This window comes from Methylosinus sp. LW4 (assembly GCF_000379125.1).
Classification (GTDB): domain Bacteria; phylum Pseudomonadota; class Alphaproteobacteria; order Rhizobiales; family Beijerinckiaceae; genus Methylosinus.
The window spans coordinates 464,581-522,251 of the sequence record NZ_KB900627.1; the positions used below are offsets into that span (position 1 = coordinate 464,581).

Consider the following 57,671-nt stretch of genomic DNA (forward strand, 5'->3'; position numbering starts at 1 on the left):
CTGCTCTTCGGTGAGACTCAAATTCGAAGCGGCCATCTACTGACGGCGCTTTTGAAGACGCCGGAGCTTCGCCGCGCTCTGCGGTCGCTGTCGAGGGAGTTCGACAAGATCGGAGACGAGGCTCTGATGCAGGAGGCCAATAGGATTTGGGCCGGATCGCAAGAGGAGAATCTTCGGCCGCTGGACGGCGCCGGGCCTGTCGCCAAAGGCGCGCGCGAGGCAAAGGGCGCACATACGGCGCTCGATCGCTTCGCTCAGGACCTGACGGAAAGGGCCCGCAGCGGCGAGCTCGATCCTGTGCTCGGACGCGACGACGAAATTCGTCAGGTCATCGACGTGCTCATGCGACGTAGGCAGAACAATCCTATTCTGGTCGGCGAGGCGGGCGTCGGCAAGACGGCGATCGCGGAAGGATTTGCACAACGCATCGTCGCCGGCGTCGTGCCTCCGGCCCTGCGCGACATTCGCCTGCTGTCGCTCGATATCGGCCTTCTGCAAGCCGGCGCCGCGATGAAGGGAGAGTTCGAGCAGCGGCTTCGGTCCGTCATCGACGAGGCGCAATCTTCGCCGACGCCGGTGATCCTGTTCATCGACGAGGCGCATACGCTGATCGGCGCCGGCGGCCAAAATGGCGTCGGCGACGCCGCCGATCTGCTGAAGCCGGCGCTGGCGCGCGGCGCCTTGCGCATGCTCGCTGCGACGACCTTTGCGGAATATCGGCGCCATATCGAAAAGGATCCGGCGCTGTCTCGACGCTTTCAGCCGGTCGATGTCGACGAGCCTTCCGTCGAGCGCTGTATCGAGATGCTGCGCGCCATGGTGAAGCCGATGGAGCGGCACCACAATGTCCGCGTCTCCGAGAATGCGATCAGAGCGGCGACCAAGCTGTCGCAGCGCTACATTCCGGCGCGCAAGCTTCCCGACAAGGCCGTCAGCCTTCTCGACACGGCCTGCGCGCGCGCGGCGATCTCGCAGAATGCGATGCCTGCGCACATAGAAGATGCGCGCGCCATGATCGCAGCCTTGGAGAGCGAGCGTGCGGCGATCATGATCAATAGTGACATCGAGGCGCTGGACGAGCGCCGCCTGCATGAAGTGGAAGGGGAGATATCGTCCGCGCAGGAAAAGCTCGCCGAGCTCGAATTGCGTTGGACGCGCGAACGTGGCCTCATCGACGATATTCGCCGATTGCGGGAGGAGGCGGCCTCCGCCGATCCCGCGCATCGGCGAGCTCTGCGCGAGCAGATCGACGCCAAGGCGGAGGCGCTGGAGACGACGAGTCCAGAGGGGCGCATGATCTACGCGCATGTCGACGAGCAATGCGTCGCCTCTGTCGTGTCGGATTGGACCGGCGTTCCCGTCGGACGCATGGTGACGGATGAGATTGAGACGGTCCTTCATTTGACAGATATTTTGAACAAGCGCGTCGTCGGACAGACGCACGGTCTGCGGTCGATCGCAAAGCGCATCGAAACGAGCCGTGCGCGATTGGACAATCCCGATAAGCCGATCGGCGTGTTCATGCTCGTCGGTCCGTCGGGCGTCGGCAAGACGGAGACCGCGCTCGCGCTCGCGGAGGCGCTCTATGGCGGCGAGCAGAATGTCATCGCCATCAACATGTCGGAATTTCAAGAACCGCATAGCGTGGCGACGCTCAAAGGGGCGCCTCCCGGCTATGTGGGCTTCGGCGAAGGCGGTCGCCTGACGGAAGCCGTGCGCCGCAAGCCCTATAGCGTCATTCTGCTCGACGAGATCGAGAAAGCGCATCCCGACGTTCACGAGATTTTCTTTCAAGTCTTCGACAAGGGCCAGATGGAGGACGGCGCGGGTCGGCGCATCGATTTTCGGAACACTCTCATCATTCTGACGTCCAATGTCGGAACCGATCTGCTGATGCGGCTCGGCGCCGATCCCGCCTTCGCCAATGATGCGGATGGGCTCGCGCAGGCGCTGCAGCCGGAGCTGCTGCGCGTGTTTCCGCCGCCGCTGCTCGGCCGCATCGTGACCGTGCCTTACTTCCCGCTCTCTCGGCAAATGCTCGCCGGAATCGCGCGCTTGCAATTGGATCGCATCGGCAAGCGGGTGACGGAGGGCTATCGCGCGGCCTTCACCTATGACGATACAGTGGTGGACCACATTGTCGAGCAATGCCGCGATCCCGACTCGGGCGGGCGGATGATCGATAATATCGTCACCAACACGCTATTGCCGGCTCTATCCCGCGAGTTCTTGAAAAAAGCGCTGGCCAAGCAGGAATTGGCGCTTGTCGCCGTGGGGGTCCGAGATGGCGCATTCGAATATTCTTGCGCATGAACGGTCCGGCGGCGCGCTTGTCAGCCCGGCGCGAGCGCGTGAATGACGCGCTCGGCGAGCCGCTCGATCGTGTCGCGCTCGAACAGGCTCGTCGCATAGATGAGGCTGCCCTTGATCTCGCCGTCGTCCAAGGAGACGGAGAGGGTGAGCGGGCGGCGCACCGCGACACGGTCCGCGAAAGCGCGCGACAACGTCAGCCCTGAGAATTGGACATTCTGCGGCGGCGCGTCCTCGATCACCAGCGCCACATCGCCGAGCCGCTCGGCGTCCGGGCCGTGGTCCTCGCGCAGCGCCGATAAGATGTCGCGCCACGGCGCGTTCTGATTGGCGAGAGCCCCGAGCGTCGCCTCGCGCACACGCGGCAGCAGCTCGTCCAGCGCGTCGCCGGGCCGCTCTAAGCGCAGCGGCAGAGCGTTCATGAAGGGTCCAAGCATGCGATGCGTCGCCGCATGATGGCGCAGCGAGACCGGAATTGTCAGCGCGAGCGCATCATCCGAGGCGCGCTCCGCGAGAGCGCCGGCAAAGGCCGCGGTCAAGGTCATGGCGAGAGTGGCCCGCTCTTTCGCCGCGAGCGCCTCGGCGGCGTCGACGGCCGCCTGCGGAAAATCGAAACGGAAGACGCCGCCTTGGGGCACGAGGGCGCCTTCCGCGCGGGGCAGATCGCACCGGATCGGCGCGGGCAGGCCGCTCGCGAACAGCCGCCGGAAATAGGCGGTCTGGCCGCTGCGCAGCTCCGGCGTCAGCCATTGCCGCTCCCACAGCGCGTAATCGACGTAGGAGAGCGAGCGATCGAGAAGCGGAAACAGCTCCATGCCCTCGAGCCCATTGGCGTAGAGCGTGCCGATCTCGCCGAGCAGCATACGGACAGTGGCGCCATCGGCCAGCGAGCGATGACAGCGCAGCCGCAGCAGCCGCTCGCCATCGGCGATCCGCTGCAGCGAGACGCGGATCGCGGGCCGGCTGTCATCTGCGCTTGTAGGCTCCAAAGGATCGGGCGCGTCCTCGGGATCGAGCAGCGTCACCTCGGGCGGCGCGTCGACGATCCGCTGCAGCACGCCGCCATCGGCCATGTGCTCGAGGATGGTGCGCAGAATGGCGTGACGACGGAAGGCTTCCCTTATGCTCTCGATCTGTCGCGCTTCGTCGAGCGGGCCGAGAATGCGCACGCCGACATCGATCCAATGCCCTGGCGCGCCGGGAGACGCCTGCTCCGCCGCGAGGGCGCCGAGCTGGGCGAGCGAGGCCGGCGCGACGGCGCCTGCGGGCGCTGCGACGAATTCCGGCAGAGCGACGGCGGCGCCGCGCCGCGCGCCGTCGAGCCGGGCGGCGAGCGCGGCGAGAGTCTGATCCTCGAAAATGGCGCCGAGCGGCAGCTCCACGCCGAGGCTCTGATGAATGCGCGCGCGCAATTGCGCCGCCAGAATGGAATGACCGCCGAGCAGAAAGAAGCTGTCATCGGCGCCGACGCGCTCGAGCTTCAGCAGGTCGCGCCAGATCTCGGCGAGGCGTTCCTCGTCCTCGGTCCGCGGCGCGACGAAAGCCGTGTCGCGCGCTGCGTCGCGCGGCGGCGGCGGCAAGGCGGCGCGATCGAGCTTGCCATTCGCCGTCAGCGGCATTTTGTCGAGCGTCACGAAGGCGGACGGAATCATATGTTCGGGCAGAAGACGGCGTAGATGATTGCGCAGCGCCTGCGCATTCGGCGCCGGCCCGTCGAAGGTCATATAGGCCGCGAGCCGCGCCTCGCCGTCCATGTCATAAGGCGTGACCGCCGCCGCGCGCATGCGCGGATGGTCGAGCAATGCGCGCTCGATCTCGCCGGGCTCGATGCGGACGCCGCGAATCTTCACCTGCTGGTCGTCGCGGCCGATATAGGCGAGAACGCCATCCTCCTCCCGCCGCACAATGTCGCCGGTCGCATAGATGCGCTGTGTGGTCTCGCCATCGTCGAAGTCGAAAAAACGCTCTTGCGTCAGTGCCGCATCGCCGAGATAACGCAGCGCGAGGCATGGCCCGCCGATGTGCAATTGTCCGGGAACGCCGATCGGCGTAATCCGCTTCTGCGCATCGAGCACGACCAGCCGCACATTGGCGCGCTTCCGTCCGATCGGCACGATCGCCTGCGCATCGGCGCCCGCGCCCGGCCCCACCTCATGCAGGCTGACGATTCCGGCCGTCTCGGTCTGGCCATATTGATTGACCCAGCGCAATTCGTCGCCGACGAAGGCGCGCCAATCGCGCACGAGCGACTGGCGCAACGGCTCGCTCGCGGTGAGCTGCAAGCGCAGCTCATTATCGAGCAGCGTTGCGCGCGCGGTCTCCGGCAGGCTCGCGAGCGCATCGGCGACCTGCCTCAGAACAGAGGGCACCAGATCGATGATCGTCGCCTTTGACGCGCGCACGCGCTCCAGCAGAGCGAAGGGATCGCGCCGCTCGTCGTCGCTGGCGATGACGATGCGCGCGCCGGCGGCGAGCGGCGCCAATATCTGCCGCATGGAGGAGGAGAATGCGCTCGACGCCGTATGCAGAAAGGCGTCGGATGCGACGATTCCCAGCTCCGCGCGAAGAGTCTGCGCATATTCGGCGACGGCGCCATGCGATATCATCACGCCTTTGGGCCGACCCGTCGAGCCCGAGGTGAAGACGATATAGGCGGGGTCCGAAGGCGCGGCCAAAGTCTCGAGCGGCGCGTCCGACTGGCGCGCGACATCGGCGTCGAAAGGCGCAGAGATGTCGAGCGCGACATTCGCCTCGGCGAGCATATGGGCGATGCGTTCCCGCGGATAGGATTCGTCGATCGGGACATAGACGGCGCCCGCCTTCATCGCGCCGAGCAATCCGACGATCATATCGACCTTGCGCCCCGTGCGCATGGCGACCGCATCGCCGGGGCGAATTCCCTTCGCACGCAGCCAGCGCGCGAGGCGCCGCGCGGCGAATTGCAGCTCGGCGTAAGTGAGGCGGCGCTCGCCATCCTCGCAAGCGATATGATCGGCGCGCGCGGCGGCGACGGATTCGAGCAGCTCCGCCACAGTGAGCGGGCCTGGCGGCGGAGCCTCCGTGGGCGCGCGGCTCGCGGCGCGCTCTTCCGGCGTCAGCAGCGGCAGCGTGGAAAGGCGCCGCGACGGATCTGCGAGAACGCCGTCGAGCGCGGCGAGGAAATGCCGCAGCAGCCGCTCTATGCGCGGCGCGTCGAAGAGATCGGTCGAATATTCGACATGGCCGGCCATCGCAGCGTCGTCGAAGATGGTGAAGGTGAGATCGCGCTTGGCCGTCTGCGTGTCGATCTCCTGCACGTCGATCTCGAGGCCGGGCACTGCGGGCGGCTGCAGCCCGCCCTGCAGCAGCAATTGCACGCGATAGAGCGGATTGCGCGAGCCGTCGCGCTCCCGCTCGACAGCGTTGACCACATGATCGAAGGGCGCGTCCTGATGCGCCATCGCAGCTTGAACGCGCGCGCCGAGGCGGGCGATCAGCGTGCGCATATCGGGGTCGCCGTCGAGGACGACGCGCACCGGCAGCGCGTTGACGAAAAGGCCGATCAATCCTTCGATCTCGAGCCGGCCGCGATTGGCGCTCATCGCGCCAACGATGAATTCGTCCTGGCCGCCGTGACGTTGCAGCACGGCGGCGAGCGCGGCGAGCAGCGGCGAGAACAAGGTCACGCCCTCCGCCTGCGCCAGAGCGCGCAGCGCCCTTGCGCGCTCGGCGCCGAGCGCGAAGCGAAGGCGGCGGCCGCGAAAGCTCGGCGTGCGCGGCGGCGGCCTGTCGGTCGGCAGCGCCAACGGCGCGACGCCGGACAGCTCCGCCTTCCAAAATTCGAGCAGCTCTCCAAGAGTCTCGCCGGCGAGCCAGTCGCGCTGCCAAGCGGCGTAATCGGCATATTGAATCGGCAATTCGGGAAGCGGCCAGGGCTCGCCCGTCTCGAATGCGCGATAGATGGCGGAAAGCTCTCGTAGCAGCACGGCGAAGGACCAGCCGTCGGTGATGATGTGATGCATCGTCACCAGCAGAATATGATGCGTCTCGTCGAAGCGCAGAAGACGCGCACGAAACAAAGGCGGCTGGGCGAGATCGAATGGCGCGCCGGCCTCGCGCCGCGCCCATTCGGCGGCCTCCTCCTCGTCGCGCACGGTCTCGACGGGCAGCGGAACATGCAGCGATGCGACGATCTGCGGCTGCGCGACGCCGCGCTCGCTGCGAAACGACGTGCGCAACGACTCGTGCCGCGCGACGATGGCGTCGAGGCTGCGCTGCATCACAGCGGCGTCGAGCGCGCCGCGAATACGCACGGCGGCGGCGATATTATAGGCGCTCGAGCCCGGCGCCAGCTCATGCAGGAACCACAGCGCCTCCTGATTGAAGGAGAGCGGCAGAGGCGAGCCGTCGCGCGGGCGTCGCGTCATCGGCGGCTGGCGCTTGGCGGCGGCGCCACGCTGCTCTTCCCACCAATCGAGGAGGCGCGTCGCGAGCGTGGCGACATCGGGACTCTCGATGAAGAGCGCCACCGGAATGGCCGCGCCGAGCGCCGCCTGCAAGCGGCCGCGCAGCTCCATTGCAGTCAGCGAATCCATGCCGAGCGCGGCGAAGCCCGCATGCGGATCGACATCCTCGGCGCTCATATGCAGCGCATGGCCGATCTCCGCCTTCAGACGCGCGACCACGAGACCGCGCCGCTCCTCTTGCGGCGCCTCGACGAGCCAGGAATCCGCGGAGGGAGCCTCTGCGGACGACGCATCCGCGGAAGAAACATCCGCGGAAGAAGCTTTCTCGCCGGAGCCGGTGAAGGAATGCGCGTCCCGCCGCACGGACTGGAACCAGAAGCGCTTTCGCTGAAACGGATATTTGGGAAGATCGACCTTGCTGCGCCGCCACGGCGCATCGACGGCGAGAAAGTCGATGCGCGCGCCGGCCGCATAGAGCTGGCCGAGCGCTTCCTCTATCTGGCGCGCATCCGAGACGTCGCGGCGCAGCGAGGCGACCGCCTGCGGCGTCGGCCGCCCCTCCGGCCAGGCGCGCAGCGCCATTGCGGCGAGCACCGGCTGCGGACCGACCTCGAGCAAAACGCGGCAACCCAGCTCGCTGAGCGTCTGCGCGCTCTGCGCGAAGCGCACCGGCTCGCGCGAATGGCGCCGCCAATATTGGGCGTCCAATCGCGCCGGCGCGGCGAGCGGCTTGCCCGTGCGATTGCAGATCAGCGTGCGCGTCGGCGCCTCGAAAGGCGTCTCTCCGGCGAAACGCTCGAAGGCGTCGAGCGCCGGCTCCAGCAGCTCGGAATGAAAGGCGTGCGAGGTCTCGAGCTCTTCCGTGCGGCCGCCTTCGCCACGAAATATTTCCGCCAGCGCGCGCACATCCTGCCGCGGACCGCTGACGACGATATGCGCGCCATTATAGGCCGCGATCGAAACATGCGGGAAAGAGGCGAGCCGCGCCTCGACGGCGGCGGCGTCGGCGAAGATCGCCGCCATCAGCCCGCCCGCCGGCAAGGCGCCGAATAATCTCCCGCGCTCGGCGAGCAGACGCGCGCCATCCTCGAGCGTGAAGACGCCGGCCACGCAGGCGGCCGCGTATTGGCCGACGCTATGGCCCAGAACCACATCCGGCGCAGCGCCCCAGCTTCGCCACAGATTTGCGAGGCCCATCTCCAGCGCGAATAGCGCCGGTTGTGCATAAGAAGTGTGATTGACGGCGCCGTCCTCGGCGAACATCACGTCGAGCAGCGGGCGCGGCAGAATATCGGCGATCGCCGCCGCGCATTGGTCGAGCGTCTCCTTGAAGAGCGGCTGCGTCTCATAGAGCGCGCGGCCCATGCCCGAATATTGGCCGCCTTGTCCAGTGAAGAGCCAGGCGGTCTTCGGCGGATCGGCGGCAAAGCCGGCGTAGGCTCCCGCAGAAGCCCGCCCGTCGGCGAACGCCTCCAACAGACGCGCGGCCTCGGCGCCGTCCTCAGCGACGATCGCTGCGCGATGCTCGAGATGCGAGCGGCAGACGCCTGCCGAATGGCAGACGTCGGCGAATGCGCTCGCCGAGGGCAGCGTCTCGACGCGCTGGACATAGGACCGCGCCAGCGCCTTCAGCGCCGGAACGCTGCGCGCCGACAAGGGCAACATATGCCAGGGGCGTTCGGCCCGAGGCGAAGCCGCCTCACGCGCGATTTCGGGGCGCGCCGGCGCCTCCTCGAGGATCACATGGGCGTTGGTGCCGGAAAAGCCGAAGGAGCTGACGCTGGCGCGCCGCTTGCGCTCGGAGCGCGGCCAGGGGCGCGCCTCCGCAACGACCTTCAGCGGCAACCGCTTCCACGGAATAAGCGGAGAGGGCGTGCGAAAATGCAGATGCTCGGGCAGCAGCTCGTTCTCCAGCGCCTGCGTCACCTTGATGACGCCGGCGACGCCGGCGGCCGCTTCGAGATGGCCGATATTCGTCTTCACCGAGCCGATGAGCAGCGGCCTGTCCGGCGCGCGGCCGGGGCCGAGCGCGGCGGCGGCGGCCTGCGCCTCGATCGGATCGCCGAGCGATGTGCCGGTGCCATGCGCCTCGAGATAATCGACATCGGCGGGCGTGAGCCCGGCCTGATCCAGCGCCGCGCGGATGACGCGCTGCTGCGCGCGGCCGCTCGGCACGGTGAGGCCGCCCGAGGAGCCGTCCTGATTGACGGCGCCGCCGCGCAGCACGGCGCGGATGCGGTCGCCGTCGCGCAGCGCGTCGCTGAGGCGCTTGAGCACGATGACGCCGCAGCCTTCGCCGCGCACATAGCCGTCGGCGCCGGCGTCGAAAGTCTTGCACTTGCCGTCCGGCGCCAGCATGCGCGCACGCGACATGCTGATCATCAGCGCCGGCGTGAGAATGGCGTTGACGCCGCCGGCGAGCGCGAGATCGCATTCGCGCAATCGCAGCGCCTGGCAGGCTTGATGGATCGCCACCAGCGAGGAGCTGCAAGCCGTGTCGACCGTCACCGCCGGACCCTCGAGCCCGAGCCGATAGCTGATGCGTCCGACGCCGGCCGCGGGCGATGTCCCTGTCGCGTAATAGGCGTCTATGGCCTCGGGCGTCATATTGTCGATGAGCAGGCCGAGATATTCATGCGTGCTGACGCCCATCCAGACGCCGGCGCGCGCGCCCTCCAGCTCCGAGGCGGCGACGCCCGCATGTTCCAGCGCGCGCCAGCTCGTCTCCAGCAGCAGACGGTGCTGTGGGTCCATGCAGGACGCCTCGCGCGGCGCGACGCCGAAGAATTGCGCGTCGAAATCGTCGATGCTGTCCAAGAGTCCGGCGCGGCGCGTCACTGTTTTTCCCGGCGCGTCGGGGTTGGCGTCATAGACGGCTGCGGCGTCCCAACGGGAGAGCGGCGCCTCGCCGACGCCTTCGCGCCCATCCCGCAGCAGCTCCCAAAAGGCTTCGGCGTCCGCGCCGCCGGGAAAGCGCGCCTCATAGCCGATGATCGCGATGGGCTCGCGCGTCGCGCCTTCGAGCTCGGCCACGCGGCGACGCAAAGTCTCCAGAGCGACGATCGCTTTTTTCTTGAACTCGAGCTCGCTCATTTCGGGTCTCGCGCTTTTATTGCGTCGTGGCCGCGAGCGTCTCGCAGCAGGCCGTGACGATCTCCATCAGCGCCCGCTGTCCGGCCGCCGGGCGAAAATAGAAGTGATCGCCCGCGACGAGGCGCCGCTCGAAGCCGCCGCCGGCATGCTGCTCCCAGGCGTCGAGTTCGGCCGCCGACACGAGCGGATCGCCATCGCCGCCTACGACCGTCAGCGGGCAGGAGAGCGGCGGACGCTCGGTCCAGTCATACGTCTCGTTGATGAAGAGATCGGCCTGCAGCGCGCGACCGATCATCTCGACATAATCGGGCTGCTCGAGCAGAGCCACTGGAATATTGCCGTGCAGCTTCGCGACGCGAAACACGACGTCGCGCGGCGGAAGATGCGACACGCGCTCCGCCCGCGAGGGCAGATGCGGCGGGACGCGGCCCGAGGCGAGGAAGCGCAGGCGCTCCGGCGCCGCGCGGCGCTCCGCCAGCAGGCGCTGGACGATCTCGTAAGCGAGCAGCGCGCCGAAGCTGTGTCCGAAAATCAGCAGCGGCCGATCGGCGAACGCCGCGACCGCCTCGGCGAGCGGCGCCGCGAGAGCGTCCAGCGCGCGCGCCGGCTCCTCGCGCAGCCGCTGCTCACGACCCGGCAGCGAGGCGGCGTAGAGATTTGCGCGGCCGCGCAATGGCGCGATCCAGGGCCAAAAGCCCGTCATGCCGCCGCCCGCGGGCGGGAAGCAGATCATTGTCACTAAAGAGTGATCGTCTGCGGACATACGCTTGAGCCAATCGAGCGAGGCGAGGGTCGGCTCGTTCATGCGGCGCCGCGCGTGATCGCGATGTGATGCAGCGCACACCGCATTTCGGCGGCGCCTGCTATGGAAGTAGACATAGAAGACGTCTCGATAGAATCCGACAGGTCGCGCAATGAAACCACCCGCGCTTTTGATTGTAAGAGCAATATTTCGCATCGCAGCGCGCCGCCGCCGCGCTTGGCCGCCTTTGCTTTTTACGCTACAGTCCAAAGGGATGCAACGCCATCCATGGGTTGCGAACGTCGATAGGACGACCTATTGGTCGTTCGTTACGGTCGGCGCCGAAGGGAACGCCGGATAGCCTCCGTGCTACTTCGGCGTTTCGCGCAGATGCGCGACGAGATTATTTCGCGTCGAAAGACGCCGAGCTTTTTTGTCGAAAACGATCGCTGGGAAGATGTAGAATGAGCGGATCGACGCATGTCGACTTCGAGCACACGGGCCCCGGGCTTCCGGCTGGCGAATTGCTGCGGCGCTATTGGCAGCCGGCCTTCGTCTCCGAAGAGCTTCCGGTCGCGCATCCGAAGCCTCTGAAAATTCTGGGCGAGGAGCTCACCCTCTATCGGGGTGAGGACAAGGTGGCGCGCATCATCGACGGACGTTGCCCGCATCGCGGGCTCGTGATGTCGGTCGGCAAGGTGGAGGGCGACAGCATTCGCTGCCGCTATCACGGCTGGAAGATCGACCCGACCGGCCAATGCGTCGAGCAGCCCTTCGAGCCCAAGAGCTTCGCGGCAAAGGTGCGCGTGCGCAGCTATCCGGTGGAGGAATATTTCGGCCTGATCTGGGTCTATCTCGGCCCCGCGCCGACGCCGCCGCTCCCGCGTTGGCCCTCGCTCGAGCAATGCGGCTATTTCCACGTCGTCGAATTGCGCAAGTGGAACTATTTCCACGATCTCGAGAACACGGTCGACGATGTGCACCAGCGCTGGGTGCATGCCGAGGGCATTTATCAGGACGCCGCCAACGCCGGGCAGATTCCCGCCGCCACGGCGCTCGAGACCGAATACGGCCTCATGCAATACACATCCTTTCCCAACGGCTATTTGCGCAAGCTCGCGCTCTTCATGCCGAACATGCTCTATTTCACCTCCGGCGCCGGCATGCTGCGCGGATTCAAGAGCTTCTTGTGGAATGTGCCGGTCGATGACGTCAGCCACAAAATGTTCTTCCTCCTCGTCGCGGCGCATTTGTCGCCGGAGGATGGACGCGACGTCGCCGAGGGCGTGCGCTCGGGCATGCGCTATGTCGCCTCCTCCTTGCCGCCCGTCGAGCAGGTGATCCAATCCGTGCTCTCCGGCGAGAAGCGCTGGGAAGACATAGAATCGCGGCCGGATCTCCTGCTCATCGAGGACGGAATCGTCCTCGTGGGCCAAGGAATCATTCCCGATCGCTCGAAAAATCGGCTCGGCGCCTCCGACGCGGCAATCATTTTGCTGAGGAAGCTCTATACGCGGGAAATGTCTCGTATCGAGAAGGGGGAGCAGCCGACGGCCTTTCCCGGACCGGACGAGCAGCTGCTCGCGCAGATCGATGAATTTCAGGCCGAGCCTGCGTGAGCGGGGAGTCAAAAAGCGGGCGTCGGCTTTTCGAAGTCCCGCTTTTTCAAACGGCTCCGAGCAGCAATTTTTACGCGTGAGAATTCGAGGAGGGCGCATGCCCACGGTGAAAGACATATTGGATCGGGCCGCCCAGATGATCGACACGCACAGAGACAAGGCGAGCTCTCTGGGCGCCCGCTATAAATTCGTGCTGAAGGGCGAGGGCGCCTGCACTTTTGTGCTCAATCTCACAGCGGATGATCCCGGCGTGCGCGAAGGGGAAAGCGAGGCCGATTGCACGATCCGCGTCGCCGCCACCGATTTCGTCCGCATGGCCGAGGGAGAGGTGGACAGCCGCGATTTGTTCTTCGCCGGAAAGCTGAAAGTCGATGGCGATATGGGGCTCGCGCTGAAGCTGAAGAAGATGGTCGCTTCGGCGTGAGATGAGGGGCGAGCAGGCTTCGCCGGCCCGGGGGCGATAGGCGAAGCCGCTTTGACGAAAGAGGTTGGGACACTGCGTCCACGCCGCGGCTGCGGCGTGATCGGACGCGTGCGCGTTGGGGGCGACGAAATGGGCGCGACGAATTTATTGAGCGGGGTCGAGGAGCTGACGACCGAGCGGCTGCGGCGCCACGCCGTCGAACATCCAGACCGGCTGGCGGCGGCCTTTCTCGACGATGATCTGGAAATCCGCCAATCATGGAGCTTCGGCGAGCTCGATCGCCGGGCGCGCTCCATGGCCGCCTTTCTCCAAAGGCATGGCGCGCCCGGCGAGCGCGTGCTGCTCGCCTTTCCGACCTGCCTCGATTTTCTCGCCGCCTTCTATGGATGTCTGCTCGCAGGAATGCCGGCCGTGCCGACCTCGCTGCCGCTGGCGCATGGCAAGGACAGACGGCTCGAGCTCATCGTCATCGACAGCGGCGCCAAGCTCGTCCTCACCACATCCAAGCATGTCGAGCTGCTGCAGCGGCGCCTCGCCGAAGGCGAAGCCTCGGCGACGCCGATCATCGCCATCGACGATCTCGCCGATGAGAGCGCCGTCTGGCGCGACATTCCGCGCGCGGCCGGCGAGCTGGCGTTTCTCCAATATACCTCCGGCTCGACGCGCGCGCCGGCGGGGGTGATGGTGAGCCACGGCAATGTGGCCGCCAATCTGATGGCGCTGCACGAGGGCTCCGGCTCCTCGCCGGCTTCGGTCTGCGTGAGCTGGTTGCCTTTGTTCCACGATATGGGGCTCGTCGCCGGCGCGCTGGCGCCGACATGGGCCGGATGTCCCGTCTATCTCATGAGCCCGGCGAGCTTCGTGCAGAGCCCCTTGCGCTGGCCGCGCGCCATCTCGCGCTACCGCGGCACGATCGGCGGCGGTCCCAATTTCGCTTATCAGGCCTGCGTCGAGGCGGCGCGCGCGCAGGGCGTCGCCGGGCTCGATCTCTCCTCCTGGACGATCGCCTGGAATGGCGCGGAGCCCGTTCGCGCCTCGACGATCGACGATTTCGCGAAGACATTCGCGCCGGCCGGCTTTCGCGCCGAGACGCTGACGCCCGCCTTCGGCCTCGCCGAGGCGACGCTGCTCGTCACCGGCAAGCGCGGACAGGTTCCGCCGCTCGTTCGCGCGGTCGACGAGGCCGCGCTGCGCAGCGACAATGTCGTCTTCTGTGACGCAGAGGATGCGCGCGGCAAGCGGCTGGTGAGCTCCGGCGAGACGGCGCTCGGCGTCGACGTCCGCATCGTCGATCCCGAAACGCTGGTCGAGGCGCCGCCCTCGCAGGTCGGCGAGATATGGGTGGGCGGCGCCAGCGTCGGCCAGGGCTATTGGAACAAGCCGGAGGAATCGGCGGCGACATTCGGCGCACGCACGGCGGCGGGCGAAGGCCCCTTCATGCGCACGGGCGATCTCGGCTTTCTGACCGATGGCAGGCTCTTCGTCACCGGGCGACGCAAGGATCTGATCGTCATTCGCGGCGTCAATTATTATCCGCAGGATCTCGAGCAGACGATCGAGGCGAGCCATCCGGCCTTGCAGCCGGCCTCCTGCGCCGTCTTCGGCGTCGAGGAGGGCGACGCCGTGCGCCTCGTCGCCGTGCAGGAGCTGCGCCGCAGCGCCTGGCGCTCCGTCGATGCGGCGGAAGTGTTCATGGCCATGCGGCGCGAGGTCGCCCGCGAGCATCAGCTCGCTCTGCATCGCATCGTGCTGCTGAAATCCTTCGGCCTGCCCAAGACCTCGAGCGGCAAGGTCCAGCGCGCCGCCTGCCGCGCCGCGCTCGAGGACGGAACGCTGGCGGCGCTGCACGAATGGCGCTCGACCATGCAAGTCGCGCCCATCGACTTCACCGGCGAGCCGCTCACACAGCCGGGCGTGCTGGAGCGTCAGCTCGTCGATTGGCTGCAGCGCGAATGCGGCGTCGAGAACATCAGCTGGAAGACGCCGCTGATGGATCTCGGCATCGACTCGCTGAAAGGCGTCGAGCTCGGCAATGCGCTCTCCGCCGCCTTCAAGCATTCCTTCCCGGTGACGCTGATGATCGAGCATCCCACAGTGGAGGCGCTCGCCCGGCTCATTCGCGAGGAGGCGCTGGGGATGAAGCCCGCCGAGCCGGAGCCGGAGCCTCCGCCGCCCATCGCCTGGGAAGGCGCCTCGCTCGAGCAGGAGATCGATCTGCTCGACGACGCCGCTCTGGATGCGCTGCTCGAGGGCAGCATAGACGCGGTTCTCAAAATGGATAGACGCTCGTGAGCGAGGCCGACTTCAAGAAGAAGGCGCTATTGGCCATCGAAACTCTGCGCGCCCGCGTGCGCGAGCTCGAGGACGCCCGCGCCGAGCCCATCGCCATCATCGGTTACGCCGCGCGTCTGCCCGGCGCGCGCGACGCGGAAGCCTTCTGGCGCCTGCTGAGCGAGGGGCGGGACGGCATTTCCCCCATTCCCGCCGACCGCTGGGACGCCGACGCTTTCTATGATCCCGATCCCGACGCCGCCGGCAAGGTGACGACGCGTCGCGCCGGCTTCGCCGACGACGTCGCCAATTTCGACGCGCAATTTTTCGGCGTGTCGCCGCGCGAGGCCGAATATCTCGACCCGCAGCACAGATTGGTGCTGGAGACGAGCTGGCATGCGATCGAGCACGCCGGGATCGCCTCGGCTGATCTCGAGGGCAGCCGCACCGGCATGTTCCTCGGCCTCAGCACGCATGACTATCTCTCGCTGCTCTCCGGCAAGCTGGGCTATGCGGTCATCGAGGCCTATTTCGGCACCGGCACCTCGCCGGCCGCCTGCGCCGGACGCGTGAGCTTTCGTCTCGGCTTCGAGGGGCCGGCCGTCACCATAGACACGGCCTGCAGCTCCTCGCTCGTCACCTTGCACGAGGCCGCGCAGGCGCTGCGCGCCGGCGAATGCGACCTCGCCCTCGCGGGCGGCGTGAACGTCATCTACAATGTCGGCACGATGATCAACTTCTCCCGCGCGCGCATGCTCGCGCCGGATGGGAAGTGCAAGACCTTCGACGCCGCCGCCGACGGCTATGTGCGCGGCGAAGGCTGCGGGATCATGGTGCTGAAGCGCCTCTCCGACGCTCTGCGCGACGGCGACAATATTCGCGCGGTGATCCGCGGCAGCGCGGTCAATCAGGACGGCGCCTCGGGCGGCCTCACCGTCCCCAATGGCCGCGCGCAGCAGCGCGTCATTCGCGAGGCGATGAAACAGGCCAATCTCGTCGCCGGCGAGATCGACTTTCTCGAGGCGCATGGCACAGGCACCTCGCTCGGCGATCCGATCGAGGCGCAGGCCGCGGCCGCCGCGCTCGGCGCAGGCCGGCCGGCGGAAAGGCCGCTTCTCATCGGCTCGGCCAAGACCAATATCGGCCATCTCGAGGCCGCGGCCGGCGTCGCCGGCGTGCTGAAGGTGGTCCTGTCGCTCGAGCACGAGCTGCTGCCGAAACATCTCAACTTCCGTACGCCCTCGCCGCATATTCCGTGGAAGCAGCTGCCACTGAAGGTGCTCTCGGAGCCGCGCGAATGGCCGCGCTCCGAACGCGCGCGGCGCGCCGGCGTCAGCTCCTTCGGCTTCTCGGGCACCAACGCCCATGTGATCCTCGAGGAGGCTCCCGCGCCCGCCGCCGCGCCGCAGGAGACCGCGCACCTTCGAGAGCGTCCCTGGCGCCTGCTGCCGATTTCGGCGCGCAGCGCTCCGGCGCTGAAGGCGCTGGCGCAGGCCTATGCCGAACGCGTCGAGGCGCTGCCTTCGGTCGGCGCCTTCGCGAATGTCTGCTACACGGCCGGCGTCGGCCGCTCGCATCTCGAGCATCGCGCGGCGATCGTCGCGGAAGATCCGGCGAGCGCGGCGCGGCTGCTCACGGCGCTCGCCGAGGAGCGTCCGTCGCCCGGCGTTCACATGGGCGTCTCGGCCGATCCGCCGAAGACGGCCTGGCTCTTCACCGGCCAAGGCAGCCAATATGCCGGCATGGGCCGCGAGCTCTATGAGACGCAGCCGATTTTCCGCGACACGCTGGACGAATGCGCCGCGGCGATCAAAGGCATTCTGCCGCGCCCGCTGCTCGATGTGATGCTCGCCGAGGACGGCGCCGTCAACCACACTTCTTACGCGCAGCCGGCGCTGTTCGCGCTCGAAATGGGGCTCGCGCGTCTGTGGCGCAGCTGGGGCGTCTCGCCGGATGTGGTGATCGGCCACAGCGTCGGCCAATATGCCGCGGCCTGCGTCGCCGGCGCTTTTTCGTTGGAGCAAGGCGCGCGTCTCCTCGCCGAGCGCGGACGTCTGTTCGGCGCTCTGCCGGCTGGCGGCTCCATGGCGGCGATCTTCGCCGAGGCGGCCGCCGTCGAGGCGCGCCTGTCCGCCTATCCGCATGTTTCGGTCGCCGCCTATAATGGCGCACATATCGTCATCAGCGGCCCGCAGGCGGATGTTCTGGCGGTGGCCGAGCAATTCCGCGGCGAAGGCAAGCGCGCCGAAGCGCTCGAGACCTCGCACGCCTTCCACTCGGAATTGCTGGAGCCGGCGCTCGACGCATTCGAAGCTTTCGCCGAAAAAATTCCCTTCGAGAATTTGACGCGCACGCTCGTCTGCAATCGCACCGGCAAGGCGCTCGGCGCGCAGACGCGGCTCGACGCGCAATATTGGCGTCGCCATTCGCGCCAGCCCGTGCAATTCGCGCAGAGCGTGCAGACGCTGGCGAGCCTCGGCTGCCGCGTCGTGCTGGAGATCGGCCCGCAGCCGGTGCTCGCGGCGATGGCGCTGCGCGCCTGGCCGGAGACGACTCCGGCGCCGCAGCCGGTCGCCTCGCTGCGTCGCGATTCGTCCGACGCGCGGCAGATAGAGGAGGCTTTGGGCCAGCTCTATGTCGCCGGCGCGCGCATCGATTTCAAAGCCGTCGAGGCGCCGTGGAGGCGCGAGAAGATCGATCTTCCGCTCTATCCGTTCCAGCGCAAGCGCTATTGGTTCAAGCAGACGCGCGCGCCGGCTCAGGACAAGAAGAGCGCCGACTCGCAAATCCTGCAAATGATCGAGGACGGCCAGCTCGAGGAGCTCGGCGGCCGGCTGCGTCTTTCCGACGACAAAGGCGCGACGCAGCGCGTGCTGCAGGCGCTCTACGATCATTATCAGCGCGAGCGCTTCTCGCAGAACACCGCCGAAAATCTCTATGAGCTCGCCTGGAACAAGCGCGCCGGCCGCGATTTCGCGCCTTCGGCGCGCGCAGAGTCTTGGCTCGTCGCCGCTTGCAGCGAAGCGTCGGCCCGTCCTCTCATCGAAGAGCTGACGAGCGCCGGCCACGCCGCGCGCTTCGTCGATCTCGCCGCCGCTGCGGATTTCCCGCGTCTCGTCGCCGCCGCTCTGCCGACGCGCGTCGCGATCCTCACCAATATCGATGCGCCCGAGGGCTTCGGCGAAGCGTCGCTGAAGCGCTTCGAGCAAGTGACGATGGCGGGCGCCTGCGGCCTCTCGCAGGCTCTCGCGGCCTCCGGCGCCAAGACGCCCGTTTTCCTCGTCACCAGCGGCGCGCAGCCGGTCGCGGAGGACGATGCCATCGATCCGACGCAGGGCTGCGCCTTCGGCTTCGGCAAGGTGCTGGCGCTCGAGCATCCCGATCTCTGGGGCGGTCTCGTCGATCTTCCCGCAGCGGAAGCCTCGGCCGCCGATTGGCGCGCCTGCGCGAATATTCTGCGCGCGGAGACGCGCGAGAGCGAGGACCAATTCGCCATTCGCGGCGGCGAGACCTTCATCGTGCGCCTGCGCCGGCGGACGATCGCGGCGGCGCGGCCGCTCGATATCGGGCCGGGCAAGACTTATCTCGTCACCGGCGGCCTCGGCGCGCTGGGATTGGAGGCGGCCGCCTATTTGGCGGGGCAGGGCGCGCGTCATATCGCGCTCACCAGCCGACGCACGCCGGACGATCGCGCGCATCAGCGGCTCGAGGCTCTGCGCGAGCGCTATGAGGGCTGCGAGCTGCGCGTCATTCCAGGCGACGTCTCCTTGGAGGCGGATGTCGCGCGTATTCTGGAGCGCATCCGCGAGTCCATGCCGCCGCTCGCCGGCGTCATTCACGCCGCCGGCGAGATCGACGCGACGCGCCTCACCGCGCTCGAGCAAAAGCACATAGAGAAAGTCTTCGCCGGCAAAGTCTGGGGCGCCTATCGGCTGACGCGCGCGCTCGAAGGCGCGTCGCTCGATTTCTTCATCTCCTTCTCCTCAATCGCCTCCGTGTGGGGCAGCTTCGGCCAGACGGCCTATGCCGCCGCCAATGGCTTTCTCGACTCGCTCGCCGCCTGGCAGCGCCGCCGGGGAATGCCGGGCGCGAGCGTGAATTTCGGTCCCTGGTCCGCCGGCATGGCGGATGAGGCGGCGCGCGAGCAATTGGCCAAGCGCGGCGTGCTCGAGCTTTCGTCCGAACTGGCGCTGAACGGCATGAAAGCGGTGCTCGAATCCGCCGATGGACGCGGCGTCGTGGCGCGCGTCGACTGGGCGCGCTTCCTGCCCGTGTTCCAGCTGCAGGCGCGCCGCGCCTTCATGAAGGAGCTGGAGAAGGAGACGCCCGAGGGCGAGGAGCAGATCATCGGCGGCGGCGCGCTGGCGCAGCGTCTGCTCGCGGCGCCGGCCGAAGGCCGCAAGCGCATGCTGCTCGACCATATGCGGCAGGTGCTGGCCGAGGTGGTGCGTCTCGATCCGGCGCAGATTCGCGAGGAGGCCGGCTTCTTCGATCTCGGCATGGATTCGCTGATGGCGATCGAGCTGCGTAAACGGCTCGAGAAGGACCTCGGCGAGACGCTGCCGGCGACGATGGCGATCGACCATCCGCGCTTGACCGACGCGGCCGATTTCCTGCTCTCGCGCATCGGATTGCAGAATGAGGCGCAGGCCGAGGCCGCGCCGATCGTCCAGACTTTGCGCGCCGACGAGCCGATCGCCATTGTCGGCCTCGCCTGCCGCCTGCCCGGCGCCGGCGGCGCCGACGCCTATTGGGATCTGCTCTCGCACGGCGTCGACGCCATACGAGAGGCTCCGTCCGAGCGCTTCGACATGGACGAGCTCTATGATCCCGACCCGGAAGCGGCCGGCAAAGTCTACACGCGCAACGGCGGCTATATGGAGGGAGTCGATCTCTTCGACTCCGAGCTGTTCGGCGTGTCGCCGCGCGAGGCTCTGTGGATGGAGCCGCAGCAACGCCTCATGCTGGAGACCGCATGGGAAGCGCTCGAGGACGCTGGATTCGGCCCGGCAGGGCTCTCGCGCAGCCGCACCGGCGTCTTCGTCGGCGTCGGCGCCAATGAATATTCGCATCTCCTCGCCGGCTCGCCGGAGGAGATTCAGGCCTATTTCATCACCGGCAATGCGCTCAACGTCATCGCCGGCCGCGTCGCCTTCTCGCTCGGGCTCGAAGGTCCGGCGATGGCGATCGACACCGCCTGCTCGTCGTCACTCGTCGCGCTGCACGAGGCCGCCCAGGCCTTGCGCGCGGGCGAATGCGACATGTCGCTCGCCGCCGGCGTCAATGTGCTCTTGAGCCCGGCGACGACCATCGCCGCCTGCCGCGCGCGCATGCTCTCGCCGGACGGCCGCTGCAAGACCTTCGACGCCTCGGCGGACGGCTATGCGCGCGGCGAGGGCGTCGGCGTGCTGGTGCTGAAACGCTTGTCGGACGCAGAGCGCGACGGCGACCGCATTCGCGCGATCATTCGCGGCAGCGCCGTCAATCAGGACGGCGCCTCCAGCGGCCTCACCGTTCCGAACGGCCGCGCGCAGCAGCGCGTCATTCGCGCGGCGCTGGACCAGGCTGGCCTCGCGCCGGCGGATGTCGATTATATCGAAGCCCATGGCACCGGCACCTCGCTCGGCGACCCCATTGAGGCGCAGGCCGCCGCCGCCGCGCTCGGCGCCGGACGTTCCGCCGATCGGCCTTTGCTCATCGGCTCCGCCAAGACGAACATCGGCCATTTGGAAGCCGCGGCGGGCGTCGCCGGCGTCATCAAAGTGGTGCTGTCGCTGGAGCACGGGCTGCTGCCCAAGCATCTGCATTTCAAGACGCCCTCGCCGCATATTCCGTGGAAGGAGCTGCCACTGAAAATCGTCTCGGAGGCGCGCCTTTGGCCGCGCTCCGAGCGCAAGCGGCGCGCCGGCGTCAGCTCTTTCGGCTTCTCCGGCACCAACGCCCATGTGATCCTCGAAGAAGCGCCGGCGCCTGCCGCCGCGCCGGCAGGCGAGACCGCCGCTCCCCCCGAGCGCCCTTGGCATATGCTGCCGCTCTCGGCGCGCAGCGCTCCGGCGCTGCAGGCGTTGGCGCAAGCCTATGCCGCGCGCGTCGACGCGCTGCCTTCGATCGCCGCATTCGCCGATGTCTGCCATACCGCCGGCGTGGCGCGCTCCCATCTCGAGCACAGGGCGGCGATCGTCGCGCAGGACGGCGCCGACGCCGCGCGCCTGCTGACGGCGCTCGCCGAGGGGCGTCCCGCGCCGGGACTTCACTCGGGCGTTTCGGCGGATCCGCCGAAGACCGCCTGGCTGTTCACCGGACAGGGCAGCCAATATTCCGGCATGGGCCGCGCGCTCTACGAGACGCAGCCGCTATTCAAGGAGACGCTGGACCAATGCGCCGCGGCGATCGGCGATATTCTGCCGCGCCCGCTGCTCGACGTGATGTTCGGCGAGGACGGCGCGATCAATCATACATCCTATGCGCAGCCGGCCTTGTTCGCGCTGGAGATGGGCCTCGCGCGCCTGTGGCGCAGCTGGGGAATGACGCCGGACATCGTGCTCGGCCATAGCGTCGGCCAATATGCGGCCGCCTGCGTCGCCGGCGCCTTTTCACTGGAGCAGGGCGCGCGTCTGCTCGCCGAGCGCGGACGTCTGTTCGGCGATCTGCCGGCCGGCGGCTCGATGGCGGCGGTCTTCGCCGAGGCGGGCGTCGTGGAGGCGCGGCTCGCCTCCTATCCGCGCGTCTCCGTGGCCGCCTATAATGGCGCGCATATCGTCATCAGCGGTCCGCAGGAGGATGTGCGGGCGCTGGTCGAGGCCTTCCGCGGCGAGGGTCGCCGCACGGAAGAGCTGGAGACCTCGCACGCCTTCCATTCCGAGCTGCTGGAGCCAGCGCTCGACGCTTTCGAGGCCTTCGCGGCGCAGACGCCCTTCGAGACGCTGACGCATACGCTCATTTGCAATCGCACGGGCCGGGCGCTGGATGCGCAGACGCGATTGGACGCGCAATATTGGCGTCGTCATTCGCGCCAGCCGGTGCAATTCGCGCAGAGCGTGCAGACGCTCGCCGAGCTGGGCTGCCGCGTGCTGGTGGAGATCGGCCCGCAGCCAGTGCTCGCGGCCATGTCGCTGCGCGCCTGGCCGGATGCGCGGCCCGCGCCGCAAGCGGTCGCCTCGCTGCGCCGGGACTCCTCCGGCGCGCGGCAAATCGAGGAGGCCTTGGGCCAGCTCTATGTCGCCGGCGCGCGGCCGGATTTCGCGGCGATCGACGCGCCGTGGAAGCGCAGCAAGGTCGACATTCCGAAATATCCGTTCCAGCGCAAGAAATATTGGCCGCGCGCCATCGTCGCGCGGGGCGGCGGCGCAGCGGGCGCCGGCGCGCTGCTCGGCTCGCTCTGCGATCTCCCCTCGGGCGATACGGTCTATGCGACCTGCTTCAGCGTGAAACATCTGCCCTGGCTCGAGGACCATGTGATCTATGGCGCCATGGTCGTGCCCGGCGCCACCTACGCCTCCATGGCGCTCGCCGCCCTCGGCGCGCCGGCGCAGCTACGCGAAGTGTTCTTCTACGAGCCCATCGTCTTCACCGGCGAGGAGCAGCGCGACGTGCAATTGACGCTGCGCGCCAGCGAGGAGGCTGCGCCCAGCCTGCGCAAGTTCGAGGTCCACAGCCGCCCGCGCGGCGATCGCGACGCGAGCTGGTCGCTCAACGCCTCCGGCAGCGTGGAGTTCGAGACCGCGATCGGCGACGAGGCGCCCGAGGCCATGGATGCGATCATCGGCCGGCTGTCGCCCATGTCGCCGCAGCGCCTTTTCGACGGTTTCGCGGAGAATGAGCTGCGCTGGGGGCCGAACTGGTCCGGCTCGCTGCACGCGCTCTGGGCGGAAGGCCCCGAGGCGGTGGGCGAGCTGCAGGCCGGCGAGGAGCTTTCCGAGCATATTTCGAGCGAGCCCATTCATCCGGTGCTGCTCGATCTCTGCACCGGCGTCGCCGGCGCCGTGCTGCTCGCCGCTGCGCCCGAGGCCGCGGCCGATGACGGCAGCCTGTTCCTGCCGCTGCGTTATGAGCGCGTCACTCTGCGCGAGAAAATGCCGCGCCGCTTCTACTGCCATGCGCGCTGGCGCGCCGACGCCGATGAGCGCTCCGAGACACAGGCCTTCGATCTCGTCTTCGCCGATGGCGAGGGACGCTATCTCGGCGGCATAGACGATTTCGTCGTCAAGCGCGCCCCCCGTCAGGCGCTGCTGCGCGGCCTCGGCGTCGACGCCGGCCGACTGCTGCATCTCCTGAGCTGGCGCGAGCGGCCGCTCGTTGCGGCGCCGGCCGCCGACGCCGCGACGTCCGAAGTCGCGCTCATCGTCGCTGCGCCCGATCATCCGCGGCTCCCGGCTCTGCGCGCGGCGCTGGCCGAGCGTGGACGCCGCGTCGTCGCAGTCGCCCCGGCCGCGGCCTATGAGCGGCGGGACGACGGCTTCACGCTCGATCCGCGCGACGCCGAACATTGGCGCAAGGCTTTTCTCGCGCTCTCCGAGGCGGGCGAGAGCGCCTTTGCGCTGGTCTTTCTGGCGACCGGCCACGCCGGGCCTATCGAGGCCGAGCCGAGCGATGCGCTCGTCGACCGCCTCACCGGCGATCTCGATGGAATCATCGGCGCGACGCGTTATCTGGTCGGCTCGGGCGCGACGGCGCCGGCGCGGGGCCTATGGCTCGTCACCGAGCGCGCCGTCGCCGCCGATCCGAGCGAGAATGTCGATCCGGCGCAATCGGCGATCTGGGGCCTCGGCCGCACCATTCTCGCCGAGCAATCCGACGCCCATTGCGCGCTCGTCGACACGGATGGGAGCACCGAGGCTCTGCAATCCCTCGCCGACGCGCTGCTCTCCGGCGCGCCGGAGCCGGAATTCGCGCTGCGCCGGAAAAAATGCATGGCGCCGCGGCTGATGCCCTGGGCGCGCAGCGGATTGCTCGCGGCGCCGACGCAGGATTATCGCCTGCAGCCGAGCGAGCGCGGCGCCATCGACAATCTGCGCCTCGCGCCGGAGAGCTTCGCGCCGCCGGGGCCGGGACATGTGCAGCTGCGTCCGCTCGCGGGCGGCTTGAACTTCCGCGACGTGCTCAATGTGCTCGGCCTCTATCCCGGCGATCCGGGCGAGATCGGCGGCGAGCTGGCCGGCGTGGTGACGGCGGTGGGCGAGGGCGTCGAGGGTTTCGCGGTCGGCGATCGCGTCTTCGGCTTCGCGCCGGGCGGCGCTTTCGCGACCGCGGTGAACACGCCCTATCCTTTCCTGACGCATCAGCCGGAGCGCATCAGCGCGGCGGAGGCGGCGACGCTGCCGGCGGCCATGCTGACCGTCATGCTGGGCTATGAATGGGCGCTGCCGAAAAAGGGCGAGCGCGTGCTGATCCATGCGGCCTCTGGCGGCGTCGGCCTCGCGGCCGTGCAGCTCGCGCAAAAGGCGGGAGCGATCGTCTACGCCACGGCGAGCTCGCCCAAGCAGCAGACGCTGCGCGATCTCGGCGTCGAACATATCTACGATTCACGCACGCTCGATTTCGCTGATGAGATTTTGGCGGACACCGGCGGCGCCGGCGTCGATGTGGTGCTGAACAGCCTGACGAGCGAAGGCTTCGTCGCCGCCACTGTGCGCGCGACGGCGCAGGGCGGCCGCTTCATCGAGATCGCCAAGCGCGACATTTGGACAGCCGAAGCGATGGCCGCGGCGCGGCCCGACATCGCCTATCACATATTGGCGCTGGACGATGTGATGCGCGACGATCTCCCGCGCATCGAGCGAATGCTGGATAAGCTCGCCGAGGATCTTCGCCGCGGCGAATTGCGGACGCTGCCTTTCATGGCCTATCCGATCACCGAGGCGAAAACGGCCTTCCGCTGCATGCAGCAGGCCCGCCACATCGGCAAGATCGTGCTCACCGTGCCGGAGGCGCCCGCGCCGCGTCGCGATCGAAGCTATCTCGTCACCGGCGGCCTCGGCGCGCTCGGCCTGCGCGCGGCGGAATTTCTGGCGCAGCAGGGCGCCGGACGCCTCGTGCTCACCAGCCGCCGCCCACCGGACGACAGCGCGAAAGAGACGATTGCGGCGATCACGTCGCAATATGATTGCCAAGTCGACGCCATCACGGCCGATGTCGGCGACGAAGCGAGCCTCCGCGCTCTGCTCGAGGGCGTGCGGCGCGACGGACCGCCGCTCGGCGGCGTCTTCCATCTCGCCGGCGTGCTGGACGATGCGCTGATCCCGCAGCAGACGCCGGAAAAAGTGCGGAGGACCCTCGCGCCGAAAGCGCTCGGCGCCTGGCTGCTGCATGTTTTGACGCTCGAGGACGCGCCGGAGCTCTTCGTGATGTTCTCCTCGGCGTCGGCCGTTCTCGGCTCGCCGGGGCAGGCGAATTACGCGGCGGCCAACGCCTTCCTCGACGGTCTCGCGGCGCATCGCCATGCGCTGGGCCTGCCGGCGGCGAGCGTGAATTACGGGCCTTGGGCCGAGGCCGGCATGGCGGCGAGCGAGGCCGCGCGCGTCAATCTCGGAAGGCAAGGGCTGACGCCCTTGAAGCCGGCGATGGCGCTCTCAGCCATGGCGGAGATGATCCGTCATGGCGCAACGCAGGCCATCGTCATCGGCGCGCAATGGCAGCGCATCGCCAAGCTGATGGGACCGACGCGCCCGCCCATGCTGGAGCATGTGCTGCCCAAGGCCGCCGCGGCTCAGGCCTTCGACGGCGCTTTTTTGAAGCAGCTCGAAAAAGTGCCGGAGGCGCAGCGCGCCGACTTCCTGACCGAGCATCTGCAAGGGCAATTGCAGCATATTCTGGGGCTCGCGCAGCCGCCCGCGCCGGACAGCCGCTTCCTCGAGCTGGGGATGGATTCGCTGATGGCGGTGGAACTGCGCAATCGCCTGCTCGGGCAATTCGGCGCCTCGGTCTCCATTCCTTCGACCGTCGTCTTCGATCATCCGACGCTGCGCGCGCTGGCCGAATATCTCGCCAGCCAGACAGCAGGGGGCGGCGCGGTGGAAGCGGCGGAACCGGAGAGGGCGCTCGTGGAACCGCCGTCGTGAGCGGTTCCGAGCCTCCCCTGGCCCATAGGGACGCGACGTGACGACAAAGACGCTTTTATGAGCAATTTTCTGAGCTTGCAGGCAATCTCAGAGACTAGCTTTCCTTGACAGCGCGTGTCTCGAAAGCTAGTACCGTCAACAGGTCGTTAATTCGGCCGCCCCGAGCTTTACGCTCGTGTCATATTTGTAATTCGCGCTCCAAAGGGCGGCTGGCACGGATGAAAATACATGCGTGCATCATCATCGGCCTGACGGCGGTCGGCGCGATACTCGCGCCCGCCAGCGCCGAGACTTTGCCATCGGCTCTCGCGAGCGCCTATGCCTATAATCCCGATCTCAACCAGCAGCGCGCCAGCGTGCGCGTGCATGACGAGAGCGTCGCCAAAGCCTGGAGCGGCCTGCGGCCCAACGCCTCGGTGATCGCCGGCCTCGGCGCCATGCGGACCGAATTGCTGGTGCCGACGATCCGCCTGCCCTTCATGCATGAGCGCATCTATCTGCATGGCGACCATGACGGCAATCCGCAGGCCGTGACCGTCAATGTCTCGCAGACGCTCTTCGACGGCGGCCGCACGCTCAACAATGTGAAGAAAGCCGAATCCACCGTTCTCTCGGCGCGCGCCAATCTGCGGCTGATCGAGCAGGCGGTCCTGCAGAACGCGGCGACCGCCTATATGGACGTGCTGCGCGACACGGCGATCCTGTCGCTGCGTCAGAACAATATTCGCGTGCTGGAGCTGCAGCTCGCCAACACGCGGGAGAATGCGGCCGCCGGCTATCTGACCGAGACCGACGTCGCTCAGGCGGAAGCGGCCCTGTCGCAGGCGCGCTCCGATCTCTATGGCGCGCAGGCGCGGCTGAAGAGAAGCGCGGCCAGCTATCATCGCATCGTCGGCGAGGAGCCCAAGCGGCTGCAGCCCGCGGGCTCGGTGGAAAAGCTGCTGCCGCGCAGCGTCGAGGACGCCATCGCCATCGCCACAGGCGCTCACCCCGGCGTGGAGGCGGCGCATCATCAGGTCGATGCGGCCGAATTCGCCGTCCATGCCGCGGAGGCGGATCTTCTTCCATCCGCCTCGGTGAGCGGCCAGCTCTCGCAGCAGAACGACTTCTTCCTGGGCCTGCCCGGATGGCGGCAATTCAGCTATGGCGTCAATGTGAACTTCCGCGTTCCGCTCTATCAGGGCGGCGCCGATTTCGCCTCGGTGCGCCAGGCGAAGGAGCAGGTGGGCCAGGCCCGCTTCGGCGTGGATATGCAGATGGGCGACGCGCGCGCCAATGTCGTCGGCAGCTACGCCTCGCTGGAGGCCGCCAAGCTGCAGATGAAGTCGGACCACGCCACGGTGAAAGCCGCAGAAATGGCGCTCAACGGCGTGCGCGAGGAGGCGAAGGTCGGCCTGCGCACGACGCTCGACGTTCTCAACGCGCAGCAGAGCCTGCTTCATGCGCGGGTGAATGTCGTCGTCTCACAGCATGACGTCGTCGTCGCCTCCTATGCGGCGCTGGCCTCGATCGGCCGGCTGAACCGGGCGGCGTTGAATCTGGACGTCGAGCATTACGACGCCGAGCAGCACTTCGAGAATGTGCGCGGCAAGTTCTTCGGCGTGGATACGCCCTGAACGACCTGCCGAGAATATCCCGTCGAAGAGCCGGCTTTCCTCAACGAGACGGCTTTCTCAACGAGCTGGCTTGGCGGCGACGAGCTCTCCGAAGAGATAGGCGTCCACTCTGAGCCCGACGGGCAGCTTGGCGTCGTCGTCGAGATCGATGAGCACTTGCAGGACCTTCGTGTCGACGCGGTCGCCGGGACGCCCGGTCTGCACGATCTTCGAGCCCATTCGCGACGACACCCAGCTCACGCGGCCCTGGAACTTGCGCCCCGGATAGGCGTCGCTGACCACCTCGACGCGCTGATCCGGCGTCACCTTGCCGATGTCGGTCTCGTCCACCTCGGCGCGCACCTTGAGGCCGCGCAGATCGCCGACGATCGCGACCGCCGTCGGCGGCACATTGGTGACAGTCTCGCCCACCTCATGGGTGCGGCGCAAGACGGTTCCCGCCACCGGCGAACGAATGAAGGTCTTGTCGAACATCGCTTTCGCCGAGGCCAGCTCCGCATCGGCGAGCCGCAGCCGCGCGCGCGCGGCGTCGACGTCCTCGGAGCGCGCCCCGCTCTGCAATTGCGCGAGGCGCTGGGCGGCGACGGTGCGGCGCGCCTCGCTGGCGTCGAGATTGGCCTTCGTCTGATCGAGCATCGCCTGCGGCGAGACGCCCCGCTTGGCCAGCGGCAGCCGGCGCTCATAGTCGCGCCGCGCATATTTGAGCCCGGCGTCGGCTTCCGAAAGAGCGGCCTCAGCCTCGCGCAGCTCCTCGGCGCGCGCGCCATGCAGAATGCGGTCGAGCTCGGCCTGACGGAGCGCGAGCTGCGCCTGCGCGGAGGCGACGCGCGCGCTCTGCTCGGCGTTGTCGATGATGGCGATGATCTGCTCCGCCGTCACCTCGTCATTCTCCTCGACCTTGAATTCCTTGATGACGCCGACGATCTGCGCGGAGATCTCGCGCTCCTTGCTATTGGGCTCGACGACGCCGGGCGCGGCGGCGACCCGATGCTGCGAGACGAGCTTGGTGCTCGATGAGAGCGCCTGCTCCGCGCGGCCGCTCATCGTGGACGATACGGCGGCGAGGCCGACGAGAAGAAGAATGGCCGGCGACGGCCGATCGAGTTTCATGACGCGCTCCCTGCGCCGAAGGAATGGGACGATTCTGGAGGCTTATCGACGATGCGGCCGTCCTCCAGATGCAAGACGCGATTCGCGAACTGAAAAATGCGAAAGTCATGCGTGACGATGACGACGGCGCGGCGGCCGTTGCGCGCGAGCGCCTGCAGAAGCTCCATCGCCTTCAGACCATTCTCGGAATCGAGCGCCGCCGTCGGCTCGTCGGCGATGAGGATCTCGGGATCGGCGGCGAGCGCGCGCGCGATCGCCACGCGCTGCTTCTGTCCGATGCTGAGCTCCGCCGGAAAAGCGTCGATGCGATGACCGAGGCCGACGCTGCCGAGCAGCTCATGCGCCCGGACACGCGCGACATCCTTATCGACGCCCATGAGATCGAGCGCGACCATCACATTCTCCGTCGCCGTCAGCATCGGGAACAGATTATGCGCCTGAAAGATGAAGCCGAAATGTTGAAGGCGGAGCTCGGCGAGCCGATCTTCGTCCAAAGTCTCGGTGGACTTGCCGCAAATGGTGATCTTGCCGGCGGTGGGGCGCAGCAGATGGCCGAGGATATGGACCAGCGTCGTCTTGCCGCTGCCGGAAGGGCCGACGAGGAGCAGGACTTCCGCCGGCAGAATATCGATGTCGATATTCTTCAGAACCTGGACGGCGCTCGGCCCTTCGCCGAAATTGTGAACGAGGCCGCGCGCGCTCAAAATGGGCTGCATCATCGGAACACCTTCACCGGATCGATCGTCATCACCTTGCCGATCGAGCCGATCGAGGCGGCGACGCACATCAGCATTGTCGCCACGACGATGCCGAAGGCGAGCCAGAGCGGCACCTCCGGCGCGGAGCTGAGATTGCGGGTGAAGATCACGACGACGCCGATGACGCCGAGGCCGATCGCCGCGCCGAACACGCCGCCGAGCACGGCCTGCTGCACGATGATGCGGTAGAGATAGGAGCGCGGGCCGCCCATGGCGCGAATGACGGCGTATTCCGGCAGGCGGTCCATCGTGCTGGCGTAGAGAGTCTGCGCGACGATGACGACGCCGACGAGCAGCGCCAGCAGAGTGGAGCTGACCAGCGTGATGCCGGCGCCGGTGGTCACGAGCCAATAATATTGGCTGCGCCAGGCGAGCTGTCCCGCCGTCAGCACCTCGACCTCCGACATGCGCGCGGCGAGCGCCTCGGCCACGGCCTCCGGTCTATAGCCCTCGGCGACGCGCACCAGCACATAGGCGATGTCATTGTCCGGCGCATAGAAGAAGGATCGCGCCTTGGCGAGCGACATGAACACATAGGGCGCCTGGGTGAAGGTCCTTATGCCGTCCGTGAAGCCGACCACGCGAATTCTGTGGCTGTTGATCTCGACCGTCTCGCCGAGCGTGCGAATGCCGAGCTTATCGGCATAGAGGCGATCGATCACCGCGCCGTCCGGCTCCGCCAGCGCCTCTTTCGCGCTCGGCCCCTCGACCATGGCGAAGGGCAGGCCCATGGTCGAATCGGGATCGATGCCGATGACGATGACGATCTGCCGAACGCCGTCCGGGCGCTTCAGAAAGCCGAAGTGGAGCATATAGGGCTCGGCCGCCGCGACGCCCTCCACCGACAGCGCCTGAAAGCGCCGCCGCTCCTGCAGAGGCGTCGCGAGATCGACGCTGGGCACGCCTTCCGCCGTGATCCAGAGATCGGCGCCGGCGTGATCGACGACGGTCGAGATCGTATGAACGAAATTCAGCAGCATTCCGAGCTGAATGCCCATCAATATCGTGGAGAAGGCGATGCCGGTGAGCGTGATGGCGAAGCGGATGCGATCATGGACGAGATTTCGCCATGCGATGAGCAAGGTCATCCGCGCGCCTTTCGACGCGGCGGCCGAGACGCTCTCGGCGCGGCTTTTCAGCGCGTATAGGGTATCGCCGGACACAAGGACCCTTTCCACCTCGCCGCCAGCCGCCCCGCGGGGGACATTGCGGCGCCCTCGGAAAATACTCAAGCCGAGGCGCATTCCGCGCCTCGGGGCGGAAGAGGAACGTCCTCCGTCACACAAGCTATTATAAAGCCATTGCTTTCTATAGTCTCGACAGCATAGGCGGACATGGTTTCCCGATCCTGGATTCGAATGCTCCCCTGTGGCGAAAAATCGACCGCTTCGAGCGATTTCAGCCTTCCGTCGACGCCGGAGCCGAGCAGCTTTCCCACCGCCTCCTTGGCTCCCCAGAGCCGGGTGATCCATTCGGCGCGACGGGACGCTGCGAGCGCCTTCACCTTCTCGCGCTCGTCAGGGCCGGCGACGGCGGCGAGAAATCCATCGTCCCGATCGGCGATCCGCTCTATGTCGACGCCGACGCGCCCGCTATGGGCGGCGGCGATCGCCCGATCCTCGCAATGGGCGATGCTGACATGGGGCAGGGCCTCGCGCCCGTCCGCGCCGGCGACATAGGGGCGGCCGGCCGGGTCGGATCGGAGGAGGATCGCGGCCGGATGCGCCATTTCGGCCCCCGTGCGGTCGCTGATCCAGCGTCGGACGCAATCCTTGGCGACCGTGCGGCCGAGCAGCCATTGGCGCTGGCGCGCCGGAAAGCGGGTGTGGCTCTCATAGACGGCGGCTTCCTCGAGGCCGAGACAATCGCGCGCGAGCATTCGCGGATCGAATTTGCCGAGATCGGGCTCGGCGAGGTGGAGGACCAGCGGGCCGTCGGCCGTGTTCCCGACCGGCGCGGGCCGGCCGAGCAGAAATTGTCCGGGCGCGCGGCGGTAATCGACGAGCCGCCGCTCCCATTGGAATTTCCAGCAGCGCAAATCCGCGATACGCATCCAGACGCCGCCTTCGCCATCCTCCACCTCGACATCGGCGTGAATGGTCTTGCCGTCGGTCTTGCGCAGCTCGATGCGCACGGGGACGAGCGATCCCGCGGGCGGCGTCGGCCGATAGAGCTCGAGCTTGCCGAGCCCCACGGGAAACGCATAGCGATCCCGCTGCATCGCATGGACGCCCACCATCTGGCAGATAGCGTCGAGCACGCAGGGCTGCAGCAGCAGCTGAGGCTCCGTTGTGGAGCGAAACAGGCCGGCGGGCGAGGGGATGCGCAAATGGCCGGCGATGCGCCGATCCTCGACGAAAACCTCGCCGAAGAGGCAGCGGAAGGCCGGCCCATGGAACAAATGACGCTCGGCGTAGAGGTGCGCGGCGTCGATCCTGAGCGCGGTCCCTGCGTCGAGCGCGTCGAAATCCGGGAACAGCTCCAACAGATAGTAGCGGCCGAACAGCAGCGTCGCCTCGATCGACGGCCCGCTCTGGCCTTCGGCGCGAATGGCGGCGCGCACGAATGTAGCCTCGCGCTGCGGATCATAGCGGTCGAGACGCGCTTCGATCGTCAAAATTGCGGACTCGGCGTCGACGAGATCGATCCATCTCGTCGCCTTTATCTCCTCGACGCCGATGAGCCCCTGTCCCGGAACGACACAGGCCGCGACCTCCGCCATCGCCTCTATGCTCATCGTCATCGGCAGCACGGGCAGACAGGCCGAGAGCGGCTTGACGCCGGGCGCGTGAACAAAGGCGTGGTCGGCGAGATAGAGGTCCTCGTCGAGATGCAGGACGCGCTCGACGAGGACGCTCTCGCCTTGCGTCGCGGCGATGACGCGGCCGACGAAAGGCAGCGCGCCGCCGCGTCTCGACACGATCCGATCCCGAGCTTCGAGCACGGCGTCCATGCGATCCGCGCTCAGATCTTCTCGAGCACGAGGCCGGTCGCGGTGAGGCCGGGGCCGAAGCCCAGCGCCACGACATGCGCGCCCGTGGGAATGGAGCGCTCCTCGACGATCGCCTTCAGAATATGCGGCACGGTGGCGGAGGACATATTGCCATTCTCGAAGAACACATTCTTGCTCATCGCCACCTGATCGTCGTCGAGCTTCAGCTCGGATTGGATATGCTCGACGATCTTGGGTCCGCCGGGGTGAATGGCGAAATAGAGCCGGCTGCGCTCGCGCTCGAAATCCAGCCCGGCGCGGCGCAAAAGGTCCTCGACAAAGCCTTTGACCGCGGCCTTGATGACCACCGGCACCATGATCGACAGGCTCATATGGAAGCGCGTCGGACCCGGCACCCAGGTCATGTCGTCGGCCGAGTCGGGAAGCAGATGCTCGTTATAGGCGAGCACCTTGAGGCCGGAGAGGCCCTGGCTCCTCAGATAATCCTCGGTGACGGCGGAGTATTTGATGAAGCCGTCCGCGAACAGAGTCATGGTGATGATGTTCTGCGCGGTGAGCTCCTCGGCGTCGCGATGCGCGGAGAGAATCTCCGTATGCACGATATCGACGCGCTCCTTCGGCGGCGTGACGCCCATATGGGAGGAGGCGAGAAAGCCATGCGCCATGCGTATGGCCGGAAAGGCGCCGTAGCAGCCCATATGATAGCTGTGCGTGACGGTCGTGCGCAGCCAGCCCTTTTTCGCGGTCATGCGCTCGACCGGGCTCGGCGCGAGATAGCCCGAGCAGGTGACATGGATGAGATCGTCCGGCGCCTCGAAAACATCGGCGTATAGTTTCTCGAGGCAATCATCCGCGACATGCGCGTAGCTCTCGTGCCGCGCCTTCAAATCCTTCGGATTGAGATCGCGGTAATTGTCGAAGAGCCGCATATATTCTTCTTCCGGCTCGGCGACGGAGAATTCGCCGTCGGCGAAGACGATATCCTTCAGGCGCGGAAAAAAGACGAGCTGGCGCGCTTTCACGACCGAGGGAGACAGTCCGTAATTGGAAAATTTCTGCCTGATCTCCTGATGCTTGGCGAAGAACGCCTCTTTGTCGGTCAGACCGTTGCGCGAGCAGAAGGCGCGCGCGAATCCATAGGCGCTGAGCTCCAGCGTCAGACCTTGCGGCGTCGGATCGGCCATGCGCACCGGAACGAAATCGGTGAGGCAGCAAGCATTTTTGACGCTGGCGCGCGTAAGGCGCTCGGTAAGTGCGAAAGACATTTTTTAAACCCCCTCTTCGACCCGCCCGTTTCGACGCCTCATTGGCGCAGCGCCAATTGCGCAATTCTCTGCATGCTCGCCGCGACGACGATCTCTGGATTTCCGGTCGCGCCGCGCGCCAGCTCGTCCAGGCATTCCTGCCGTCCCTGCTCGATCTCGAGCGTGCGAATGTCCTTGGATTCGTAGAGCCGGCGCAATTCGTCCGTGACCATGCCCCCGTTCCACGGCCCCCAATTGATCGCGACGACATGCGTCTTGGGCCATTCGAGGCTCAGCCGCGAGGCGAGCTTGTTCAGCACCTCATTGGCCGCGCTATAATCGCTCTGGCCGGCGTTACCGAAACGCCCCGCGATCGACGAGAAGAACAGCAGGAAGCGTAGCGCTTCGGGACGCAGCTTCTCGATCAGCGTGAAGGCCGGCGTCGCCTTGGTCGCGAAGACGCGATCGAAAGAGTCGAGCGTCTTGTCGCGAATGAGGCGATCGTCCAGCACGCCGGCGCCATGCAGCACGCCGTCTATGCGGCCGAAGCGCGCATACACATCATCGATGAGCCGGCCGAAAGCGTCGGCGTCGGTGATGTCGAGCGAATGATATTCGACGCGCGCGCCGGCCGCCGTCATCGCCTCGAGATTGGCGAGGATCCGGCGATCCTTCAGCATGCGCTTCCATTCGCGCTCGATCTCGACGGGCTTCACCTTCGGATTTTCGCCGCGCAGCCTGCCGATCAGAAATTCTTTCAGCTCGCTCGCGGAAAGTCGCCTTGTCTCCTCGGGCTCCGCCGCCGGCGCGGGGCTGCGCCCGACGAGGACGAGCCGCGGACGATAGGCGGAGGCGACCGCTCTCGCTATATCGGCGGTGATGCCATAGGCGCCGCCGGTCGCGAGCACGACGGCCTCGGGATCGAGACGCAGGCTCTCGATCTCGGCCGTCGCGGCGCTCGCCCGGCCGAGATCGAGCGTCCAGCGCCCGTCCTCGGTGAGGCCGATCTCGAGCGGCGCGGCGCGCAGGCCGGCCTCGATCATCAGCTCGCGCGCGATCACATCCTCCGCGAGCCGCGGATCGACGTCGATGCAGCGCACGCGCAAATCCCGCCATTCCTGCGCGGCGGATTTGGCGACGCCGAGCGAGCCCGCCGCGGCGGCCGAAAACCTTTGCTGTCGACGCAGGCCGAATTGGCCGTCGAGCGCGGTCACATTGACGAGCCAGCCGCCGCCGCGGCCGGCGCTGTCCTTCAAATCGCCTTCGAAAGTCTTGAGCAGCTGAAACAGATTGCGCGCGCAGGCGAGTCGGCGCCGATCCTCGGCGCCCTCGCCGTCGAGCCCGGCGAGGTTGAACAGTGCGCCGACGCGATAGCGGCCTTCGGCGAGACGCGTCGCCAGCGCCTTCACTCCTTCAGGATCGGCGAAGTCGATCGTCATCGCATCCGTCGCGAGCGGCGCCGTCTGGTCGCCCGGCAGCACGCGCCAAACCTGATAGCCGCGCGCCTTCAGCGCCGAGTCGAGCGCCGTGGCGATCGGCGTCGCCTCGCCGACGATGAGGATCATGCGCTCATAAGGATAGCCGTCCATCTCCGACGCCCGCGCGGCGCGCGGCGCGGGGAGGGGGGCGAGCACATAGCGAAGCGTTTCTTTAGAACCCACTGTCTCACTATTGGACTCCACCGTCCCCAGCGGGGACAGAGACGACGGAGCCTGAGATTTTTTTGCCGGTTCGGCTCCTTCCGCTTCCGCGCGGCGCGCATGCAGGCCGTCATACCATTCGACGACGGCGTTCAATGTCTTGAGCCCTGCGAGCTCGTCGAAGATCGCTTCTTCGTCGCGCCCCTCCATGAAGGGGAAGCGATCCTTGAGCTGGTTGAAAATCTCGATCCGCTTGATGGAGTCGACGCCGAGATCGGCCTCCATATGGGCGTCGAGATCGAGCATTTCCTCCGAATAGCCAGTGCGCTCGATCATTGTGGCGAGAAGCTCGGCCTTGAATTGCGCGGTCGGCGGCATTTCGATCGATGCGCCCTCGGCTTTCGGGGCCGTGGCGCCATTGGCGTGCGCCGGCGCTTTTGCAATGGGCGCAGCCGCCGCGCCATTGGCGGCCGCGAGAATCGCCTCCGGCAGCACAGGAACCGGCACGCTCGGCGTCAGCAGACGTTGCGGCGCCGGCGCGACGGGTTCGAGGCGCTGCGGCGCCTCGAACCGGGCCGGCTCTGGCGCAGGCTCGTCGTAAGAGGCCGTCTCGGCGCCGGCGAGGAGCCGCTCCTGCAGCGCGATGAAACGCTGCAGCGTCACCTGCTGCTCGCGCTGCAATTCGATGAGCTGCGTCAATTCACTGCGCATCTGCGCCATCGTCGGCGGCGAGCCTCGCGGACTCGCCGCGGCCGGCGCGGGCTCGCCGGCTTTCGGCTCTTTGTCGCTCACCATTTCTCTCCTTCGATACGGGATCGGCGTCGCTGCGACGCCATTCGATTCGATGGGCTTTCGAGGTCCGCTCGCGCCATTGACGGCGACGGGCGCGGGCGGCTTCTCGCTCGGAATGCGGATCGGCTCGGGCGCCGAGCTTTTCTCGACCGCCGTCGACGCCGGAGCACGCCAAGGAACCGCCTTGCCGCCGCTGACGCGCCAGACCGAGGCCGGCGGATCGGCGGCGGCCGCGGCCTCGTCGAGCAGCGCTTGCAGCCGCAATTCCGCGAAGCCCCGATGACGGAACCATTGCGCCACGTCCACCGGCAGGCCGAGCGTGATCGCCTGGGCGACCAAATGCCCGAATTGCAGCCAGCCCGGACGCTCCGGCGCATCGACGGCGAGCGTCACATGCTCGCGCTTGCCGAGAATGCGATCGACGAGGCCGCTCAGAACCATTCCCGGCCCCGCCTCGATGAAGACGCGCGCGCCCGCCTCATAGAGGCGCTCGATCTCCTCGACGAAGCGCAACGGCTCGGCGATATGGCGCGCCAGCAGCGCCTCTATCTCCCGCGCCTCGCTCGGATAAGGAGCGGCGGTCGTATTGCCGTAGACGGGCAGCTTCGGCGCGGCGAATTCGATCTTCGACAATTCCGCGGCGAGACGCGCCTGTGCCGGCGCCATTGCGGCGCAATGAAAGGCCGCCGTCACCGGCAGGCGCTTGGCGCGCAGACCCTGCGCGCGGAAGGCTTCGACCGCTCTGTCGATTGCAGCGCCGGCGCCGGCGACGATCGTCTGATCGGGCGCGTTGAGATTGGCGATCGCGACCTCGAGGCCGAGTGAATGGATCACTTGCGCGACGCGCGCCTCGTCGGCGGCGACGGCGGCCATCGTCCCGCCGTCGGCCGCGGCGGCCTCGGCCGAAATCTGGCCGCGAATCTGCGACAGCTTCAGGAGATCGTCGCGCGAGATCGCGCCGGCGACGCAGAGCGCGACATATTCGCCATAGGAATGGCCGGCGACGAAATCCGGCGCGAGGCCGAATTCGGCGAGAAGATCATAGGCGGTGAGATCGGCGACGCCGAGCGCCGGCTGCGCGGCGCGCGTGTCGTCGAGCTCCACCTTGCGACGCTCGCGCTCCTCCTCGGAAAAGCTCGGCAGGGGAAAGATATATTGCGAGAGCCGCTGCGGCAGCGCGCCCGCGAGAGCCTGATCCGCACGCTCGAAGAGGCCGTGACTCGATGGGCGCGACATCACGAGATCGCTCAGCATGTCGAGCTTCTGCGAGCCTTGCCCGGGGAAGAGCATGCAGACGCCGCCGGCCGGCGCCTCTGCGCCGCGATCATGAAAATAGATCCCTTGCGGCGCTCTGATCGTGCGCTTGCCCTTGCCTTGGCGCAGGAAGAATTCGAGCTTCGATCGCAGATCCTCGACCGAGGTCGCGACGATCGCCAGACGGCTCACCGGCTCGCCGGCGGGATGGCGGATCGCCTGCTCGTCGAGATGCAGCGAATAGGCGAGCTGCCCGAGCGAGAGAAGGTCTGGATGGACGAGCCGCTCGAGAAGGCTCTGCGCGGCGCGCTCGACCTCCGCGCCATCGGCGCGCGTCACCACGATGAGCTCGGCGGCGCGCGGCGTGAAATTCTCGACGTCGCCCGCGCGATAGCCGCCGTCATATTCCTCGAGGACGGCGTGGAAATTGGTGCCGCCGAAGCCGAAGGCGCTGACGCCGCAGCGCCGCGGCTCGTCCGGCGAACGCGCGAGCCATGGCCGCGCGCGCGTGTTCACATAGAAGGGCGTCTGCGAAAAATCGACGCGCGAGCTGGGCTTGTCGACGCCGAGCGTCGGCGGCAGCACACGATGCTTCAGCGCCAGGGACGCTTTGATGATCGCCGCGAGACCGGCCGTCACCTTGGTGTGGCCGATCATCGATTTGACCGAGCCGACCGCGCAGGACTGGCGCGCCGCGCCATCCTCGCCGAAGACCTGGGTCATCGACTTGATCTCGCATTTGTCGCCGACGGCCGTGCCGGTGCCATGCGCCTCGATGAGCGCGACGCTCGCCGGGCTCACGCCGGCTTTCTCATAGGCGCGCTGCAGCGCCAGCGCCTGGCCTCTATTGTCCGGCGCGGTCAGGCTGCGATTGCGGCCGTCGCTCGAGCTGCCGACGCCCTTGACCACCGCATAGATATGATCGCCGTCTCGCTCCGCGTCCGAGAGGCGTTTCAGCACGATCGCCGCGACGCCTTCGCCGAGCACAATGCCGTCCGCCGCATCCGAGAAGGGGCGGCACACGCCCGTCGGCGACAGCGCATGAGTCTGGGCGAAGGACATGAAGGCCATGCAGCCATTGGCGCCGTCTATGCCGCCGACGAGGGCCACATCGGCGTCATGCGACTGCAGCTCGCGAATGCCGGCGTCCAGCGCGGCGAGCGAGGAGGAGCAGGCCGCATCGACAGTGAAATTGGCGCCGCGCAGATCGAGGCGATTGGAGACGCGGCCCGCCGCCACATTGGCCAGAAAGCCGGGGAAAGAGTCCGGCGTCCATTGCGGCAGCTCCTTGCCATGGAGAGAGGAGACGATATGCGCGCGCGTCTCCTCCGAGAGGCCGGCGACTTTCGGCAGATAATGCGAGAGCAGCGTGCGGAAGACATAGAGCGTTCCGAGCTCGTTCATCGCGCCGCTGGCGAAGATCGTCGCGGTGCGGTCCTTGGGGAAGGGCCGGCGATCGAAGCCGGCGTCGGCCAGCGCTTTCGTGGCGACATGCAGCGCCAGCAATTGCACCGGCTCGATCGACGGCAGGCTCGCCGGCGGAATGCCATAGGCGGTCGGATCGAAGGCGATCTCGTCGAGGAAGGCGCCCCATTTCGAATAGACGCGATCCGGCGCGCGGGCCGTGTCGAAAAAATCGCTCGGACGCCAGCGATCCTCCGAGACCTCGCGGAACATGCAGACGGATTGGACGATATTGCGCCAGAAGGCGCGCGCGTCCTTCGCGCCGGGCATGACGCAGGCCATGCCGACGATGGCGATGTCCTCGCCCTTTTGTCGCGCGGCGCGCGCGTTCGCCGCCTCGGCCGCGACGCGCCGCCTCGCGAGCAGATCGGCGGAGCCGCGCGAAACCTCGTCATGCAGCTCGGCGATGGTGAGCGTGTCGCGACGCAGGCGCGCGACCTCGCCCATCATATAGAGGCCTTCGCGCCGCTGCGCCTCGACATCCAGCTCGACATAGCCGCCGCTCTCGTCGAGGCCCTTCTGCTCGCCCTTATGCGCGAGGCCCTTGGATGCGATGCGCAGACGGCCGACATTGAGCAGCTCCAGCGCCACCAATTTCTCCTCGTCCGACTTACCCTCGCGGATGAGGCGCCGGCGCGTCGCGTCGAACTCGTCGCAGAAGGGCGTCGCGGCGCAGCGCGTGTAGAGGCCGACGCCCGATTGCAGGAGCGCCGTCTCCTCGCAGCGCAGCGCTTGGTTCTGAAACTCCTCGAGGATCGCGCCGGCGCTCACCGCCTCGCGGGTGAAGAGATAGGCCGTGCCCATCAGCACGCCGATCTTCATGCCGCGCGCCGCGAGCGGCGCGGCGAGGCAGGAGACCATCGCCGCCGACAGAGCGTCATGCACGCCGCCGGCGAAGAGAATCTGCACCGAGCGCGGATCGTCGATCTTGGCGTCGGCCAGAATCTCGATCGCGGATTCCCAAAGAACGAAGCTCGCGCGCGGGCCGGTATGGCCGCCGCATTCGCCGCCCTCGAAGATGAATTTTCGCGCGCCCTCCTTCAGGAACCCCTGCAGCAGGCCGGGCGAAGGGACATGAAGATAGGTCGAGACGCCGAGCGCCTCGAGATCGCGCGCCTGGCTCGGACGGCCGCCGGCGATGATCGCGAAAGGCGGCTTGGTTTCGGAAATGGCGTCGATCTGCTCCTGGCGCAGCTCCAGCGGCGTGAAGCCCAGCATGCCGACGCCCCAGGGCTTCTCGCCCATGAGCGCCTTCGTCTGCGTGAGCAGCGCGCGCGCCTGCGGCCCACGCAGCACCGACAGAGCGAGAAAGGGCAGGGCGCCGCCATCCGCCACTGCGCGCGCGAAAGGCGCGACGTCGCTCACCCGCGTCATCGGCCCTTGCACGATCGGATAGCGCGCTCCGTGAATGGTCGCGAGATCGGAGCCTTCGGCGAAAAGCGTCTCGACGCCCGGCGGCGCGGCCGTCTCCAACGCCTCGGCGATCGCGGCGACGGCGCGCCCGGTCGAGCCATAGCGGCGCGCGAATCCGCCCGCGAAGGCAATGTCCTGACCCATTGGCAGAACAGGGTCTTCGCCCTGCGACGATCGGCGCAGCAGCGCCCGCCAATCCTCGCCCTCGGCGACGGCGCGCTCCAGCGCGCGCAGCTTCTCCCTTCCGTGCCGGCTCGAGAGCCGCAGCATTGACGAGCCGTCGCCGATGACGACCGTCTCGCCGCCGTCGAGCCGGCTCCAGGAAGCGGCGAGAGCCGGCGCTCCATAAGGCCCTTCCTCGGTGAGCCAGAGCTGCTCGCAGAGCACGACGCCCGCCGCGCCGGCGAGCGCCGCCGCCGCCGCCGCGCTGCGCGGCCCTATGCCGCCCTCCGCCCAGAAGGGAATGCGCAGCGCGCCCGAAAATTCCTGCAACAGTATGAAAGACGAGGATTTGCCGATCCGGCCGCCGGCCTCGGCGCCCTTGACGACGACGCCGTCATAGCCCGCCTCCTGGGCCGCCAGCGCGCTTTCGAGATCATAGACCTCGAGAGCGACGAAGCAGGCGAAGCGCGCCGCGCTCGCGCGGATCGCCGCGGCCTCTTCGCCGGAAACCCCGGCGACGACGAGACTATCGACATGGCCGTCCACCAGCCGCTCGAGCTCGGCGACGCTCGCCACGCTCGAAAATTGCGCGTCCCAACGCAATCCCCATTTTCCGACCGCCGCCTTATCGCGAAGGCGCGCGAGCGTCGCACGAAGCGCGTCGTGATCGGCGTCCGCACCAATGTCGAGAAGCCCGGAGCCCCCGGCCCGGGTGGCTGCAACGATAATTTCAGCGTTTCTACATCGGCTGGGAGAAACAGCCGCTACTCGCTCCATGTCTCAGCCCCATCCATTCGCGCACGAAGACGCAACATCCGCCATCGCAAAGCATTATTTCTTCAAACATCGAAGCCGATGGTCGCGCTTCCCTGGAAAGCGACGCCGAACCTGTGCGCCGCACCCAAAAACAAGGCAATATGCTCAAAAGCCCGGCTTCGAAAAGCCGGAGAGCAATTCTCCCTCCGGCCTCATGATCTACAATCCAATTCGATTCGACCTGCGTCGACGTGATGCAGATCGCGCCGGCACAGTCGCTCATCGACGCCTTCCCCAAAAGCAAGCTCTGCGCCATCCCTTTACGGGACTGGGCAAATTTGCCGGCGAAGCCGCCCGGAAGGATCGATCCTCGGTCCGTTGGAGACGTCGAAATCGACGCGCCGAGCCGGACCATGCGCAGATTTAGACGAAGATGCTGTGACTTGGCGCACATCCCGGTTTTCGATAATGATGATGATGCGGAGCGGACCGCGAGTCCGTCGCCTGATTGCGCGACGCGACGAAGCGTCGTCCTGGTCGATTTCAAGAAATTCATCGAGGAAGGGTGGCCCCCGTGACGTCACGCCCGAAATTCGCGATCGTCACCATAGGAAGCGGCTCCTATCTCGGCTCGACCGTCCATGACGCCACGCTGGCCAATGCGCTCCGCCGCCGCGGTTACGAGGTCGTCGTCTATTGGATGCTCGAAGAGACGCCCGAGCTTCTCGCCGAGGGAGTCGAGCAGAGGATGCTGTGCCACGGCACGCGCTATCAATTCTCGCGCCCTTCGGAATTCATGGACCGAGTCATCGGCCGCATCGCCTTTCGCCTGCCGCGGAAATTGCGGCGCGCCGTCGCCCAGGGCGTTCCGGGCTTCGTCGAAAATCTCATGCGCAATCTGGTCCGCTCGCTCTTTTGCTACGAGCGGACCGACGTCGCTCTCGCCGAGCGCCTCGCGCGCTTCATCGAGCAGGACGGCGTCACCCATGTCAAAATGGGTTTCGGCTCGATCGGCGGGCTGGCGCAGGAAGCGCAAAAGCGCACGCGCAAGCGGTTCGATTATTTGGTGACGTTTCAGGGCGACGAGGAATTCGCGAGCCTCGCGGAAGCCTGCGGCGTGACGGATGTCTATCGCCGCCGCGTGGACGAGGCGGTGCGAGGCGCCCGCTGGCCGGCGATCGTCCTCAGCCGTCATTACGCGTCGCGTCTCGTCGATGATCTTCGTCTCGACGGCTCTCGTCTCGAGGTTCTCTATTGCGGGATCGAGCCGCCGCAGCAAGGGACGGCCCCCGATTTCTCGATTCTGACGGAGACCTTTCCGCGTCTGCGGCGCGATCTTCCGATCCTCGCCTTCGTCGGCCGCCAGGAGAGCGAGAAGGGCATCGACCTGCTTCTCTATGCGGCGAAAATTCTTCTCTCCCGCGGGCTGCGCTTTCAGCTGGTCGTCTGCGGCGCCACGGCGAAGGGCCTCGCCTATCGCGCCGCCATTCGGGATATTGTGACGCATCTCGGCGTCAATCTCCATCATTCCGGCGCCATCTCGATAGCGACGCGCGACGCTCTTTTCGCGCATTGCCGCTGCGCCGTATGCCCCTCCATCAATGGCGAGCCCTTCGGGCTCGTGGTCGCCGAGGCCATGAGCCTCGGCGCTCCGGCGGTCGTTCCCGATTATGGCGGAGTCGCCGAGGTGGTGGATGATGGCGTCCGCGCCGGCGGATTGATCTTTCGATGCTGGGACAGCGGCGATCTCGCGCGGCAGCTCGAACGCCTGCTGACCGACGACGCGCTGCACGCCGAGCTCGCCGATAATGCGCCCCGCGTCGCCGCGCGCTTCTCGACCGAGAATATGGTCGACGGCTTTCTCGCGCATATCGGCCTGCAGGAGAAGGCCGAGCCGCAAATTCTCCATGAGGACGCGACGAGCCTCTAGAAAGGGCGAAAGCAGGCCCATTGAACGCCGCTCATTGTGACGCTATATTGCGTCATAATATTCGGCTTCCAGCGGAGGCGGAGCAATGAGTCTGGCTCGATATGCGGATGACGGGATTTTCGCGCCGCGCAAGATCGCGGACATGCTCCGCACCTCCAGCGAGGAGATCGCCCGCACCGCCGGCCTGGGCAAGGACGCCGTGCAGCGGGCCGGCCGGCTTCGCTCCGACAAGACGCAGCGTCGCCTGCGGGAGATGGTCGAGATCCTCAACAAGGTCGAGCCGCGCTTCGGCTCGGCGCTTCTGGCCTATGCCTGGTACCGCTCGGAACCGCTCGCCGGCTTTTCCGGCTTCACCGCCATGCAGCTCGTCAAGAGCGGCCGGGCCGACGAGGTGCTCGATTATATCGACGCCGTCGACGCGGGCGTCCACGCCTGAGCGCGGCCATCGCCTATAAGGGCAAGCTCTATCGAGCGCTCAATCCCGTCTATGCGCGCGAGCCGCTCTCGGGCTACGGGGCGGCGCTGCATGGCGGCCGCTTCAATCCCAAGGGCGTTCCTGCTCTCTATTGCTGCCTCTCAATCATGACCGCCATTCGGGAGGCCAATCAGGTCGGCAATCTGCAGCCCACCACGCTCGTCTCCTACGACGCCGATCTCGAACGAATATTCGATACGCGGGATGCGACGGCGCTGGCGAGCGAAGGCATGGACGCCGCCGCGCTCGCGGCCTCGACCTGGCGCGACGAGATGCGCGCGAGCGGCGAAGCGAGAACGCAGAGCTTCGCCCGGCGCCTGATCGGCGCGGGCTATTGCGGGCTGCTGGTTCGCAGCTTCGCCCCGGGAACGCGCGAGGACGATCTCAACCTCGTGCTCTGGTCATGGGGAAACGCCCCTCCGTCCTGTCTGACGCCGATCGACGACGAAGGTCGCCTGTCGAGGTGACGCGAAAGAAGCGGACGCTATCTCGCATGCTCATCGAGAAACTTGCGGCAGGCGTCGAAGTCCTGCCGATAGCCATCGGGCAATTTCACTTTCTTGGCTCGCGAGAGATTTTGCGCGTAAGCGACCATTTTCTCGGTCGGCGCTTTGGCGCGCCCAGCGCTCTGCTCGACGGCCTCCTGCGATGCGGATGACGTCGCCTTGGACGCGCGCCGCCGCGGGCTCGCGCTCGCGCTCTTTGGCGCCGCCGCGGGGCGAGCGTCGGTAGGCCCGCTGCGGCGACGACGTCCAGATCGACGCGCCGGCGGCGCCGCCGTCAGCTCGACCTTTCCATCCGATTTTCCGACCAGCGCCTCGATCAGCTCCTGCGCGGCGGCGGCGACGCCATCGATGACCGCATGATAATCCGCCTTTCCGACGAGAATCTCGTCGAGACGCATCTCCCACAGAGCCGTCGTCGCGGGATCGACGAGCGCGGGCGCGGCGCCCCGCAGCAGCTCGAACAATTGCAGCCCGGCCGGCGTCGGCAGCACCAGCTTGCCATCGGCCGTCAACAAATTCTGCCGCTTCAATCCCTTGATGATCTCCGCCCGCGTCGCCGGCGTGCCGATCCCCTTGGCTTCCTTCAGCCGGTCGCGAAGCCCGGCATCATCGACGAAGCGCCATGCATTCTGCATCGCATCGACGAGCGTGCCTTCATTATATCGAGGCGGCGGCTGCGTTCTCTTCGCCTCGACGCGCGGCTCGGAAAGAGTGGCGCTCTCGCCATCGCGAAGCGGGGGCAGCGTCTGCTCGGCCTCTGTCTCGGCGTCCGGCTCGTTCGCCTGATAGACCGCCTTCCAGCCGAGCCGCAGCGGTATCCGCCCGACGGCGCGAAACTCGGCCGCGCTTCGGCCTGCGATCGGAACGTTCATTGTGACGATGGTCTGCCGATATTCGTAATCGGGCATCACGGCGGCGAGATAGGAACGGCAGATGAGCGCGAACAGCCGCTTCTCATCCTCGTCGAGACGCGCCAAGCGGGCCTCGAGATCGTCGAGAACATTGACATTGGGCACGACCGCATGATGCGAGACGCCTTCCAGCGCCTCGTCGCAGAAATGGCCAGACTTGCCGCGTCGGATCACCGGTGCGGCGATCTCCAGCCGCGCAAAGCCGCGCAGGCGCGTCAGCGCGGCGACGATCGCTGGCGCGTCGCCCATCTGATTTTCGCTCAGATAGCGCGCTTCCGCCCGCGGATAGGTGATGAGCTTCTTGCCATCGCCATCATAGAGCGCCTGCGCCACGGACAGCGTCTTGTCGGCCGTCCATCCCCAGCGCTGGCCGCAGGTCTTCTGCAAGGAGGGGAGATCGAAGAGACGCGGCGGCGCCTGCCGTTTTTCATCGACGGCGACGCCGAGAGGCCCCTGATGGCCATTGGCAGCTCTGGCGATCGTCTCGGCCTCGGCGCGCGTCTTGATCCGCGCCTTGGCCGCCGGAGCATGGCGCATCGAAAAGCTGCCGCCTGCGACGGTCGCTGTCGCGACGACCTCGAAATAATCCTCCGGCCGAAAATTGCGGATCTCCAATTCGCGAAGGCAGACGATCGCCAAGGTCGGCGTCTTGACCCGGCCGATTCCGATCACGCCGCGAACGCCGGGCGAGAGCAATGTCTTCGTCGCCGTCCGCGTCAGCGACAGGTTGAAGATTTGATCGGCCTGCTGGCGCGCCACCGCCGCCTCATAGAGCGGGCGCATGTCGGCGTTGGGCTTCAGCCGGGCGAAAGCCTGCTGCAGCGTCTTCGGGTCCTGGGCGGTGAACAGAGCCCGCCGCACGCGCCCGCGATAGCCGAGATGATCCAGGATTTCCTGGCCGATCAGCTGCCCCTCGCGATCACAGTCGGTCGCGAGAATCACATCGTCGCAGGCGGAGAGCGCCGTCGCTATGGCCCGGAGCTTCGCGGATTTGTTGCCTTGCGTGGCTTCGCGAGTCGGATAGAGCCCGTCCGGCTTGAGGACGACGCAGGACCAGCGCTTCCAGACGGGGTTGATCTCCTCGGGCTCGGCCAAGCGAAGCAGATGGCCTTCCGCCGGCAGAATCTGCCCGAAGCGCGCGCCGAGCGCCGCGCGAAGATCTTTCGCCTGACTGGCCTTTTCCGTGATGATCAGTGTCGCCATGCGCCAATGCCGAATCGAAGAGGGTTTCAGCGTAACGCATTTGTGAGAACGAACAAAGAACAAAACGCCGCCCGCGCCCGTGAGCGAGAACATCCGCAAAATCCGTTGTCGCGACCGCGTCAGCGATATATATCGAACTGACATAGCGTTAGCGGGGGCGCGTCATTGAGCGACGAGGAAAAAGTCGGAGCGCCGAAGCGCTTTCGTATTGGTCTTTCGGGCTGTGGCGGCGGTCTCGAATCCGTGTCGACATCACAATTGCTCGCGCTCGCCGAACGCGTCGAGGCGCTCGGCTTCGATGCGATCTGGATCAATGAGGAGCATTTTCAGGGAAGCATCATCGAGGTCGAGGGCCGGCGCTGCCATTCGCCCATCGCGCTCGCCGCCGCCATCCTCGCCCGCACGAAGCGCCTGCGCGTCGGCTTCTCCGTGCTGCTGCTGGCGCTGCATCATCCCATTCGCCTCGCCGAAGAGATCGCGACGCTCGATGTCCTGTCGGATGGCCGCGTCGATTTCGGCGTCTCGCGCGGCGGCAATAGCCGCTATCTCGAGGCCTATGGCGTTCCGGCGGAGAATGTGAACGCGCTGTTCCAGGACAATCTCGCGCTCATTCGACGCGCCTGGACCGAGGAGAAAATCACGGTCGGCGAAAGCGCGCTCTCCGTCGAGCCGAAGCCCGTGCAGCATCCGCATCCGGCGATCTTCATGGGCACCTATACGGATGAGACGGCGGCCTGGGCGGCGCGCGAGGGCCATTCGCTCATTCTGCACGGCATCACCAGCATGGCCAATCAGCGACGGCTGCTGAAAGCCTATGTCGAAGCCGGCGGCGACCCCGCGCGCGCGCCATTCGGACGCTTCGTCTATGTGAGCGAGACCGACGAAAGCGCGCGGGAAGAGCTGTGGCCGACGATCGAGAAGCTGACGGCGCGGCTGCGCGGCTTCGGCCTCTTCAATCGCAAAGGCGTCGTCGCCGAGGCGGAGCTCGAGCCCGAGAATTTCTATCGCGACATGGTCATCGCCGGCTCGCCGCAGACATGCGCGCGGGCTTTTCTCGCGCTGCACGACGAGCTCGGCGTCACCTATGTGAATGCGCTGAGCGCCTTCTTCGGCTTTCTGCCTCTGCCTCTGCTCGAGAAGTCGCTCGCTCTGCTGGCGCGCGAGGCGCGGCCGCTCGTCGAGGCCGCCCTTCAGGAGAGGTCGGGGACGTAGCCCACGACGCCTCTGCTTTCTGTGTCCGCCAGCCTCAGCAAAGGCGCGCCATAGAGCCGGCTCATCGAGCCGAGATCGCAGACCGCCTCGGCGCGCCCCTCGGCGATCATACGGCCGTCCCGCAAGAGCGCGACCCGCGCCTTCAGATTGAAAGCTTGATCGGGCAAATGCGTGGTCATGACGACGCTCTTGCCGCCACCGGCGAGCTTGCGCATCAGATCGAGCACGCGGCCTTGATTTCCGAGATCGAGGCTCGAGGTCGGCTCGTCCATGACGATGATCGACGTGTCTTGCGCGAGCGCGCGCGCGATCAGCGCGAGCTGCCGCTCGCCGCCGGAAATCTGCGTGAAGGGCTTGCTCGCCAAATGCTCGACGCCCGTGTCCGCGAGCGCGCGCCGCGCGATCTCGCGGTCGCGGAGCGAGGGCGATCCAGCGCCCTCTATATGGGCGGAGCGGCCCATCAGAACCATCTGCTCCACTGTGAAGGCGAAGGCGCTGTGGCCGGCCTGCGGCACATAGGCGATGCGTCGCGCGACCTCGCGTCTCGGCAGGCGATCGAGATCGTCGCCCAGCACGCGGATGCTTCCGGCGTGTGGCGCGGCGAGGCCGAGCAGGCAATGGACGAGCGTGCTCTTGCCGGCGCCATTGGGGCCGAGCAGCACGAGCGTCTCGCCCGCTGCGAGCGCGAAAGAGATCGCATCGAGCACGAGCCGCTCGGCGCGGCGGAATGAAAGACCCTCGATCGCGATCGCCGGCGTCATGACCATTGCTCGCTGCGGGCACGAATGACGAGAAAGAGAAAGAAGGGCGCGCCGATCACCGCGGTCATGACGCCGAGCGGAATCTCGATAACGGAGGCGGAGCGCGCGACATCGTCGACGCCGAGCACGAAGAGCGCGCCCAATGTCGCCGTCGCGATCATGACGCGGCCGGGCTCCATGCCGAACAGCATGCGCGCGATATGCGGCACGAGCAGGCCGACCCATCCGACGATGCCGGCGACGCAGACCGTCGCCGCCGTCATCGCCGTCGCGCAGAGGATCACGATGACGCGCAGCCGCGCCACATCGGCGCCCAGCGCCGCGGCCTCGTTGTCGCCGAGCGCGAGAAGGCTGATGCGCCATCGCAATGCGAACAGCATGGCGCCGCCGAGCATGACCGGCGCCGCCGCCGTCGCCGCATCCGCGCCATTGGCCTTGGCGAGACTCCCCATCAGCCAAAAGGTGATGGTGGCGAGCGTGTCGACCGGATCGGCGACATATTTCACCAGCGAGATCAGCGCCTGAAACAGCGCCGACATCACCATGCCGCACAAGACGAGCGTGATGAGCGAATGGCTCTTGACGCGGCTGGCCGCGAGATAGGAGGCGCCGACAGCGGCGAGACCGCCGACGAAAGCGGCCGCCTCGACGGCGATCGTCGGCAGATGAAGCAGCAGCGCGAGCGCGGCGCCGAAGCCGGCGCCGGCCGAGACGCCGAGCAGAGAAGGCGAGGCCATGGGATTGCGGAAGACCGTCTGATAGGCCGCGCCGGCGATCGAAAGGCCCGCTCCGACCATGACCGCGGTCGCGATGCGCGGAAGACGCACCATGAAAATAATAGTCTGCGCCGTCGCGCCGCTCGGCGAGCCATCGCCACGGCCGATGAGCGTCTCCACGACCGCGCCGAGCGACAATGGATAGCGGCCGAGCGCGAGCGAAACGAGTATCAGCGCGCAGAGCGCGAGCCCCGAGGCGAGCAGCAGCCCGCGTCCCTCGCCGTCAGCGGCCAGTGGAGCCCGCCAGAATCTCATCGATCTGCTCTTTCGAGAGAGAGACGTGGAAAAATCGCTCGTAGAACGCGGACATTTCGCTCTCGAGCATCGCCCGCGAAAATTTTTCGGGATGAATGATCGAGGCCGCCCATAGCACGGTGAGCGGCTGCTCGATCGTTCGATTCGCCCAGAGATGCGCGCCGGCCGGCGCGACATGCACGCGGCCGCTGCGCACGGCCGAGACGTCGCGCAGACGCGGCTCGGCCGCGACGAGCTCGGCCTCACCACGATCGGCGACGATCAGCACTTCGGGATTCCAGGCGATCAATTGCTCGAGCGAGAAAGTGACGCTCTCCTCCGAGCGCCCGTCGGAGGTGACGCTGCGGCCGCCGGCATGCGGAATCCACCATTCGGCGATTCTATGCGGCTGCGTCAGGCGCCGGTAGTTCACATAGAGCACGCGGGGCCGCTTCGACTCGTCGACGGAGCCGAGCTTCGTTCCGATCCGCGTCAGAGTCTCGTCGAAATAGCGAACATAATCTTCGGCGGCTTTTTTCTCGTCGAGAATAGCGCCGAGCAGCGTCATCAGCGCCTTGATGTCCTCCGGCTCGCGCCAGTTCAGCAGTACCGCCGGCAATCCGAGCGCCGAGAGCCTATCCGTCGCGCTGCGGTCCATCGTCAGGACGAGATCGGGCCGCAGCGCGACGATATCCTCGACCGCGAGACCGCTCGAGGAACTCTGCAGGATCGGCTTTTTTGCGAGGTCCGACGCGAAGACGAATTGATATTTCCGCGCCAGCTCGCGGGGCAGGCCGTTCACGATCGACTGCTGCCGGCCGAAGGCGAAGAGAAAGCCGTTCAGAACCGGCACGGGTCCCACCGTGACGATGCGGCCGACTTTCTCCGGCAGACTCACGCTTCGCCCGTCCATGTCGACGATCGTTCGACATTCGCCCGCCGCCGCCGACGCCAAAAGCGCCAGAGCCAGGCAGAGGATGCGAGCCGATTGCGACGGCATGGGCGGGCCTCCGCTCGGTGCTTTTTTAGAAGGACGCCGAGACGCCGGCGAAGATCGTCCGCGGCGCGCCGACATAGTATGAGGTGCTGCTCAGATTGGTCTCGTTCACCGAGATCGCGCTGATATAGCGATGATCGAAGAGATTGGTGATCCCCGCCGAGACAGTCATCGGCGTGAGGCCGAGCTTCGCGCCGAACTCATAGGCGGCGTTGATATCGACGATGGCGTAAGGGCTCACGGCTTGTGAATTGTCCGCGAGGCCATAGCGCGTGCTGTTGAACCGAATGACAGGCGTGATCTCGAAGCCGTCGCGATGATAGGTCGCAGCGAGCTTGGCCTGATAGCGCGGCGTGTAGGGCGTCTGCTTGCCGCCGATCTGCATCACGGATGAGGAGCCGGCCTGAATATTCGCCACATAGGTCTCGGAGGCGATCGTGGCGCTGCCCGTGAGCGTCAACCAATCGGTCGCCTTCCAGATCGTCTCGAGCTCGAAGCCGCGGCCGACCGTCGCGGCGTTGCTCTGATAATAGCTCTGCCCGACGGCGGGATCATAGACGAGCACTTCCTTCTTATGCGTCCAGAAGCCGAAGAAGGTCGGCGCCATCGTCAGATCGCCGGTCTCATAGCGCAGGCCGACGTCGACCGCATCGACGGTCGCCGGCCGAATGCGGCCCATGAGCGAGGCGAGCGTGATTCCCTTGGCGAGATAGGCGGCTTCGGCGCCGAGGAAGGAGCTCGCCTGCGGTCCCCAATCGGGGCGGGCGACCTTGCGCGAATAGCTCGCATTGGCGCTCCACTCCTCCGAGAGGCGATGGCGCACGCCGAAATTGGGCAGCCATTCGGAATAGGCGAGGGCAGGCGCCACGCCATTCGCATCGGGCGTCGGAAGATAGCTCCAAACATCCGAATAGGTGACGTCCGGCAGGCCTTTCGTGGTGAAATATTGCAGATGCGGCGTGTTCTCTATGTGCAGGCGCAGCCCGCCGGAGACGGTCGTGGCGTCGAAGGTCTGCGTGTATTGCATGTAGGGGCTGAAGAATTGATGCGTGCCGCTCGTCGCGAGCGACGACCAGCTCGAAAAATTCAGGGATCCGATCGGGGTCACCGTATAGAGCTTCTGATGCAATGGCGGCGGCTCCGGCTCCGCCGATTGGCTCCAGAAGCCGAGCGCGAAATCGGCGTCCCACGGCAGATGTTTCTTATATTCGATCGTGCCGCCCAAATTATAATTGCTGATCGGCCACAGACGCACGCTCGCGCCCGACGTCGTTTCCTGATAGCCCGTGTTGCGCCAATAATAGGGCTTGAGAACGATCGATTGCGTCGGGTCGATGCGATAGGCGATCTCCGCGAAGATCGCATTGGTGACGTAACGCGTGCGATTGAACGCATAATAGCTCGCGTCTATCCCCGATTTTCCAGTGAAGGCCGTATTATAGTCGAAGAAGGCCGTCGCCGCGAGATTCTGCGTCTGGACGAAGGTCAGGGGCAAGTAATTATTCGCCTTCTGGTCATTGTGCACGCCATAGACGGAAACCTCGAGCTGGTCGCCCAGCGATTGCGTGAGGCCGAAGGCGACATTCTTGCGCCGCGCGTCGCCATCGCCCTTCCATTTCTCGGCGTCGGAAATGGATCCAGAAACAAAGAAGGCGGTTCCCGTCGGCAGCCGGCCGGAGTCGATGCGCGCGAAGGTGCGGTGGAAGCCGTTCGAGCCCGCGCCCTGCGAGATGGTTCCGCTCAGCTTTTCCTTGGGCGCCAGCAAATTGAGGTCCAGCACGCCGGCGGCGTTGGAGAAGCCGAAGCCCTGATTGGCGGGAATGCTTCCGCGATAGAGATCGACGCGGCCGATGTCGTCGAGATCGAACAGATCGGCGCCGCCGACAATGCCTTGAATCGGCAGCCCATTGATGGTGCGCGCCAGGAAGAAGTCCGAAACGCCGCGCACGGTGATGCTGCGATTGAAGGAGAGGCCATAGGGATCGGCCGAGTCCTCTATCACGCTCGGCATCATGTCGAGCACCTTATACGTGCTCGCCTGCGCCGGGCCGCCGAGGATCTTGATTCCTTCCATCGTCACCGAGCTCTTCGGCGTCGGCGCATTGTCGGCCGCCGGACCGCTCAGCGCATCGCCCGGACGAGCAGCGCGAAATGGCGAGTCGGAGGCATTGGCTCTATCGTTCCGCGGCGCGGCGACGGCCCCGATCTCGATCGGCGGCAAGGTCTCCTCGCTCTTCGCCGGGACGGCGGAGGCGGCGAGCGCTAGCAGCGAGACGCCATATAACCGCGATAGCGTCAGCGAACGCAGTGGCATTTCTCGATTCATCTTTATATCCCCAGCCCTCGGCCCAGCCCACATCATTTATGTAGTTATTTTATATATCCAAAATCGCGGCCGCGTCCATGACGGCCGCGCGTTTTTTCAAAAATTGTGATGTATTTGCAACAGCTTGCTGCGGCCAGAGGCGTTTCGCTCCGTAAACCGGCGTTCTGCCGAATGAGCGATCAGCAAAGTCGAGCCCAATGCATCGCCGGCGAGCGCGTGACGAATTGGAGCGAAAGCGACGCGATTCGGCCGATGACGGGCCGCGGCGGCCGCGGCCTCGCCATAGCGCGAGCCTTTGGGCGAGGAGGCGATGGGGCCGGCGCCGCCCGACGAAGCGGCGGACGAGCCGCCGCTTTCATCCGCGTCTTCCGCGACTCCGCAATAAACGCGCGATCCGGTCGCGCAAATCGCCGAATGTGAGATAGAGCACGGGCGTCGTGTAGAGCGTCAGCAATTGGCTGAGAAGGAGGCCGCCGACGATGGTGATGCCGAGCGGACGGCGAATTTCCGCGCCATCGCCGAAGCTCGCCAGCAGCGGAATGGCGCCGAACAGAGCCGCCGCCGTCGTCATCATGATCGGACGGAAACGCAACCGGCAAGCCTCGACGATCGCATCATGATCGCTCAGCTCTCTCCGACGCCGGGCGTCGAGCGCGAAGTCGATCATCATGATCGCATTCTTCTTCACGATGCCGATGAGCAGGAACAGCCCGATCAGCGCGATGACGTCCAGCTCGGCGTGGAAGGCGAATAGCGCGAGAAGCGCTCCGACTATGGCCGAGGGCAAGGTCGAGAGAATCGTGATCGGATGCAGATAGCTCTCATAGAGCATGCCCAGCACGATATAGACAGCCGCCAGAGCCATCACGATCAGCAGCGGCTGATTATCCTGCGACGATTGAAAAATGCGGGCGATTCCCTGCATTCCGCCATGCACGCTCGCGGGCACATGGATCTCGGCGGTGACACGATCGAACTCGGCGACCGCATCGCTGAGCGATGCGCCGATCGCGAGATTGAAGGAGATCGTGGCCGCGACGAACGGTCCTTGATGATTGATCGCGAGCGGCGTCGAGCCGCGCTTCATGCGCGTGAAAGCGACGAGCGGCGTCATCGTCTCGACCGCTGTGCTCACCGCCGAGCCGCTCGACGCGCCGCTGCGGCCCGAATTGGCGATGGCGTTGGTCGAGGCGTTGCGCGCCGAGTCGAGCGAGAGATTTGCGGCCGCCGATGATGTCGCCGAGGTGACGGAGCCGGCCGGAAGCATGGCGGAGGCGGAGCCGCTCACCGGCTTGGCCGCCGTGCTCACATAGATCTCGCGCAGAATTTGCGGATCCTGCCAATAGCGCGGCGCGACCTCCATCACGACGCGATATTGGTTGATCTCGCTGTAGATCGTCGAAACCTGCCGCTGGCCGAACGCGTCATAGAGCGTGTTGTCGATCTGCGTCGGCGTGAGCCCGAGACGAGACATCGTGTCCCGATCTATATCGATATAGCTCTCGACGCCGTTTTCCTGCTGATCCGAGTTCACATCGACGACGACGCTGCTGCCCTGCAGCGCTCGCATCAGCTTGGGCGTCCATTCGGAGAGTTCCGCCGAGCTGTCGGCCAGAAGCGTATATTGATAGAGCGCGCCGCCCGGTCGTCCACCGGCCCGCAGATCCTGCACGGGCTGGAGGAAGAGCCGCGCGCCGGCGACCTGGCCGAGCTTGGGCCGCAGCCGCTCGATGACCTGAGCGGATGTCACGTCGCGCTCGCCGACCGGCTTCAGCGTGACATAGACCGAGCCCGAGCTGACCGAGCCGGGCGGTCCGCCGCCACTTCCCGCCCCCGTGTTGCCCGCCACCACGGACACGGCGGGATCGCTCTGGATGATGGCGATGAACTCTTGCAGCTTGTCCTTCATCGATTGAAACGACGCGCTCTGATCCGCCTGAATCGATCCTTGCAGGCGACCGGTGTCCTGCTCTGGAAAAAAGCCTTTCGGAATGACGACGAACAAGGTGACGGTCATCGCGATGGCGGCGACGAGCGAAAGCAGGACGGGTCCGCGATGCCGCAAGGCCACGGCGAGGCTTCGCTCATAGGCGCGCGCGATCAGTGCGAAGGGCCGGCTCGCGCGGCGCTCACGGCCAGGTCCCGCGCGCAACACCACGGAGCAGAGCATCGGCGTCGTCGTCAGCGAGACGAGAAGCGAGACCAAAATCGTGATCGACAGCGTGACCGAGAATTCGCGAAACATTCGGCCGAGCAATCCGCCCATCAGCAGCAAGGGCAGGAACACGGCGATCAGCGACAGGCTGATCGAGAGGACGGTGAAGCCCACCTCGCGCGCGCCGCGCAGCGCAGCCTCGCGCGGCGACAGCCCCTCCTCGAGATGGCGCTCGATATTCTCGAGCACGACGATGGCGTCGTCCACGACGAAGCCCGTCGCGATCGTCAAAGCCATCAGCGAGAGAATGTCGAGGCTGTAGTCGAGAAGATACATGGTGCCGAATGCGCCGGCGATCGACACCGGCACGGCGATCGCCGGCACGAGCGCGGCGCGCCATTCGCCGATGAACAGGAAGACGACGAGAATGACCAGCGCGATGGCCGCCAGCAAGGTCAGCTCCGTGTCCCGCAGCGAGGCGCGGATCGTCGTGCTTCGATCGGAGGTCGGAATGATCTCGACGTCGCTCGGCATCGCCGCAGCCAGCTTGGGGAGCTGAGCCATGATCTGATCGACGGTTTCGATGATATTCGCGCCCGGCTGACGGAAGATCGTCACCACGATCGCCGGCTCGCCTTGCGCGATCGCCGCGTTGCGCACATCGGCGACCGAATCCGCCACCTCCGCGAGATCGGCGAGACGCACCGGATTGCCGTTGCGATAGGCGACGATCAGCGGCCGATAGTCGTCGGCGCGCGTCGCCTGGTCGTTCGTGTAGAGCTGCCGGCGCGCGCCGCCGAGAGTAATGTCGCCCTTGGGACTATTGGCGTTGGCCGATGCGAGCGCCGCTCGCACATCCTCGAGGCCGACGCCATATTTGAACAGCGCCGAGGGATTGAGCTCGACGCGCACGGCGGGCGAAGCGCCGCCGTTGATCGCAACCTGTCCGACGCCGGGAAATTGCGAGAGGCGCTGCTGAAGCACATTGCTCGCGGCGTCATAGAGCTGCGCGCGGGAGAGCGATTTCGATGTCAGGGCGAGGAGCAGGATCGGCGCGTCGGCCGGGTTGAACTTCCGATAGGTGGGGTTGGAGGAGATGCCGGCCGGAAGATCCGCCGCCGAGGCGTTGATCGCCGCCTGAACGTCACGGGCGGCGCCGTTTATGTCGCGGTCGAGCCCGAAGACCATCACGACATTGGTTTGTCCGGTCTTGCTCGTCGAGGTCATCTCGGTGACGTCGGCGATCGCGCCGAGCCTCCGCTCCAAGGGCCCGGCGAGGCTCGTCGCGACCGTTTCGGGCGAGGCCCCCGGCAGCGAGGCCGAGACCGAGAGCGCCGGCATGTCCACCTGCGGCAGGGGCGCGACCGGCAGGCGAATGAAAGCGAGCACGCCCGCGAGCGTCAATCCGATCGTGAGCAATGTCGTCGCGATCGGCCGCATGATGAAAGGCGCCGAAATATTCATTCGGTCGCCTCCGCCCGCCGCCGCTCCCGGGCTCCGCCGGGCCGCGCGAGACGAGACGCCAGCCGATCGAAATAGAGATAGACGACCGGAGTCGAGAACAGAGTCAGCATTTGGCTGACGAGAAGGCCGCCGACGATCGAGACTCCGAGCGGCTGCCGCAGCTCGGAGCCGACGCCGGAGCCGAGCATGAGCGGTACGGCGCCGAGCATCGCCGCGAGCGTCGTCATCATGATCGGGCGGAAGCGGAGCAAGCAGGCACGATAAATCGCCTCTCGCGGCGCCAGCCCGTCGACGCGCTGCGCATCGAGCGCAAAATCGATCATCATGATCGCATTCTTCTTCACAATGCCGATGAGCAGAATAATGCCGATGACGCCCATGACGTCGAGGTCGTTGCCAGTGATCATCAAGGCGAGCAGCGCCCCCACGCTGGCCGAGGGAAGCGTCGACAAAATTGTGATCGGATGCACGAAGCTCTCGTAGAGAACGCCGAGAACGATATACATTGTCGCGATCGCGGCCAGGATCAGCAGCAGCTCATTGGTCGACGAGGCGGTGAAAGCCGCCGCGGCGCCCTGCATGGCGAGAGTGAAGCTCTCCGGCAGCTCGATCTCCGCCTGCGCCGCCTCGATCGCGCGCACCGCGGAGCCGAGCGAGACGCCCGGCGCGAGATCGAAAGAGATCGTCGTCGCCGGAAATTGCCCGAGATGAGTGATCTGAAGCGGACCGTCGCGCTCCTGCAGACGCATGATCGCGGTGAGCGGAACCTGTCCGTTCGAGGAGGAGGACGACGACGGAAGATAGAGGCCCGCGAGCGCCGCATCCGACGCGTGAAATTTGGGGTCGAGCTCGAGAATGACGCGATATTGGTTCGATTGCGTGTAGATCGTCGAAACTATGCGCTGGCCGAACGCGTCGTAGAGCATATTGTCGATCGCCGCCATGGTGACGCCGAATCGCGCAGCGGTGGCGCGGTCGATCACAATGTCGAGCGCCTTGCCGCGGCTCTGAAGATCGCTCGCGACATTGGCGAGCTCGGGCGCCTCCCGCAGCCGCTCGACGAGCTTGGGCGTCCACTCGCGCAGCGAAGCGAGATCGGCGTTCTCCAGCACGAAATGATAGGCGGCCTTGCTGACAGTCGAATCGACGGTCAAATCCTGAACCGGCTGCATATAGAGCTGCACGCCGGGAATATGGGAGGTCGCAGCCTGGAGCCGCGCGATCACCTCGCTCACGCTCGACCTGCGCTGCGGCGTGGGCTTCAGCGAGATAGAAAAACGTCCGGCGTTCAGCGTCGTGTTCGCGCCATCGACGCCGACCGAGGAGCTGACGGTCTCCACATCTGGATCGCGGAGGATCGCGTCGGCGAGCGCCTGCTGCTTCTCGACCATGCCGGCGAAGGAAATGTCTTGCGCGCCTTCGGAGATCGCCTGTATCGCGCCCGTGTCCTGCTGCGGAAAAAATCCCTTCGGTATGTCGACATAGAGCAGGAAGGTGAGCGCCAGCGTGGCCAACGTCACGGCGAGCATGAATGGCTGATGCGCGAGCACGATGTCGAGCCCGCGTCCATAGACACGGATCATTGCGTCGATCGCATT

At 66.5% G+C, this 57,671-nt stretch carries 27 protein-coding genes (2 of these 27 only partly in view); 11 read left to right on the forward strand and 16 right to left on the reverse strand.

Annotation, left to right across the window (positions count from 1 at the left end):
- Window positions 1-2,313, forward strand: the 3' portion of a protein-coding gene (tssH, locus tag METLW4_RS0121745) for a type VI secretion system ATPase TssH (RefSeq protein ID WP_018268351.1). The gene continues 312 nt to the left of window position 1, outside the view; only the last 2,313 of its 2,625 coding nucleotides appear in the window; its start codon lies beyond the left edge, outside the window; the stop codon is at window positions 2,311-2,313.
- 20 nt (window positions 2,314-2,333) lie between these two features.
- On the opposite strand, the gene METLW4_RS27190 is transcribed toward tssH, so the two are convergent.
- On the reverse strand, window positions 2,334-9,848 hold the full coding sequence (locus METLW4_RS27190) for a hybrid non-ribosomal peptide synthetase/type I polyketide synthase (protein WP_026191724.1): 7,515 nt from the start codon (window positions 9,846-9,848) through the stop codon (window positions 2,334-2,336).
- Between the two features lie 16 nt (window positions 9,849-9,864).
- Window positions 9,865-10,653, reverse strand: a complete 789-nt coding sequence (locus tag METLW4_RS25755) for a thioesterase II family protein (RefSeq protein WP_018268352.1) — start codon at window positions 10,651-10,653, stop codon at window positions 9,865-9,867.
- A gap of 401 nt (window positions 10,654-11,054) precedes the next feature.
- On the opposite strand from METLW4_RS25755, the gene METLW4_RS0121760 reads away from it, so the two are divergent.
- The 5 genes from METLW4_RS0121760 (at window position 11,055) to METLW4_RS0121780 (ending at window position 27,577) form a co-directional block, all read left to right on the forward strand.
- A complete protein-coding gene (locus tag METLW4_RS0121760; protein WP_018268353.1) occupies window positions 11,055-12,209 on the forward strand; it encodes a Rieske 2Fe-2S domain-containing protein in 1,155 nt (384 codons plus the stop codon).
- A 97-nt stretch (window positions 12,210-12,306) separates the two neighbouring features.
- A complete protein-coding gene (locus METLW4_RS25760) occupies window positions 12,307-12,633 on the forward strand; it encodes an SCP2 sterol-binding domain-containing protein (RefSeq protein ID WP_018268354.1) in 327 nt (108 codons plus the stop codon).
- A 129-nt stretch (window positions 12,634-12,762) separates the two neighbouring features.
- Window positions 12,763-14,925 (forward strand): AMP-binding protein, encoded by a 2,163-nt coding sequence (locus tag METLW4_RS25765; RefSeq protein WP_018268355.1) that lies wholly within the window; start codon window positions 12,763-12,765, stop codon window positions 14,923-14,925.
- The gene (locus METLW4_RS0121775; protein ID WP_018268356.1) at window positions 14,922-25,961 is read left to right on the forward strand and encodes a type I polyketide synthase; all 11,040 of its coding nucleotides are present in this window, start codon (window positions 14,922-14,924) and stop codon (window positions 25,959-25,961) included. The genes METLW4_RS25765 and METLW4_RS0121775 overlap by 4 nt, the downstream gene beginning before the upstream one ends.
- A gap of 218 nt (window positions 25,962-26,179) precedes the next feature.
- On the forward strand, window positions 26,180-27,577 hold the full coding sequence (locus METLW4_RS0121780; protein ID WP_018268357.1) for a TolC family outer membrane protein: 1,398 nt from the start codon (window positions 26,180-26,182) through the stop codon (window positions 27,575-27,577).
- A 57-nt stretch (window positions 27,578-27,634) separates the two neighbouring features.
- Here the strand turns inward: METLW4_RS0121780 and METLW4_RS0121785 are convergent, their stop codons facing one another.
- The 7 genes from METLW4_RS0121785 to METLW4_RS28410 all read right to left on the reverse strand — a co-directional run bounded on the left by METLW4_RS0121785 (window position 27,635) and on the right by METLW4_RS28410 (window position 41,679).
- Window positions 27,635-28,687 (reverse strand): HlyD family secretion protein, encoded by a 1,053-nt coding sequence (locus tag METLW4_RS0121785; RefSeq protein WP_018268358.1) that lies wholly within the window; start codon window positions 28,685-28,687, stop codon window positions 27,635-27,637.
- Window positions 28,684-29,406 carry an ABC transporter ATP-binding protein gene (locus tag METLW4_RS0121790; protein WP_020493769.1) on the reverse strand — a complete coding sequence of 241 codons (723 nt, stop codon included), beginning with the start codon at window positions 29,404-29,406 and terminating at the stop codon, window positions 28,684-28,686. The genes METLW4_RS0121785 and METLW4_RS0121790 overlap by 4 nt, the downstream gene beginning before the upstream one ends.
- Entirely contained in the window at window positions 29,403-30,533 is a 1,131-nt protein-coding gene (locus METLW4_RS0121795; protein WP_026191725.1) for an ABC transporter permease, read from the reverse strand. The genes METLW4_RS0121790 and METLW4_RS0121795 overlap by 4 nt, the downstream gene beginning before the upstream one ends.
- Window positions 30,534-30,673: 140 nt before the next feature.
- Window positions 30,674-32,365: a polyketide synthase dehydratase domain-containing protein gene (locus tag METLW4_RS0121800; protein WP_198290241.1), complete on the reverse strand. Its 1,692-nt coding sequence runs from the start codon at window positions 32,363-32,365 to the stop codon at window positions 30,674-30,676.
- 44 nt (window positions 32,366-32,409) lie between these two features.
- On the reverse strand, window positions 32,410-33,663 hold the full coding sequence (locus METLW4_RS0121805) for a 3-oxoacyl-[acyl-carrier-protein] synthase III C-terminal domain-containing protein (protein ID WP_018268362.1): 1,254 nt from the start codon (window positions 33,661-33,663) through the stop codon (window positions 32,410-32,412).
- A 38-nt stretch (window positions 33,664-33,701) separates the two neighbouring features.
- The gene (locus tag METLW4_RS0121810; protein ID WP_018268363.1) at window positions 33,702-40,970 is read right to left on the reverse strand and encodes a type I polyketide synthase; all 7,269 of its coding nucleotides are present in this window, start codon (window positions 40,968-40,970) and stop codon (window positions 33,702-33,704) included.
- Between the two features lie 136 nt (window positions 40,971-41,106).
- Window positions 41,107-41,679 carry a hypothetical protein gene (locus tag METLW4_RS28410; RefSeq protein ID WP_198290263.1) on the reverse strand — a complete coding sequence of 191 codons (573 nt, stop codon included), beginning with the start codon at window positions 41,677-41,679 and terminating at the stop codon, window positions 41,107-41,109.
- Window positions 41,680-41,697: 18 nt separating this feature from the next.
- On the opposite strand from METLW4_RS28410, the gene METLW4_RS0121820 reads away from it, so the two are divergent.
- From METLW4_RS0121820 to METLW4_RS0121835, 3 genes are all read left to right on the forward strand, one after another.
- Window positions 41,698-43,053: a glycosyltransferase family 4 protein gene (locus tag METLW4_RS0121820; RefSeq protein ID WP_018268365.1), complete on the forward strand. Its 1,356-nt coding sequence runs from the start codon at window positions 41,698-41,700 to the stop codon at window positions 43,051-43,053.
- A gap of 85 nt (window positions 43,054-43,138) precedes the next feature.
- A complete protein-coding gene (locus METLW4_RS0121830) occupies window positions 43,139-43,489 on the forward strand; it encodes an antitoxin Xre/MbcA/ParS toxin-binding domain-containing protein (protein ID WP_018268367.1) in 351 nt (116 codons plus the stop codon).
- Between the two features lie 8 nt (window positions 43,490-43,497).
- Window positions 43,498-43,995 (forward strand): RES family NAD+ phosphorylase, encoded by a 498-nt coding sequence (locus METLW4_RS0121835; protein ID WP_026191727.1) that lies wholly within the window; start codon window positions 43,498-43,500, stop codon window positions 43,993-43,995.
- Window positions 43,996-44,012: 17 nt separating this feature from the next.
- Here the strand turns inward: METLW4_RS0121835 and METLW4_RS0121840 are convergent, their stop codons facing one another.
- The gene (locus tag METLW4_RS0121840) at window positions 44,013-46,148 is read right to left on the reverse strand and encodes a DNA topoisomerase (RefSeq protein ID WP_026191728.1); all 2,136 of its coding nucleotides are present in this window, start codon (window positions 46,146-46,148) and stop codon (window positions 44,013-44,015) included.
- 165 nt (window positions 46,149-46,313) lie between these two features.
- Between METLW4_RS0121840 and METLW4_RS0121845 the strand changes: the two genes are divergently transcribed.
- The gene (locus METLW4_RS0121845; RefSeq protein WP_018268370.1) at window positions 46,314-47,360 is read left to right on the forward strand and encodes an LLM class flavin-dependent oxidoreductase; all 1,047 of its coding nucleotides are present in this window, start codon (window positions 46,314-46,316) and stop codon (window positions 47,358-47,360) included.
- Here the strand turns inward: METLW4_RS0121845 and METLW4_RS25770 are convergent.
- The 4 genes from METLW4_RS25770 to METLW4_RS25775 are packed head-to-tail and all read right to left on the reverse strand — an operon-like array spanning window position 47,339 to window position 52,202.
- Window positions 47,339-48,121 (reverse strand): ABC transporter ATP-binding protein, encoded by a 783-nt coding sequence (locus METLW4_RS25770; RefSeq protein WP_157235577.1) that lies wholly within the window; start codon window positions 48,119-48,121, stop codon window positions 47,339-47,341. The genes METLW4_RS0121845 and METLW4_RS25770 overlap by 22 nt on opposite strands.
- On the reverse strand, window positions 48,118-49,152 hold the full coding sequence (locus tag METLW4_RS0121855) for a FecCD family ABC transporter permease (RefSeq protein ID WP_018268372.1): 1,035 nt from the start codon (window positions 49,150-49,152) through the stop codon (window positions 48,118-48,120). The genes METLW4_RS25770 and METLW4_RS0121855 overlap by 4 nt, the downstream gene beginning before the upstream one ends.
- Window positions 49,121-50,131, reverse strand: a complete 1,011-nt coding sequence (locus tag METLW4_RS0121860) for an ABC transporter substrate-binding protein (RefSeq protein ID WP_018268373.1) — start codon at window positions 50,129-50,131, stop codon at window positions 49,121-49,123. The genes METLW4_RS0121855 and METLW4_RS0121860 overlap by 32 nt, the downstream gene beginning before the upstream one ends.
- Window positions 50,132-50,156: 25 nt before the next feature.
- Window positions 50,157-52,202: a TonB-dependent receptor gene (locus METLW4_RS25775; RefSeq protein ID WP_198290242.1), complete on the reverse strand. Its 2,046-nt coding sequence runs from the start codon at window positions 52,200-52,202 to the stop codon at window positions 50,157-50,159.
- Between METLW4_RS25775 and METLW4_RS28415 the strand changes: the two genes are divergently transcribed.
- On the forward strand, window positions 52,189-52,563 hold the full coding sequence (locus tag METLW4_RS28415) for a hypothetical protein (protein ID WP_198290243.1): 375 nt from the start codon (window positions 52,189-52,191) through the stop codon (window positions 52,561-52,563). The two genes, METLW4_RS25775 and METLW4_RS28415, sit on opposite strands and share 14 nt — an antisense overlap.
- A gap of 246 nt (window positions 52,564-52,809) precedes the next feature.
- On the opposite strand, the gene METLW4_RS0121875 is transcribed toward METLW4_RS28415, so the two are convergent.
- Both METLW4_RS0121875 and METLW4_RS0121880 read right to left on the reverse strand, forming a co-directional pair.
- Entirely contained in the window at window positions 52,810-56,073 is a 3,264-nt protein-coding gene (locus tag METLW4_RS0121875) for an efflux RND transporter permease subunit (RefSeq protein WP_018268376.1), read from the reverse strand.
- Window positions 56,070-57,671, reverse strand: the 3' portion of a protein-coding gene (locus METLW4_RS0121880; protein ID WP_018268377.1) for a multidrug efflux RND transporter permease subunit. 1,518 nt of this gene lie beyond the right edge of the window; only the last 1,602 of its 3,120 coding nucleotides appear in the window; its start codon lies off the right edge, out of view; the stop codon is at window positions 56,070-56,072. The genes METLW4_RS0121875 and METLW4_RS0121880 overlap by 4 nt, the downstream gene beginning before the upstream one ends.

Excerpts from the sequence above, each read along its gene's own strand:
- METLW4_RS27190 (WP_026191724.1), bottom strand. The coding sequence starts at position 9,848 with ATGAGCGAGCTCGAGTTCAAGAAAAAAGCGATCGTCGCTCTGGAGACT.
- METLW4_RS25755 (WP_018268352.1), bottom strand. The coding sequence starts at position 10,653 with ATGAACGAGCCGACCCTCGCCTCGCTCGATTGGCTCAAGCGTATGTCC.
- METLW4_RS0121760 (WP_018268353.1), top strand. The coding sequence starts at position 11,055 with ATGAGCGGATCGACGCATGTCGACTTCGAGCACACGGGCCCCGGGCTT.
- METLW4_RS25760 (WP_018268354.1), top strand. The coding sequence starts at position 12,307 with ATGCCCACGGTGAAAGACATATTGGATCGGGCCGCCCAGATGATCGAC.
- METLW4_RS25765 (WP_018268355.1), top strand. The coding sequence starts at position 12,763 with ATGGGCGCGACGAATTTATTGAGCGGGGTCGAGGAGCTGACGACCGAG.
- METLW4_RS0121780 (WP_018268357.1), top strand. The coding sequence starts at position 26,180 with ATGAAAATACATGCGTGCATCATCATCGGCCTGACGGCGGTCGGCGCG.
- METLW4_RS0121785 (WP_018268358.1), bottom strand. The coding sequence starts at position 28,687 with ATGAAACTCGATCGGCCGTCGCCGGCCATTCTTCTTCTCGTCGGCCTC.
- METLW4_RS0121790 (WP_020493769.1), bottom strand. The coding sequence starts at position 29,406 with ATGATGCAGCCCATTTTGAGCGCGCGCGGCCTCGTTCACAATTTCGGC.
- METLW4_RS0121795 (WP_026191725.1), bottom strand. The coding sequence starts at position 30,533 with ATGACCTTGCTCATCGCATGGCGAAATCTCGTCCATGATCGCATCCGC.
- METLW4_RS0121805 (WP_018268362.1), bottom strand. The coding sequence starts at position 33,663 with ATGTCTTTCGCACTTACCGAGCGCCTTACGCGCGCCAGCGTCAAAAAT.
- METLW4_RS28410 (WP_198290263.1), bottom strand. The coding sequence starts at position 41,679 with ATGAATTTCTTGAAATCGACCAGGACGACGCTTCGTCGCGTCGCGCAA.
- METLW4_RS0121830 (WP_018268367.1), top strand. The coding sequence starts at position 43,139 with ATGAGTCTGGCTCGATATGCGGATGACGGGATTTTCGCGCCGCGCAAG.
- METLW4_RS0121840 (WP_026191728.1), bottom strand. The coding sequence starts at position 46,148 with ATGGCGACACTGATCATCACGGAAAAGGCCAGTCAGGCGAAAGATCTT.
- METLW4_RS25770 (WP_157235577.1), bottom strand. The coding sequence starts at position 48,121 with ATGACGCCGGCGATCGCGATCGAGGGTCTTTCATTCCGCCGCGCCGAG.
- METLW4_RS0121855 (WP_018268372.1), bottom strand. The coding sequence starts at position 49,152 with ATGAGATTCTGGCGGGCTCCACTGGCCGCTGACGGCGAGGGACGCGGG.
- METLW4_RS0121860 (WP_018268373.1), bottom strand. The coding sequence starts at position 50,131 with ATGCCGTCGCAATCGGCTCGCATCCTCTGCCTGGCTCTGGCGCTTTTG.
- METLW4_RS25775 (WP_198290242.1), bottom strand. The coding sequence starts at position 52,202 with ATGGAAGGAATCAAGATCCTCGGCGGCCCGGCGCAGGCGAGCACGTAT.
- METLW4_RS0121875 (WP_018268376.1), bottom strand. The coding sequence starts at position 56,073 with ATGAATATTTCGGCGCCTTTCATCATGCGGCCGATCGCGACGACATTG.